The sequence below is a fragment of the Streptomyces sp. NBC_01013 genome (genome assembly GCF_045162765.1).
In the GTDB taxonomy this organism is placed as follows: domain Bacteria; phylum Actinomycetota; class Actinomycetes; order Streptomycetales; family Streptomycetaceae; genus Streptomyces.
On record NZ_CP108687.1, the window covers coordinates 2,117,501 to 2,175,171 of the forward strand.

General features: G+C 71.4%; 48 protein-coding genes (2 of these 48 running past the window's edge). 16 read left to right on the forward strand and 32 right to left on the reverse strand.

What is annotated here, in order from left to right; translation table 11 throughout:
* The 3 genes from OG538_RS08995 to thyX form a co-directional block, all read right to left on the reverse strand.
* Positions 1–324, reverse strand: the start of a protein-coding gene (locus OG538_RS08995; RefSeq protein WP_406091875.1) for a ribonuclease J. It extends 1,365 nt beyond the left edge of the window; only the first 324 of its 1,689 coding nucleotides appear in the window; the start codon lies at positions 322–324; its stop codon lies beyond the left edge, outside the window.
* Positions 325–454: 130 nt separating this feature from the next.
* Positions 455–1,354, reverse strand: coding sequence for a 4-hydroxy-tetrahydrodipicolinate synthase (gene dapA, locus OG538_RS09000; RefSeq protein WP_406091877.1), 900 nt, complete (start codon positions 1,352–1,354; stop codon positions 455–457).
* A gap of 152 nt (positions 1,355–1,506) precedes the next feature.
* A complete protein-coding gene (gene thyX, locus OG538_RS09005; protein ID WP_406091879.1) occupies positions 1,507–2,244 on the reverse strand; it encodes an FAD-dependent thymidylate synthase in 738 nt (245 codons plus the stop codon).
* Positions 2,245–2,430: 186 nt separating this feature from the next.
* Here thyX and OG538_RS09010 point away from each other — a divergent pair, with 186 nt between their 5' ends.
* Positions 2,431–2,670, forward strand: coding sequence for a hypothetical protein (locus OG538_RS09010; protein ID WP_406091881.1), 240 nt, complete (start codon positions 2,431–2,433; stop codon positions 2,668–2,670).
* A 94-nt stretch (positions 2,671–2,764) separates the two neighbouring features.
* Complete coding sequence (locus OG538_RS09015) at positions 2,765–3,316, forward strand: hypothetical protein (RefSeq protein ID WP_406091883.1); 552 nt, start codon at positions 2,765–2,767, stop codon at positions 3,314–3,316.
* Between the two features lie 84 nt (positions 3,317–3,400).
* Here the strand turns inward: OG538_RS09015 and OG538_RS09020 are convergent, their stop codons facing one another.
* The 6 genes from OG538_RS09020 to eccD form a co-directional block, all read right to left on the reverse strand.
* Positions 3,401–3,862 (reverse strand): hypothetical protein, encoded by a 462-nt coding sequence (locus OG538_RS09020; RefSeq protein ID WP_406091885.1) that lies wholly within the window; start codon positions 3,860–3,862, stop codon positions 3,401–3,403.
* 14 nt (positions 3,863–3,876) lie between these two features.
* Positions 3,877–4,629: a 4-hydroxy-tetrahydrodipicolinate reductase gene (gene dapB, locus OG538_RS09025; RefSeq protein WP_406091887.1), complete on the reverse strand. Its 753-nt coding sequence runs from the start codon at positions 4,627–4,629 to the stop codon at positions 3,877–3,879.
* Between the two features lie 24 nt (positions 4,630–4,653).
* Positions 4,654–6,033 carry a M16 family metallopeptidase gene (locus OG538_RS09030; RefSeq protein ID WP_406091889.1) on the reverse strand — a complete coding sequence of 460 codons (1,380 nt, stop codon included), beginning with the start codon at positions 6,031–6,033 and terminating at the stop codon, positions 4,654–4,656.
* On the reverse strand, positions 6,030–8,243 hold the full coding sequence (locus tag OG538_RS09035) for a polyribonucleotide nucleotidyltransferase (RefSeq protein ID WP_406100033.1): 2,214 nt from the start codon (positions 8,241–8,243) through the stop codon (positions 6,030–6,032). Before OG538_RS09035 ends, OG538_RS09030 begins: the two co-directional genes overlap by 4 nt.
* 270 nt (positions 8,244–8,513) lie before the next feature.
* A complete protein-coding gene (gene rpsO / locus OG538_RS09040) occupies positions 8,514–8,804 on the reverse strand; it encodes a 30S ribosomal protein S15 (protein WP_018551846.1) in 291 nt (96 codons plus the stop codon).
* A gap of 176 nt (positions 8,805–8,980) precedes the next feature.
* Positions 8,981–10,456 (reverse strand): type VII secretion integral membrane protein EccD, encoded by a 1,476-nt coding sequence (gene eccD, locus OG538_RS09045; RefSeq protein ID WP_406091891.1) that lies wholly within the window; start codon positions 10,454–10,456, stop codon positions 8,981–8,983.
* Between the two features lie 203 nt (positions 10,457–10,659).
* On the opposite strand from eccD, the gene eccCa reads away from it, so the two are divergent.
* Positions 10,660–14,619 carry a type VII secretion protein EccCa gene (gene eccCa, locus OG538_RS09050; RefSeq protein ID WP_406091893.1) on the forward strand — a complete coding sequence of 1,320 codons (3,960 nt, stop codon included), beginning with the start codon at positions 10,660–10,662 and terminating at the stop codon, positions 14,617–14,619.
* A gap of 138 nt (positions 14,620–14,757) precedes the next feature.
* A complete protein-coding gene (locus OG538_RS09055; RefSeq protein WP_148021251.1) occupies positions 14,758–14,991 on the forward strand; it encodes a DUF397 domain-containing protein in 234 nt (77 codons plus the stop codon).
* A gap of 159 nt (positions 14,992–15,150) precedes the next feature.
* Here OG538_RS09055 and OG538_RS09060 read toward each other — a convergent pair whose 3' ends face one another.
* The 4 genes from OG538_RS09060 to eccB form a co-directional block, all read right to left on the reverse strand.
* Positions 15,151–15,456 (reverse strand): WXG100 family type VII secretion target, encoded by a 306-nt coding sequence (locus OG538_RS09060; RefSeq protein ID WP_406091895.1) that lies wholly within the window; start codon positions 15,454–15,456, stop codon positions 15,151–15,153.
* A 45-nt stretch (positions 15,457–15,501) separates the two neighbouring features.
* Entirely contained in the window at positions 15,502–15,852 is a 351-nt protein-coding gene (locus OG538_RS09065) for a hypothetical protein (protein WP_406091897.1), read from the reverse strand.
* A 175-nt stretch (positions 15,853–16,027) separates the two neighbouring features.
* Positions 16,028–17,242, reverse strand: coding sequence for a type VII secretion-associated serine protease mycosin (mycP, locus tag OG538_RS09070; RefSeq protein WP_406091899.1), 1,215 nt, complete (start codon positions 17,240–17,242; stop codon positions 16,028–16,030).
* A gap of 54 nt (positions 17,243–17,296) precedes the next feature.
* Complete coding sequence (gene eccB, locus OG538_RS09075; protein WP_406091901.1) at positions 17,297–18,847, reverse strand: type VII secretion protein EccB; 1,551 nt, start codon at positions 18,845–18,847, stop codon at positions 17,297–17,299.
* 219 nt (positions 18,848–19,066) lie between these two features.
* Here eccB and eccE point away from each other — a divergent pair, with 219 nt between their 5' ends.
* The 8 genes from eccE (at position 19,067) to OG538_RS09115 (ending at position 30,893) form a co-directional block, all read left to right on the forward strand.
* The gene (gene eccE / locus OG538_RS09080; protein ID WP_406091903.1) at positions 19,067–20,383 is read left to right on the forward strand and encodes a type VII secretion protein EccE; all 1,317 of its coding nucleotides are present in this window, start codon (positions 19,067–19,069) and stop codon (positions 20,381–20,383) included.
* Positions 20,383–21,105: a hypothetical protein gene (locus tag OG538_RS09085; RefSeq protein WP_406091905.1), complete on the forward strand. Its 723-nt coding sequence runs from the start codon at positions 20,383–20,385 to the stop codon at positions 21,103–21,105. The genes eccE and OG538_RS09085 overlap by 1 nt, the downstream gene beginning before the upstream one ends.
* Positions 21,106–21,588: 483 nt before the next feature.
* Positions 21,589–24,642 carry an SCO5717 family growth-regulating ATPase gene (locus tag OG538_RS09090; RefSeq protein WP_406091907.1) on the forward strand — a complete coding sequence of 1,018 codons (3,054 nt, stop codon included), beginning with the start codon at positions 21,589–21,591 and terminating at the stop codon, positions 24,640–24,642.
* 197 nt (positions 24,643–24,839) lie between these two features.
* Positions 24,840–26,711 carry an ABC transporter substrate-binding protein gene (locus tag OG538_RS09095; RefSeq protein WP_406091908.1) on the forward strand — a complete coding sequence of 624 codons (1,872 nt, stop codon included), beginning with the start codon at positions 24,840–24,842 and terminating at the stop codon, positions 26,709–26,711.
* Positions 26,712–26,828: 117 nt separating this feature from the next.
* The gene (locus tag OG538_RS09100; protein ID WP_406091910.1) at positions 26,829–27,911 is read left to right on the forward strand and encodes an ABC transporter permease; all 1,083 of its coding nucleotides are present in this window, start codon (positions 26,829–26,831) and stop codon (positions 27,909–27,911) included.
* Positions 27,908–28,876 carry an ABC transporter permease gene (locus tag OG538_RS09105; protein ID WP_406091912.1) on the forward strand — a complete coding sequence of 323 codons (969 nt, stop codon included), beginning with the start codon at positions 27,908–27,910 and terminating at the stop codon, positions 28,874–28,876. Before OG538_RS09100 ends, OG538_RS09105 begins: the two co-directional genes overlap by 4 nt.
* A complete protein-coding gene (locus OG538_RS09110; protein WP_406091914.1) occupies positions 28,873–29,895 on the forward strand; it encodes an ABC transporter ATP-binding protein in 1,023 nt (340 codons plus the stop codon). The genes OG538_RS09105 and OG538_RS09110 overlap by 4 nt, the downstream gene beginning before the upstream one ends.
* Positions 29,892–30,893 carry an oligopeptide/dipeptide ABC transporter ATP-binding protein gene (locus OG538_RS09115; protein WP_406091916.1) on the forward strand — a complete coding sequence of 334 codons (1,002 nt, stop codon included), beginning with the start codon at positions 29,892–29,894 and terminating at the stop codon, positions 30,891–30,893. Before OG538_RS09110 ends, OG538_RS09115 begins: the two co-directional genes overlap by 4 nt.
* A 46-nt stretch (positions 30,894–30,939) precedes the next feature.
* Here the strand turns inward: OG538_RS09115 and OG538_RS09120 are convergent, their stop codons facing one another.
* Positions 30,940–32,049: an XdhC family protein gene (locus tag OG538_RS09120; protein ID WP_406091918.1), complete on the reverse strand. Its 1,110-nt coding sequence runs from the start codon at positions 32,047–32,049 to the stop codon at positions 30,940–30,942.
* A gap of 78 nt (positions 32,050–32,127) precedes the next feature.
* Positions 32,128–32,706 carry a MarR family winged helix-turn-helix transcriptional regulator gene (locus tag OG538_RS09125; protein WP_406091920.1) on the reverse strand — a complete coding sequence of 193 codons (579 nt, stop codon included), beginning with the start codon at positions 32,704–32,706 and terminating at the stop codon, positions 32,128–32,130.
* A 211-nt stretch (positions 32,707–32,917) separates the two neighbouring features.
* Between OG538_RS09125 and OG538_RS09130 the strand changes: the two genes are divergently transcribed.
* Positions 32,918–34,282: an MFS transporter gene (locus OG538_RS09130; protein WP_406091921.1), complete on the forward strand. Its 1,365-nt coding sequence runs from the start codon at positions 32,918–32,920 to the stop codon at positions 34,280–34,282.
* Between the two features lie 90 nt (positions 34,283–34,372).
* Here the strand turns inward: OG538_RS09130 and OG538_RS09135 are convergent, their stop codons facing one another.
* The 9 genes from OG538_RS09135 to rimP form a co-directional block, all read right to left on the reverse strand.
* Positions 34,373–35,326, reverse strand: coding sequence for a bifunctional riboflavin kinase/FAD synthetase (locus OG538_RS09135; protein ID WP_406091923.1), 954 nt, complete (start codon positions 35,324–35,326; stop codon positions 34,373–34,375).
* Positions 35,327–35,369: 43 nt separating this feature from the next.
* Positions 35,370–39,035 carry a trypsin-like peptidase domain-containing protein gene (locus OG538_RS09140; protein ID WP_406091925.1) on the reverse strand — a complete coding sequence of 1,222 codons (3,666 nt, stop codon included), beginning with the start codon at positions 39,033–39,035 and terminating at the stop codon, positions 35,370–35,372.
* Between the two features lie 251 nt (positions 39,036–39,286).
* Complete coding sequence (truB, locus tag OG538_RS09145) at positions 39,287–40,240, reverse strand: tRNA pseudouridine(55) synthase TruB (protein WP_406091927.1); 954 nt, start codon at positions 40,238–40,240, stop codon at positions 39,287–39,289.
* Entirely contained in the window at positions 40,237–40,692 is a 456-nt protein-coding gene (gene rbfA / locus OG538_RS09150; RefSeq protein WP_406091929.1) for a 30S ribosome-binding factor RbfA, read from the reverse strand. The genes truB and rbfA overlap by 4 nt, the downstream gene beginning before the upstream one ends.
* Positions 40,693–40,872: 180 nt before the next feature.
* Positions 40,873–41,172, reverse strand: a complete 300-nt coding sequence (locus OG538_RS09155) for a DUF503 domain-containing protein (protein WP_406091931.1) — start codon at positions 41,170–41,172, stop codon at positions 40,873–40,875.
* Between the two features lie 137 nt (positions 41,173–41,309).
* Positions 41,310–44,435: a translation initiation factor IF-2 gene (infB, locus tag OG538_RS09160; RefSeq protein ID WP_406091933.1), complete on the reverse strand. Its 3,126-nt coding sequence runs from the start codon at positions 44,433–44,435 to the stop codon at positions 41,310–41,312.
* A gap of 148 nt (positions 44,436–44,583) precedes the next feature.
* Positions 44,584–44,862, reverse strand: coding sequence for a YlxR family protein (locus OG538_RS09165; protein ID WP_359542541.1), 279 nt, complete (start codon positions 44,860–44,862; stop codon positions 44,584–44,586).
* Positions 44,863–45,021: 159 nt separating this feature from the next.
* Positions 45,022–46,062 carry a transcription termination factor NusA gene (nusA, locus tag OG538_RS09170; protein ID WP_362556424.1) on the reverse strand — a complete coding sequence of 347 codons (1,041 nt, stop codon included), beginning with the start codon at positions 46,060–46,062 and terminating at the stop codon, positions 45,022–45,024.
* 2 nt (positions 46,063–46,064) lie between these two features.
* Positions 46,065–46,562 carry a ribosome maturation factor RimP gene (gene rimP / locus OG538_RS09175; protein WP_406091936.1) on the reverse strand — a complete coding sequence of 166 codons (498 nt, stop codon included), beginning with the start codon at positions 46,560–46,562 and terminating at the stop codon, positions 46,065–46,067.
* Between the two features lie 177 nt (positions 46,563–46,739).
* Between rimP and OG538_RS09180 the strand changes: the two genes are divergently transcribed.
* From OG538_RS09180 to OG538_RS09190, 3 genes are read left to right on the forward strand one after another with little or no spacing between them, the layout of a single operon-like run.
* Positions 46,740–47,267: a hypothetical protein gene (locus OG538_RS09180; protein WP_406091938.1), complete on the forward strand. Its 528-nt coding sequence runs from the start codon at positions 46,740–46,742 to the stop codon at positions 47,265–47,267.
* Positions 47,264–47,797, forward strand: coding sequence for a ferritin-like domain-containing protein (locus OG538_RS09185; RefSeq protein WP_406091940.1), 534 nt, complete (start codon positions 47,264–47,266; stop codon positions 47,795–47,797). Before OG538_RS09180 ends, OG538_RS09185 begins: the two co-directional genes overlap by 4 nt.
* Before the next feature lie 29 nt (positions 47,798–47,826).
* Positions 47,827–48,759 carry an aminoglycoside phosphotransferase family protein gene (locus OG538_RS09190; RefSeq protein ID WP_406091942.1) on the forward strand — a complete coding sequence of 311 codons (933 nt, stop codon included), beginning with the start codon at positions 47,827–47,829 and terminating at the stop codon, positions 48,757–48,759.
* Positions 48,760–48,837: 78 nt separating this feature from the next.
* Here OG538_RS09190 and OG538_RS09195 read toward each other — a convergent pair whose 3' ends face one another.
* The 8 genes from OG538_RS09195 to aroA form a co-directional block, all read right to left on the reverse strand.
* Positions 48,838–50,538 (reverse strand): proline--tRNA ligase, encoded by a 1,701-nt coding sequence (locus OG538_RS09195; protein WP_406091944.1) that lies wholly within the window; start codon positions 50,536–50,538, stop codon positions 48,838–48,840.
* Positions 50,539–50,611: 73 nt separating this feature from the next.
* The gene (locus OG538_RS09200; protein WP_406091946.1) at positions 50,612–51,187 is read right to left on the reverse strand and encodes a GNAT family N-acetyltransferase; all 576 of its coding nucleotides are present in this window, start codon (positions 51,185–51,187) and stop codon (positions 50,612–50,614) included.
* 62 nt (positions 51,188–51,249) lie between these two features.
* A complete protein-coding gene (locus OG538_RS09205; protein ID WP_406091948.1) occupies positions 51,250–52,095 on the reverse strand; it encodes a GNAT family N-acetyltransferase in 846 nt (281 codons plus the stop codon).
* 187 nt (positions 52,096–52,282) lie between these two features.
* Positions 52,283–53,437, reverse strand: coding sequence for a flavodoxin-dependent (E)-4-hydroxy-3-methylbut-2-enyl-diphosphate synthase (gene ispG, locus OG538_RS09210; protein ID WP_406091950.1), 1,155 nt, complete (start codon positions 53,435–53,437; stop codon positions 52,283–52,285).
* 183 nt (positions 53,438–53,620) lie between these two features.
* A complete protein-coding gene (locus OG538_RS09215) occupies positions 53,621–54,931 on the reverse strand; it encodes a M50 family metallopeptidase (RefSeq protein ID WP_406091952.1) in 1,311 nt (436 codons plus the stop codon).
* Positions 54,928–56,190: a 1-deoxy-D-xylulose-5-phosphate reductoisomerase gene (gene dxr / locus OG538_RS09220; RefSeq protein ID WP_406091954.1), complete on the reverse strand. Its 1,263-nt coding sequence runs from the start codon at positions 56,188–56,190 to the stop codon at positions 54,928–54,930. Before dxr ends, OG538_RS09215 begins: the two co-directional genes overlap by 4 nt.
* Before the next feature lie 73 nt (positions 56,191–56,263).
* Entirely contained in the window at positions 56,264–57,031 is a 768-nt protein-coding gene (locus OG538_RS09225) for a hypothetical protein (RefSeq protein ID WP_406091956.1), read from the reverse strand.
* Between the two features lie 39 nt (positions 57,032–57,070).
* Positions 57,071–57,671: the 3' portion of a 3-phosphoshikimate 1-carboxyvinyltransferase gene (gene aroA, locus OG538_RS09230; protein WP_406091958.1), read on the reverse strand. It continues 671 nt past the right edge of the window; the window shows 601 of its 1,272 coding nt (coding positions 672–1,272); its start codon lies beyond the right edge, outside the window; it ends in the stop codon at positions 57,071–57,073.

Genomic DNA, 57,671 nt, shown 5'->3' on the forward strand with positions numbered 1-57,671 from the left:
GGAGCCGATGAGCGGGATGTCCGGCTTCAGGCGCAGCAGATACGGGACACCACCGATGTGGTCCTCGTGTCCGTGCGTGAGGACGATGCCCTCGACGTCGTCGAGGCGGTCCCGGATGGTTGTGAAGTCCGGAAGGATCAGGTCGATGCCCGGCTGTTCCTCTTCGGGGAAGAGGACACCGCAGTCGACGATGAGCAGGCGACCGCCGTACTCGAACACCGTCATGTTGCGGCCGATTTCGCCGAGGCCGCCCAGGGGGGTGACCCGCAGGCCGCCCTTCGGGAGCTTCGGCGGGGTGCCGAGTTCAGGATGCGGATGACTCAAAAGACTCTCCTTACCACGCGCGCCACGTACCGCTTGGGCACGTGGCGCGCATGTCATTCGTGCACTTGCTGTTGTCTTTGGTGTTGCTGGGTTGCGAACGTTCTCGCGTATTCAGTTGTGAAGTCTGTGGTTACAGCTGTACCCCACCGGCGGCGAGATCGATCTTGAGCTGTGCCGTTTCCTGTGCGCTGAGTTCCACCATGGGGAGGCGCAGCGGGCCCGCCGGGAGGCCCTGGAGGGTCAGTGCGGCCTTGGTGGTGATCACACCCTGCGTACGGAACATCCCTGTGAAGACCGGCAGCAGCTTCTGGTGGATCTCCGTGGCCTTCTGCACGTCTCCGCCGAGGTGGGCCTCGATGAGGGCCCGCAGGTCCGGGGTGACGACATGGCCGACGACCGAGACGAAGCCGACCGCACCGACCGAAAGGAGCGGCAGATTCAGCATGTCGTCGCCGGAGTACCAGGCCAGACCGGACTGCGCGATGGCCCAGCTGGCCCTGCCGAGGTCACCCTTGGCGTCCTTGTTGGCCACGATGCGCGGGTGCTCGGACAGCCGGACCAGGGTCTCTGTGTCGATCGGCACACCGCTGCGGCCGGGAATGTCGTAGAGCATCACCGGCAGACCGGTGGAGTCCGCGATCGCCGTGAAGTGACGCAGGAGGCCTTCCTGCGGCGGCTTGTTGTAGTACGGGGTGACCGCGAGGAGGCCGTGGGCGCCGGTGCGCTCGGCCGTACGGGCAAGCTCGACGCTGTGGCGGGTGTCATTGGTGCCGATGCCGGCGACGACGTGCGCCCGGTCGCCGACCGCCTCCAGGACAGCCCTTACGAGCTGGTCTTTCTCCGCGTCGCTGGTGGTCGGGGACTCGCCGGTGGTGCCGTTGATGATCAGGCCGTCATTGCCTGCGTCCACCAGGTGGGTGGCGAGCCGCTGGGCGCCGTCGAGGTCGAGTGCACCGTCCGCCGTGAAGGGCGTGACCATAGCGGTGAGGACCCGCCCGAAGGGGGTCTGCGGAGTGGAGATCGGAGCCATGGGTACCACGCTACTCGTTGCTCGGCGCCCGGTGTCCCCTCGGGGGGACAAGCAAGAGGAGCCCGGCACTGCCTGCTCGGGGGTTCAAGCAGTGCCGGGTCCGTTTGATCAGCCTAGATGAACTTCACGAAACGCCGCAATACGGACACCGCTTACGGGGCAACGCGTCCATTCTTGTTGAAGGCTGCATGGGTGAGCGGCATGAGCCGCGCCCAGTGGGCCTCCATCTGCTCGCCGACCATCTCGATCTCCCGCTGCGGGAACGACGGAACCTTCGCGAGCTCGTGCTGGGTGCGCAGTCCCAGGAAGTGCATCAGCGAGCGGGCGTTGCACGTGGCGTACATCGAGGAGAACAGGCCGACCGGGAGGACGGCGCGGGCGACCTCGCGGGCCACGCCGGCCGCCAGCATCTCCTGGTAGGCGTCGTATGCCCGGCGGTAGGAGTCCTCCATGGCACGGCCGGTGAGCTCCGCCTGCGCCTCCGTGCCCTCGACGAACTCGTACTTGCCGGGCCGGCCCTGCTGGACGAGCTTGCGGGTCTCACCGGGGACGTAGAAGACCGGCTCCAGCTCCCGGTAGCGGCCCGATTCCTCGTTGTACGACCAACCGACGCGGTGCCGCATGAACTCGCGGAACACGAAGATCGGGGCGCTGATGAAGAAGGTCATCGAGTTGTGCTCGAACGGGCTTCCGTGCCGGTCACGCATCAGATAATTGATGAGCCCCTTGGAGCGCTCAGGATCCTTGGTGACCTCTTCGAGGGACTGTTCACCGACCGTCGATACACGGGCGGCGAACAGCACGTCGGAGTCGCCGGCGGCATGTTTCACCAGGTCAACGGTGACATCGCTGCGGAAGCTGGGCTTTGCGGGCTCGGGGGTCTCGGTCACCGGCGGGGTCCTTCCAATGGCGTCGCTCGGGCGGCGCCCACTCTACGGGCCGCCACTGACAGAGCGGCCCGCACCGCCCTTCCGGGGATTTCTTCGACTGATCCGGCGATTCGGGGCACCGATCGGGCCCGCCGTGCGTCTGACTCATTAGCACCACCCGAAACAGAGTTCAAGGAGAGTTACCTCATGTTCCGCCGGCGTGAATCCGTCCCGTTCTCGTTCGTAGCCGAGGCCGACCGGTTCCGCAGTAATGTCACGCCGCCCCCGCGGGAGCGCGCTTCCCTCTCCGAGAAGGCGGGCCGCGCCCTGACCGGCATGGCCGTGGTCGCCGGACTGGCCGGATCGCTGCTGCTCGGCCTGCCCGCCCTGGGGCCCGAGCAGTCACCGCTGCACGACCAGCAGACCGAGGCCGCACAGGCTCGGTGACCCGACCGGACCCCCTGGGGTGGCCCGGCCGGTAGCCTCCTCGGTAGCCTCACCGGGCACAGCAATCGAGCGTGCTTGTGAGTGAGGATCAGTCGTGCCCCTGCCCTTTCTGACGGCCGACCGCGCATTTGACGCGAGCGCTGAGGACGTCGCGCTGCCGTTCGACGACCACGACAGCTGGCGGCGTCCCTACCGCCCCGGGCCCTGGCGTGTCGCGGCCGCGGCCGGTTTGCTGCTGCTTGCCTCGTTCATCTTGTTCGCCGGGATGATCACGGCGTTCGCCGGAGCGATCCCCGGGGCCGGGGCATGTCTGGCCCTTGCCCTCGCGGTGATCATCTGCGCCCTGCGGATGCTGCGGATCGGAGCCTGGGTGAGCCGGCACGGTGTGCGTCGGGTGGGCTTCTTCCGTACGACGACTGTGCCGTGGAACCGCGCCGCCGCGGTGCGTACGGTGCAGCAGCCGGTGAAGTGGCTCGGCTTCCCGCGCACGGTACAGGGCCAGGCCCTGATCGTGGTGCGCAAAGGCGGGGACGCGGTGCCGCCACTGCTCACGGACTCCAACGCTGACTTCCTGGCGCGCGGTGAGGCGTTCGACAGGGCCGCCGACACGATCGAGGCGTGGGGGGACGAGTACCGGCAGCCCTGAGGTCGCATCCGCCCCTGCATCAGCACGACAGGACCGTCCGGCACTCGGGAGAGTGCCGGACGGTCCTGTCGTGCTGGAGGGCCCTCAGCTGCCGGACGGGGCCGGTGTGCGGCTGTGGTGGAGGGCGATGGCGCGCTGCATGGCCTTACGGGCCCGGGGTGTGTCCCGGGCGTCCTGGTAGGCGACGGCGAGGCGGAACCAGCAGCGCCAGTCGTCCGGCGTGTCCTCCGTCTCCTCCCGGCGGCGGGCGAACACCGCGTCGGCGGAGTCCCGGTCGATGCGCCCACTCGGGGTACGGACCAGTTCGTCGACGGGCAGGCCGCCCTCGGCGTCGAGTTCGGCGGCCAGGGCGTTGGCCCTGCGGACGAACTGGGTGTTCTTCCAGAGGAACCAGATGCCGATCGCAGGAAGGATCAGCACGGCGACGCCGAAGGTCACCGTGAGCAGCGTGCCGTGCTTGATGAGCAGGACACCTCGGCTGCCGACCAGGACGAAGTAGAAGACCAGGACGGCAGCGGTGACGACGTAAGTGATCTTTGCGCGCATGGCGGTGGGCTCAGTCAGTTCAGGTCGAGGAAGTTTTCCAGGCCGAACGTGAGGCCGGGAGTGGTCACCACGCGGCGGGCGCCGAGCAGGATGCCCGGCATGAAGCTGCTGTGGTGCAGGGAATCGTGCCGGATGGTGAGGGTCTCGCCCTCTCCCCCGAGCAGCACCTCCTGGTGGGCCAGGAGGCCGCGGAGCCGGACCGAGTGGACGGGGATGCCGTCCACATCGGCCCCGCGCGCGCCGTCCAGTGCCGTCGCGGTCGCATCGGGCTGGGGCGCGCAGCCCGCCTCGCGGCGGGCCTCGGCGATCAGCTGAGCGGTGCGGGCGGCGGTGCCGGAGGGGGCATCGGCCTTGTTGGGGTGGTGGAGCTCGATGACCTCGACCGACTCGAAGTACCGTGCGGCCTGCTGCGCGAACTTCATGGTGAGGACCGCACCGATGGAGAAGTTCGGCGCGATGAGCACACCGGTCCCCTGCGAGCCGGCGAGCCAGGTGTTGAGCTGCGCGAGCCGTTCGTCGGTCCAGCCGGTGGTACCGACCACGGCGTGGATGCCGTGCCGGACGCAGAAGTCGAGGTTGTCCATCACCGACGTGGGAGTGGTGAGCTCGACGGCGACCTGGGCCCCGGAGTCCGTGAGGGTCTCCAGCTTGTCGCCCCGGCCGAGCGCGGCCACCAGCTCCATGTCGTCGGCGGCCTCGACCGCTCGTACCGCCTCGGAGCCGATACGGCCCCCGGCGCCGAGAACGGCTACGCGCAGCTTGCTCATTGCTCTGCTTCCTTACACGAGGATTTAGGAGACCGCTTCGTCGAGGCGGTCGGCCTGCTTGTCCTTGAGCGGGCCGATGACGGAGAGCGAGGGGCGATGTCCGAGGACCTCTCCCGCCACCGCCCGGACATCGTCCGGCGTCACCTGCGCGATGCGGGACAGCATGTCGTCGACCGACATCTGCTCGCCCCAGCACAGTTCGCTCTTGCCGATCCGGTTCATCAGGGCGCCGGTGTCCTCAAGGCCGAGGACCGTGGAGCCGGAGAGCTGGCCGATCGCGCGGCTGATCTCCTCGTCGCCGAGTCCGTCCGACGCGACGCGGTCGAGCTCGTCGCGGCAGATCTTGAGGACGTCGTGGACCTGGCTGGGCCGGCAGCCCGCGTACACGCCGAAGAGCCCGCAGTCGGCGAAGCCCGAGGTGTACGAGTAGACGCTGTAGGCGAGGCCGCGCTTCTCCCGCACCTCCTGGAAGAGGCGGGAGCTCATGCCGCCGCCGAGGGCGGTGTTGAGTACGCCGAGCGCCCAGCGGCGCTCGTCGGTGCGGGCCAGTCCCGGCATGCCGAGGACCACGTGGGCCTGTTCGGTCTTGCGGTTCTGCAGCTCGACCCGGCCCGCGGTGCGCAGCGTCCGGGAACCCTCGCGCGGCGCCGTCGGAACGGCGTCGGTGCGCGAGAGTGCTCCGGCGCGCTCGAAGGCCTTGCGGACCTGGCGTACGACCGTGGCGTGGTCGACGTTGCCTGCTGCGGCGACGACCAGGTGCGTGGGGTCGTAGTGCTTCTTGTAGAAGCGGGCGATCTGGCCGCGGTTCAGGGCGTTGATCGTGTCGACCGTGCCGAGGACGGGGCGGCCCAGCGGGGTGTCGCCGAGCATGGTGTGCGCGAACAGGTCGTGCACGCAGTCGCCCGGGTCGTCCTCCGTCATCGCGATCTCTTCGAGGATGACGCCGCGTTCCGCGTCGACGTCCTCGGAGGCGATCAGGGAGCCGGTCAGCATGTCGCAGACGATGTCGATGGCCAGCGGCAGGTCCGTGTCGAGGACCCGCGCGTAGTAGCAGGTGTACTCCTTCGCCGTGAAGGCGTTCATCTCGCCGCCGACCGCGTCGATCGCGGACGAGATGTCGAGGGCGCTGCGCTTGGCGGTGCCCTTGAAGAGGAGGTGTTCGAGGTAGTGGGTCGCGCCGTTCAGTGTCGGGGTCTCGTCGCGGGATCCGACGTTGGCCCAGATGCCGAAGGTGGCGGAGCGTACGGAGGGCAGCGTCTCGGTGACGACGCGCAGGCCGCCGGGGAGGACGGTGCGGCGGACCGTGCCGATGCCGTTGGTGCCCTTGAGAAGCGTTTGGGTACGGGCGACGGCCCGCCCCTCCGAGGAGGGGCGGGCCGTCGTCGCGGAACTACGGGACGTCACTTGTCGGTGTCGTCCTTCTTCTCGTCCTCTTCACCCTCGACAACGGGGATGAGGGAGAGCTTGCCGCGGGAGTCGATCTCCGCGATCTCGACCTGGACCTTGGCGCCGACGCCGAGCACGTCCTCGACGTTCTCCACGCGCTTGCCACCGGCGAGCTTGCGGATCTGCGAGATGTGCAGCAGGCCGTCCTTGCCGGGCATCAGGGAGACGAAGGCACCGAAGGTGGTGGTCTTGACGACCGTACCCAGGTAGCGCTCGCCGACCTCCGGCATGGTCGGGTTGGCGATCGCGTTGATCGTGGCGCGCGCGGCCTCGGCCTGCGAGCCCTGCTGGGCACCGATGTAGATGGTGCCGTCGTCCTCGATCGTGATGTCGGCGCCGGTGTCCTCCTGGATCTGGTTGATCATCTTGCCCTTGGGGCCGATGACCTCACCGATCTTGTCCACCGGGATCTTGACGGTGATGATCCGCGGGGCGTTCGGGGACATCTCGTCCGGGACGTCGATGGCCTCGTTCATCACGTCGAGGATGTGGAGGCGCGCGTCGCGGGCCTGCTTCAGCGCGGCGGCCAGGACCGAGGCGGGGATGCCGTCGAGCTTGGTGTCGAGCTGGAGCGCGGTGACGAACTGCTTCGTACCGGCGACCTTGAAGTCCATGTCACCGAACGCGTCCTCGGCACCGAGGATGTCGGTGAGGGCGACGTAGTGCGTCTTGCCGTCGATCTCCTGCGAGATCAGGCCCATGGCGATGCCGGCGACGGCGGCCTTGAGGGGCACACCGGCGTTCAGCAGGGACATGGTGGAGGCGCAGACCGAGCCCATGGACGTCGAGCCGTTGGAGCCCAGCGCCTCGGAGACCTGGCGGATCGCGTAGGGGAACTCCTCGCGCGACGGCAGCACCGGCACGATGGCGCGCTCGGCGAGCGCACCGTGGCCGATCTCACGGCGCTTGGGCGAGCCCACGCGGCCGGTCTCACCGACGGAGTACGGCGGGAAGTTGTAGTTGTGCATGTAGCGCTTGCGGGTCACCGGGGAAAGGGTGTCCAGCTGCTGCTCCATCCGGAGCATGTTGAGGGTGGTGACGCCCAGGATCTGGGTCTCGCCACGCTCGAACAGCGCCGAGCCGTGCACGCGCGGGATGGCCTCGACCTCGGCGGCGAGCGTACGGATGTCCGTGACGCCGCGGCCGTCGATGCGGACCTTGTCCTTGATGACGCGCTCGCGGACCAGCTTCTTGGTCAGCGCGCGGTAGGCACCGGAGATCTCCTTCTCGCGGCCCTCGAAGGCCGGGAGGAGCTTCTCGCCCGCGATTTCCTTGATGCGGTCGAGCTCCGCCTCGCGCTCCTGCTTGCCGGCGATGGTCAGCGCCTTGGAGAGCTCGGTGCTGACGGCCTTGGTGAGCGCCTCCAGGACGTCGTCCTGGTAGTCGAGGAAGACCGGGAACTCACCGGTGGGCTTGGCGGCCTTGGCGGCGAGGTCGGACTGGGCCTTGCAGAGCGCCTTGATGAAGGGCTTCGCGGCTTCCAGACCGGCGGCGACGACCTCTTCGGTCGGGGCTTCGGCGCCGTCCTTGACGAGCTGGATGGTCTTCTCGGTGGCCTCGGCCTCGACCATCATGATCGCGACGTCGCCGTCCTCGAGGACGCGACCGGCGACGACCATGTCGAAGACGGCGTCCTCGAGCTCGGTGTGCGTCGGGAAGGCGACCCACTGGCCCTTGATCAGGGCGACGCGGGTGGCGCCGATCGGGCCGGAGAAGGGCAGGCCCGCCAGGATCGTGGACGCGGAGGCGGCGTTGATCGCGACCACGTCGTACAGGTGGTCGGGGTTGAGCGCCATGATCGTCTCGACGATCTGGATCTCGTTGCGCAGGCCCTTCTTGAAGGAGGGGCGCAGCGGGCGGTCGATCAGGCGGCAGGTGAGGATCGCGTCCTCGGAGGGGCGGCCCTCCCGGCGGAAGAAGGAGCCGGGGATCTTGCCTGCGGCGTACTGCCGCTCCTCGACGTCCACCGTGAGGGGGAAGAAGTCGAGCTGGTCCTTGGGCCGCTTGGAAGCGGTGGTGGCCGACAGCACCATGGTGTCGTCGTCCAGGTACGCGACGGCGGAGCCGGCGGCCTGCTTGGCCAGGCGGCCCGTCTCGAAGCGGATGGTGCGGGTGCCGAAGGTTCCGTTGTCGATAACGGCCTCGGCGTAGTGGGTCTCGTTCTCCACTAGTGATTTCTCCATACTCGTCGTCTTTCGTCCTGGCGCCCGTGTGGCGCAGGACGGTACGGAGAGGCGCACCGTGTGTGCGGGGCCGGTCTTCGATCGAAGCTCCCGGGCGTTGTCCCGGGGGCCACTACCGAGGACCGGCGGCGGCCGTGGCGCGCCTCTCCTCGTCTGTTGTTGTACGTCCAGGTTACTGAGGTTGCCCCCGGTACCGCACGTACGGCAAAGGGAGCGGCCCCCTAGAAGTGGGAACCGCTCCCTCTCACAGCGTCCTTACTTGGCGCCGCCGGCCGCGCCACGGCGGATGCCGAGGCGGTCGACGAGCGCACGGAAGCGCTGGATGTCCTTCTTGGCCAGGTACTGCAGGAGGCGGCGACGCTGGCCGACCAGGATCAGCAGACCACGACGGGAGTGGTGGTCGTGCTTGTGCGTCTTGAGGTGCTCCGTCAGGTCCGAGATGCGGCGCGAAAGCATGGCGACCTGAACCTCGGGGGAACCGGTGTCGCCCTCCTTCTGCGCGAACTCGGTCATGATCTGCTTCTTCGTAGCGGCGTCGAGCGGCACGCGGTACTCCTCTTGGTGTTCGATGCGCCCACGAGTGCCCCTGGTCTTGATCTCAGGGGAGCTTGAGTGACTCGGGAGCGAAGGTCCGATGAGCGCAGCTCCCAGAATCAACCGGGAACGCGTACACAAACGGCCACAGCCAGACTACCAGCCGTCCGGAGCGGCCCCGACGGGCCTCAGCCGGTGAGGGCCCTGGCGCGCGCGAAGACGTCGAGGACCGCCAGGCAGAGCGGGACCAGGGAGAGCAGGAGCAGTCCCTCCGCCAGGTCCAGGATCCGGCCCCAGAGGGGGGCGAGCCCCTTGCCGGGAACGGTGAGTCCGGCCGCGGCCAGGAGGGAGGCACCGGCGGCGACGGCCGCGGAGAGCCAGACCGTACGGACGTCGGTGGAGCCGCGGTCTCCGTCCCCCGCGAGCACCGCCACCACGTCGGCGGGCGGGTTCAGGGCGAGTCCGAGGATCAGCAGGGCGAGGGCGCCGAGGCCCGCCACGAGCACGCAGACGACCTGAGAGGTGTAGCGGAAGAGGCGGGCGCGCAGCAGCATGGCCAGTCCGGCGGTCAGGGCGAGGAGCTGTCCCCAGGCGTCGCCCGAGAAGCCGAGCACCGCGGCGGACGCGACGACGAGGGCCGCGCATCCGCCGACGAGGCCGAGCAGGAGTTCGTGGCCGCGCCGCGCGCGGTCCGCGGCGTGCCGGGCGTCGATGGGGGCGTCCCGGCGGCCGGCGTCCGGTTCGGCGAAGGGGTCGTCGTAGCCCGTGGGTGCGGGGTCCTGGGGGGTGTGTCCGATGGGGAGGCGGGCGAAGCGGGCCGAGAGACCGGGCAGGAAGGCGACGAGCCCGATGGCGGCCGGGGCGCAGACGGCGGCTGCCTCGGCGGCCGAGGACTCGGTGAGGACTGCGGCGAAGGCCGCCAGGGTGCCCGCCGCGGCGAGGAGGGCCGATGCGACGAAGGGGGCGTCGCCGCTCGGGGCGGCCGCGACCAGGACGACCGAGGCGGCCAGCAGGGCGACACAGCCGAGCAGGAGCTGGAGCGGGCCGGGTCCCTGGCCGGCGTCCGGGCCGAGGATGCCGGTGCCCGCGATGAGGACGAGGGGCAGGGCGCCGAGGCCGAGCGCGACGGCCGGGCCCCGGTCCCCGTAGACCCGGGCGCGCACCCCGGCGAACGCGATGAGCAGCACTGCGGCGGCGCCCGCGATGACACCGGGCGGGCCGTGCATGTCGTGGCGGAGCGGGTCGGCGAACCAGAGGACGCAGCCCATCAGGGTGTACAGCAGTGCCGCCCCAGCCGGACCGGCGCCGCGCAGCAGGTCGTCGCTCCACAGGTGGCGGTCGCGGCTGACGGCCGAGGCGACGGCGTCCGAGACGTCGTCGAACACGGCGGGTGGCAGTGATTCGGCGAAGGGGCGCAGGCTGAGGATCTCGCCGTCGAGCACCTGCTGGGCGGCGAGGGTGCGGTCGACGTCGAGGACGGTGCCGTCGCCTCGTACGAGGTGGTGTCCGGTAGGAGTGGCGACGGCCTGGGTCCGGCCGGTGAGGCGGAGGATCTGCGGGCAGACGTCGGCGACGGCGAGATCCGCGGGCAGCGCGACATCGATCCGGCTGTCCGGCGCCACGACAGTGACGCGGCAGAAACCGGTCGCGGCGGTGGTACTCACGTGTCTGGTCCCCCTGTTCCGCAATTGCGCATGATGAGCGCGCAACCCTACCGGAACGGATGAATCCCGGAATCTACCCAAGAGTCCGGCACATAGGATCGCGGTCGCGCGGAGGTCCAGTCCGTGGGCGGAGGCGGCCACGGGGGCGCCGGTGCGGCACCGCCCGGCCTCCGGTCCGTCCGTTCCGAGGGATTGATGCACCGGTGAGCCAGATCGTCGTGAAGCGACCGCCGCGGGCCCTGCCGCCTGAACTCCCCACGGTCCCGCTGGCGTTGAAGGCACCGCCTCCACTGCCACGCGGGCGGCGCGAGGGTGTGCTGATGCAGGTCCTGCCGATGCTCGGCATGGGTTCGTCGGTGGTCTTCTTCTTCTCGCCACAGGCACCGCCGTTCATGCGGATCATGGGTGTGCTGATGCTGGTGTCGACGCTCGCGATGGCGGTCGCCCAGCTGGTCCGTCACCGGCGCGGTGCGCAGGGGCAGTTGGCGGACACCCGGCGCGACTACCTCGCGTACCTGGCGCATACCCGGCGTGCGGTGCGCCGGACGGCGCGCGCCCAGCGTGATGCGCAGTGGTATCTGCACCCCGGCCCCGATCAGCTGTGGTCGGTGGTGGCCGAGGGTGTCCGGGTCTGGGAACGGCGGTCGGGCGACCAGGACTTCGGGCAGGTACGGATCGGACTCGGGGCTCAGGCACTGTCGACGCCCCTGTCGGCGCCGGAGACCGATCCGGCGGAGGAGACGGAGCCGGTGTGCGCGGCGGCGCTGCGGCGGTTCCTGGCCGCACACGGCGCGTTGCAAGGACTGCCGGTGACGTTCCCGGTGCGCGCGTTCCCCCGGGTGACGGTGTGCGGTCTGCCGGAGACGGCGCAGGCGGTGGCGCGGGCGATGGTGGCCCAGTTGGTGACGCTGCACTCGCCCGATGACCTGGTGGTCGCCGTCGTGGCGGGTCCGGATGCGGTGGCCCGCTGGGACTGGACGAAGTGGCTGCCGCACACGCAGGTACCGGGCCAGGAGGACGGGGCCGGTTCCAGGCGGTTGTTCGCGGTGGACCAGGCGGACCTGGAGCCCTTACTGGCCGGCCTGCTGGAGGGGCGGCCGCGGTTCGGCCGGGAGAGCGGGCCGCTGCTGGACCAGCCGCACATCGTGGTGGTGCTCGACGGCGGACGGGCGGCACCCGACGCGCTGTTGGCGACGCCCGAGGGACTGCAGGGCGTGACCGTCGTCGAGGTGGTGCGGGGTGAGCCCGCCACCCCCCGCGGCGGCCTCACCGTGATGGTGCGGCCGGGACTGCTGCGGATGGAGTCGGGTGCGGACACGGCGTACGAGGGCGTGCCGGACGGCATCTCGACGGCCGCGGCCGAGGCGTTGGCCCGGCAGCTGGCGCCGCTGCGGACGGGCGGCGGCAAGGACGGCGAACCGCTGCTGTCCGATCTGGACTTCACCGAACTGCTGAACCTCGGCGACGCGGACGCCGTCGATGTGGCGCGCACCTGGCGGCCGCGGCCGGTCTCCGAACGGCTGCGGGTGCCGATCGGGGTCGGCGATGACGGGCTGCCGGTGATGCTGGACCTCAAGGAGGCGGCGCAGGACGGCATGGGGCCGCACGGGCTGTGCATCGGCGCGACGGGGTCCGGCAAGTCGGAGCTGCTGCGGACGCTGGTGCTGGGGCTCGCGGTCACCCACCCTTCCGAGACCCTGAACTTCGTGCTCGCGGACTTCAAGGGCGGGGCGACGTTCAGCGGTATGTCGCAGCTGCCGCACGTGGCCGCGGTCATCACCAACCTGGCCGACGACCTGGCCCTCGTCGACCGGATGGGCGACGCGGTCCGCGGGGAGCTCCAGCGCCGGCAGGAGCTGCTGCGTTCGGCGGGCACCTATGCGAACGTCCACGACTACGAGAGGGCCCGGGCGGCCGGTGCGGCGTTGGAGCCGCTGGCCTCGCTGGTGCTGGTGATCGACGAGTTCTCCGAACTGCTCACCGCCAAGCCGGACTTCATCGACATGTTCATCCAGATCGGTCGCATCGGCCGGTCCCTGGGCGTGCACCTGCTGCTGGCCTCGCAGCGGCTGGAGGAGGGCCGCCTGCGCGGTCTGGACACGTACCTCTCGTACCGGATCGGGCTGCGGACCTTCTCGGCCGCCGAATCGCGGACGGCGCTGGGGGTACCGGACGCCTACCACCTGCCGGCGGTGCCGGGCTCGGGCTACCTCAGGGCCGGGACGGAGGAGATGACGCGGTTCAAGGCCGCCTATGTCTCGGGGGCGTACCGCACGGCCGCACCCGCCCCCGAGGCGGGGCAGGTGCCGGTCGCGCGGCGGGCCGCCCTGTTCCGTGCGATGCCGGTGCCGGTGCCTTCGGCGGAGTCGGAGGACGCCGCTAGGGTCCCGTCGGCCGGGCCGGTGCGGGAGGACGCGCTCGCGGACAGCGTGCTCGACGTGGTCGTGCGGCGGCTGGAGGGTCAGGGGGTTCCGGCCCACCAGGTGTGGCTGCCGCCGCTGGACCGGGCTCCGGCCCTGGACCAGCTGCTGCCGGGGCTCGCGGCGGCCGAGGGACGTGGGTTCACCGCCACGGAGTACACCCGGCCCGGCGGACTGACGGTCCCCCTCGGCCTGGTCGACAAGCCGTTCGAGCAGCGGCGCGAGGTGCTGTACCGCGACTTCTCCGGGGCGGCGGGGCATCTGATGGTGGTCGGCGGGCCGCAGTCGGGCAAATCGACGCTGCTGCGGACGTTGATCGCGTCGTTCGCGCTCACGCACACTCCGCAGGAGGCGCAGTTCTACGGACTCGACTTCGGCGGTGGCGGGCTCGCCCCGCTGGCGGAGCTGCCGCATGTGGGGCAGATCGCCTCACGGCTGGATCCGGAGCGGGTGCGGCGCACGGTCGCGGAGGTGGCGGGGGTACTGGCCCGGCGTGAGGAGTTCTTCCGCGCCGGGGGCATCGACTCCGTCGCCACCTACCGGCGGATGCGGGCTCTCGGTGAACTGCCCGGCGAGGCGTGGGGGGACGTGTTCCTGGTCATCGACGGCTGGGGCGGGTTCCGGACCGAGTACGAGTCGCTGGAGCCGGTCGTCACGGACCTCGCCGCGCGCGGCCTCGGCTACGGGGTCCACGTGGTGCTCTCGGCGGCGCGGTACATGGAGGTGCGAGCCGCGCTCAAGGACCAGATCCTCGGGCGGCTCGAACTGCGGCTCGGTGACGTCATGGACTCCGAGTTCGACCGGAAGGTCGCCGCCCGGGTGCCTCCCGGAGTGCCCGGCCGCGGCCAGGTGGCGGAGAGGCTGCACTTCATGGCCGCGCTGCCGCGCATCGACTCGGTCACCGAGGCGACGGACCTGGCGGACGCGACCGCCGCGCTCGTCGGCACGGTGCGGGCGAACTGGGCGGGCGCGCCGGCACCCCGCGTACGGCTGCTGCCGCTCAGGCTGCCCGCGGAGCGGTTGCCGAAGGGGTCCGAGTTCCCTGACCGCGGCATCGCGATCGGGATCGCGGAGAGGGACCTGGAGCCGGTGTTCGTCGACTTCGACGCCGATCCGTTCTTCCTGGTCTTCGGCGAGAGCGAGTCGGGCAAGAGCAGTCTGCTGCGCCTGATCGCGAAGCGGATCGCGGAGCGGTACACCCCCGACGAAGCGAAACTCGTCGTCGGGGACTACCGGCGCGGGCTGCTGGGTGCGCTGCCGGAAAGTCATCTGCTGGAGTACGCGCCGACAGCGGATGCGCTGGGGACACACATGGAGGCGCTGGCCGGTGTGTTCGCCCGGCGCCGCCCCCCGGCGGACGTCACCCCGCGGCAACTGCGGGACCGCAGCTGGTGGACCGGACCGCAGATCTTCATCGTCGTCGATGACTACGACCTGGTGGCGACGGGCGCCGGGGGTCCGCTGGCCCCGCTGGCGGAGCATCTGCCGTTCGCCCGGGACACGGGGGTGCGCTTCGTCATCGCGCGCGGTTCGGCGGGCGCCTCGCGTGCGATGTACGAGACGTTCATGCAGCGGATCAAGGAGCTGGGGGCCCAGGGGGTGGTGCTGTCCGGCGATCCGGTCGAGGGCGACCTCATCGGGGCGGTGCGCGGGCACCCGATGCCGCCGGGGCGCGGGTACTTCGCCACCCGGCGACGAGGCAACCCGCTGGTGCAGACCGGATGGCTGGCGGAGCGGCCCTGAGGCGGGCAGCGGGGTGCGGGCCGGCGTCATGGAGCACAGATGGGCGCCGTTCGCCGGGGAACCGCGGACACGGCCTGAGGCCGCGGCGCTGCCTGTACGGTGCCGTGCAGAGCCACGTACGGAGAGGAGCCCTGGACCATGGGCACGCAGGCGGAGAAGGACGAGCTGTACGCACTCGACATCTCGGGGGTGGAATGGCTGAGCGCGCCCGGGACCGAGGAAGCGGAGGAGCGCGTCGAGATCGCGCATCTGCCCGGCGGTGCCGTGGCGATGAGGTCCTCACTCGATCCGGACACGGTGCTGCGGTACACGGAGGCCGAATGGCGTGCGTTCGTACTGGGTGCCCGGGACGGGGAGTTCGACCTGACGTAGGGACGGGGCGCCACGCGGGTGGGGCACGTTCACCGGAACGTGCCCCACCCGTTTTTCGGGCACGCACGATCAGGTGAACGTGCCCCGCCCGCCGCCCGGGCACGCACCATCCGGTGAACGTGCCCCCTCCCCGCCGGGCGCGGCTCCTGCCGCGCGTGTTCAGTACGCCTCGGTGAACAGGCGTGAGGACTTGAGGTCGGTGGCGCGGTAGTTGTCCTTGCCGGACTCGATGATCCTCGCGACGTGCTCCAGGCGGCCCTTCATGTCGTCGGCCTTGCCGCGGTACTTGTTCTGGAGCATCACGTACGCGGTGTGGGCCTCGCCGTCCCAGGTGTCGGTGACCACCTTGAGCGCGCCGTCCATCTCCTCCAGGTCGCGGCAGATGTTCTGCGACACCACGCGGATGCGGTTCGCCATCTCCTGGACGCTTTCGTACCTGACCTTGGTGTGCGGGTCGTGCCCCATCCGGTTTCTCCTCTGGCTCGGCTGCGGGGGAAGGCGAAGGGCGGTTCAGAGGCCGTTGAGCCCCGAGGCGCTGCCCGCCGAGGCAGGTGTCCGGACCGCGTTGAAGGCCGCGCGGACCTCCTCGTCGTTGGCGTTGCTGAGGTTTCGTGTGCTGCCCACCGCGTGGAGCAGCACGTTGAGCAGCCGGCGGATCACGTCGTGGTCCTCGTTGATCACGAGCTGTGCGGACGTGAACCCCGAGGCACCGACGCCGGTCCACCCCGCCCCGGCCGTCGCGAGGATGTCGGCGAGCTCCCTGGACTGCGCCGAGACCGCCTCGGCGGTTTTGACGATCTTGTTCCTGGCCTGGATGACCGGCTCGTCGGCAAGTCCGAAACCGCCCGCGGGGTTGGTCATGCGGAGGTCCTCTCTCCGTTCGCTTGGGGATGGGGGGCCAGGGGTAGTCGCATCAGCTCCGGCGCACCCTTCTGCCGGTTCCTGATCCCCGTCACCTCTGAAGTCCGCTTTCACCCTAGCCACTTCGCCCCCTCGTCCCGAGACGCCCCGACGGCGGGAGCGGCTTCGGTACGGGTCACCCGCGGCGCGGGGAGCGGCGCCTGCGGACGTCGCGCGCCACGGTCGCGACGCCGGCCACCGCGGCGACCAGAACGGCCGCCGCGGCCAGTGCGTAGGCCGCGTACCGCTTGCTGCGCTGCTTCGCGGTCTCCGACATCGCCAGGGGCGCGGGCTCGGGGGCCTGCACCCCGGCATGCGGCGCGTCCGGGTGGGGGGCGTCCTGCGGAGCATCGTCGCCGGACAGCGCGCGGACCGGGTCGACTACACCCCATCCGATGAAGTCGTCACGGCCGTTGACGGAGCGTTCCGCCGTCTGTTCGATACGGGCGATGATCTGCTCGCCCGTCCAGTGCGGGTACTTGGCCCGCATGAGCGCGACGACCCCGGTGACGTACGGCGCGGCGAAACTGGTGCCGCTGTCGGTGCACTGGCCGTTGCCCGGGACGGTGGAGACGATGTCGACCCCGGGTGCGGCGACCCCCACGAACTCCCCCGCCTGCGAGAAGGGTGCGCGTTCGTTGTTGCGGTCGGACGCGGCGACGGCGAGTACGCCGTCGAAGGCGGCGGGGTAGGTGCTTCTGCGTCTGCCGTCCATGCCGTCGTTGCCCGCGGCGGCGACCACCACGACGTCCTCGGCGATCGCCCGCGCCACCGCACGGCCCAGCAACGAGTCCTCGGTCAGCGGCCTCGTGGTGTCCTGGGAGATGTTGATGACGCGGGCGCCCTCGGCGATCGCGTGGTCGATCCCGGCGGCCATCGTGCTGTCCGAGCCGTTGTGCCGCCCGTCGTTCTGGCGGATCGGGATGACGGTGGCCTCGGGGGCCAGGCCGACGAAACCGGTGCCGGTGCGGGGCCGGGCGGCGATGATGCCGGCGACCTTGGTGCCGTGACCGGCTTCGTCCACGGTCCCGTCGCTCCCCCCGCCCGTGTAGTCGATGCCCGTCAGGGCGTCCACGGCTCCCCCGAGCTGAGGATTGGTGACGTCCACCCCGGTGTCGATGACGGCGACGCGGACCCCCTTGCCCCGTGTGTCCTGCCACAGTTCGTCGAGAAGCACGCGCTGAAGCGGCCACGGACGCCCCTCGAACTGCTTCGCCATCGGGAAGTCGCACTCGCCGCCGCCGTCCGCGTGCCAACCGCCCAGGTCCGGGACGGTGTACGCGGCCTGCGGTCCCGCGAGGGCGCCCAGCGCGACGGCGGCCGCCAGCAAGGCCCTTTTCCGGTACGGCATCGCGCTCTCTCCCCCACTGGTGTCCACTGGTGCTCCGCCGCCCTGCCCGGGCCCTCAGGAACCTTGCGGCCGGCGGGCGCTGTTGGTGTCGAGCCGGGGGCCCTTGGCGAGGAACTCCGACCAGGCGATCGGGACGAGGGCGGGCGTCACCTTCTCGTATCCGAGCCTGATCTGTGCCCTGCTGGGCTCGGGCCGCCCGTCGGGACCGTCCTCCGCACCGCCGGTGCCGATGTCGGACCGTTCGGCGTCGCTGTCGCCGTTCGCCTGAACCGCGTACCTCAGTCCGGTGTCGGTCACCAGGAAGAGTGAACCGTCCGGGCTGGTCTGCCCCTCCCGGACCTGGGTGTAGAGCAGCCCGCTGCCCGGGGTGACGTAGGTACTCGTGCCATCGGCACCGACGGAGGCGGGGTACGCGGCGCCGGCCCACGTGCTCAGCGTCGTACGACCCGTCCCGTCAGTGCGGCGCAGCACGTTGCAGACGGTGTCGCGACCGGCGGCGCCCGCCTCGGGGGCGTTGACACGGACGGCTCGGTGCGCGGGCCAGTGGGCCCCCTGGCCCGCGAACGGCTCGGATCCGGGGACGAAGTCCTGCAGGCCGGCCGGGCGCGCCTCGCCGGCCAGGTCGAGGGGCGCGGTCTGCGGGGAGTTGATCAGCAGCCAGGCGGTGAACTCGGAGACCGGCCTGACCTCGCCGTCGAGCACCACGTAATAGGCGATGCCCTCCCCGTTCCTGGTGCGCAGCACCGTGCCCACGCGGTTCTCCCGCGCGGACAGGTGGCCCTCGATGTGAGCCGGGGCGCCCACCTCGCCGGGGATCCGCGGGAAGGCGATCGGTCTGCCGTCGTGCAGCGTGGCCAGCCAGTCGTCGGTGACGGGCTGCGGCTGCGCGCTGCCGACCAGGGCGCCGGTGAGATGGCCGAGATCGGCCGCGGTCTCGTCGATGCGGTACTTGGTGCCGCGGGCGTCGACGAGGTAGCGGCTGCGGTCCTGCCCCCTGACGTAGAGGACCTGCCCACCGACGAGCCTGCCGGCGCCCTCGGTCAGCGCGTGGTCGCGCTCGGCGAGGACGAAGGCGGCCTTCTGCACGGTGTTGCCCCTGCCGCCCGGCTGCACACAGAGGGCCCATCGCTTGGCGGTGCCCGCGTCCTTCGCCTCGGGCAGCCGGTCGGGGGCGTACGGGATGCCGAGGACGGGTCCGCGCGGGGGCTTGCCCGCGTCGAGGATGCCGTCCGCGACCTGGACGACTCGGTAGTTCTGCGGGGTCAGCAGCAGCCGGGCCGAGGCGAGGTTCAGCACGGGGTGCAGCAGTGTCCTGCTGTGCGCGCCCTTGCCGGTGGTGAGCACCACGTAGCGGGTGGTCGACGTCTTGCCGACGATCACCCTGGTGCCGGGGGTGTCCCAGTCCTTGGGGGCGGCCGGCCTGAACATGCCGTAGGCGCCGAACCCCGCGAGGATCAGGGCGCCTGCGACAAGGCCCGGCAGGACGGCGCGCAGGGGACGCGGGGCGCCCTCGTCGGAACCGGTGGGCGAGGGCTGGAGGAACGCCGCCACCATGCGCCGCTTCTCGAAGGTGTACGCGTTGAGGTCGTCGCGCCGCGATGCCATGAGTCCGTCTCCCGTGTCCGACCGCGCGGCATCAGGAGCGACCGCGGCCGGTGTCCCGTACCGGACCCCCGATGCCGGACCGACTCCCCACTATGCCTGTCGATTCAGGGGTGTTGTGGGCCGGGTAGGGTGATTTACCCCGTCGGAGACCTCGACGGGGCAGGCCTGGCACGGGTCGGGCCGAGGGGCGCCGGGCCGGATGAACGGGAGGGTGCCGCGATGACGGCTTCCGCGACGCGGACGGTTCCGGCCCCGGACACCCGGCCTCCCCGATCCCCCCGCGCCGGAGCGCCCGAGGGCTCGTTACGCGGCGGCGGGGCAGGCATCGTGTGGGGCGGGCGAACCGGTGCGTTCGGGCCGTTGCGGCTGCACCAGCTCGTCCTGTTCGAGATCGCGGGGGCGCTGCTGCTGTGCGCCTGGGTCGTGGATCCGCTGCTGCCGGCCGTGGCGTCCGTGCCGGCCGCGCTGCTGGTGGCGTTCGCCGTCGTGCGCCGGCGGCGCCGCTCCCTCCCGGCGCTGTTGCACGCGGTACTCGCGCTGCGCGCTCGTCACCGCCGGGCCGCGTCGGCGGGACCGGTTACGGGAGCCGAACCGGGCCTCGCACCCGTGGTCGAGTGCGAACCGGCCCTGCGTACGTACTCGTTCGGGGGCCGCGACCGGCGTCCGGTGGGCATGATCGGCGACGGCACGTATCTCACGGCCGTCCTCCGGATCGACGCGGCCGGCACGGCGCTGCGGCCGGAGCGGTCCGCGCGTCCGCTCCCCCTGGCGCTCGTACGGGACGCCCTCGACGTCGACGGCATCCGGCTGGAGTCGGCTCAGATCGTGCAGCACACCCAGCCCGCGCCCGCACCGCATCTCCCGGTGGATTCGCTCCCGGCCCGCAACTACGCGCCCCTGCAGGGCCGGACGGGTTCCCCGGCGGTGCGGATCACCTGGGTCGCGCTGAGACTGGCCCCGGAACTCTGCCAGGAGGCCGTACGGGCGCGGGGCGGCGGCCTCACCGGTACGCAGAAGTGCCTGGTGCGCGCGGCCGACCAGCTGGCCGGCAGGCTTGCCGGTGCGGGGCTGTCCGCGACGGTGCTCACGGAGCAGGAACTCACCGCGGCGATCGCCACGTCCGCCTGTGCGAACCCGTCGGTCCCGGCCCGGGCGGGCCAGGACGGTGCGCCTGTACGCCGCACCCGGGAGACCTCGCGCACCTGGCAGTGCGACGACCGGATGCACACCACGTACTGGGTGCGCCGTTGGCCGGACCTGGGCGGGGGTGGCGCCGCGATGCCGCAGCTCGTCGCACTGCTCACCTCGGTACCGGCGCTGGCCACGACGTTCAGTCTGACGCTGGGGCGCGGTGACCGGCAGGAGACCACTCTCACCGGCCATGTCCGCGTCACCGGCCGCAACGATCAGGAACTCCGTTCCGCCCGGCACGAGTTGGAGCGCACGGCCGGTGGTGTGAAGACCTCGCTGGTGCGGCTCGACCGCGAACAGCTGCCCGGCGTGCTGGCCACCCTGCCCCTCGGAGGTACCCGCTGATGTCCGCACCCGTACGGGGCCGTGGGCGGCTCGGGTTCGGAGTGACCGGCCCGCGCCGCCCCCGGCACACGGTCCGGCCCGGTCAGTTGGAGTCGCTGGCCCTGCCGGTCGGCGACGACGGCGTGGTGATGGGCGTGGACGCCGAGGGGGCCCCGGCCGTGCTCGGCATCAACCGGCCCACTCCCTACGACGTCACCCTGATCGGGGGGCTGTGGACGGCGCAGGTGCTCGCTCTGCGGGCAGCGGCGACCGGCGCCCGGATCGTGGTCGAGACAGGGCGGCCCACGGTGTGGGCAGGGCTGGTGAGGGCCGCGGGCGGGGAGGGCTGCGGGATCGCGCTGCACGAGGTGGGGCGGGTGCCTCCGCAGGGCCCGTCGGCCGGATCGCCGGTCGTGGTGGTGCGGGACTGCGGCATGAGGCCACCGCGCGGGCGGGTCGCCTCCGGCCCGTGGCAGTCGGTGGTGACGCTCCTGCCGTATCTGAGTCCCGTCGCGTCGGGGCTGATGGAGAAGTCGTCCCTGGTCGGCATTCAACGGGTATCTCCCGACGAAGCAGAACAGGTCGGGCATCTCATGCGCCTGGGGCCCGGGGAGACGCGGTCCCTGACCACCCTGACGGACGGAGTCACCCTCTGGTGCACCCGCCGGGACCGCCGGTTCGTGATGATCCATCCGACCGATGCGGAATCGGGACTACTGGGCAGCGCCCGCCGAGTGGACTGAGGGCCCGCCCCGACGTGTGCGAATTGTTCAGATTCCCCTATGCAGATGTGCGTATTTGACCGCTTTACGCCCCACTCTCTGCCTTACTCAGTCCACTTGGGGGCAGTACATGACGTACGGGACGGCGGTCGCGGTGCCGTACGGCCTGCCGTGGCGAGCCCGATGGCGATTAGGGTGGGTCCGGGCGCGGCAGAAGAACCTGCGGGCAGGCAATGCGCGTCCCGGGGGGAGAGCCGGGCGGTTCGCACCAGGTCCTGTCCGGAGTTCCCCGTCGTCCGCGCGAAGCGCGGGCGCAGCGGCGGTCGGTGCGTGCGATCGGCGTGCGGTGCCGGACAGGTGGCTGAGCCGCCTTCCCGGGACACCGTGCGGCAGGCACGCGTACCGGTCGTCGGGGCGCGGACGGGGAGCTCCGGACAGGGCCTGGGGGAACGGTCGCCCCCACCCACCACGGCACAAGGGTGCTCGACCACACCAGGAGGCAAAGTGAACGGCGATCGGGACGAGATGCGCGGGGGCTGGAACACGCCCGTCGACGAGTCGTCCGACGCGGAGCCCGCCGAGATGACGGGTGAGTTCACCATCGACTACACCCCGCCCGCCTGGTACACGCAGAACGCGCCGGGCGACTCGTCGGGCGGGGCCGGAACACACCTGGCACCACCCCCGCCGCCCACCGGCGCCCCGGTGTCCGTGCCCGGGCTGCCCGCGGGGAGCGGTTTCGACCCCGACTGGACTCCTGCACCACCGGCACCGGCCCACGGCGCCGCCGGCCAACCTGCGCAGGGCGCGGCCGCTGCGAGCGATGCGCCCGACCCCTTCGGGGGCGGCGACGTGGAGAGCGGCGCGACCATGCGCTTCTCGTCCGCCGCGCTGAAGCGGGAGATCGCCGAACGCGAGGCCGCCGCGGGGACCGCCGCCGAGACGGGGGCCAACGGCCCCGCGACCGGTGCCGGGCCCGCCGGTGCCGACCCGACGGCCGGAGAAGCGGCGACGGATGCCCGCGCCGATGCCGGCTCCGGCCCGGACTCCGGGCGGGACCGCGCCACGCAGGACGGGGGGACCGGCGAAGATCCGGACGCCTCCCCGTCCGCTTCCCCGTCCTCCGCACTCCTCGCGTCGTCCGCGACCTCGTCCTCCGCATCGCTCCCCGCGCCCTCCGGCACCGCACCGGCCGACGCGCCTGCGGCTCCCGCCGGCACCGCACCGTCCGGCGGGTCGCTGTCCGACGGGCTGTCGTCGCCCGCCGCGGAGGAGGGGTCCCACGAGGCCGACAGCGACGAGCCTTCCGCCGTTCCGCCGGTGGACGGCGCCTCGGCCGACGCCACGAGTCCGGCCGACGCCACGAGTGATGACGACTCCGGCCACGCCCTCCGCTCCGACGAGCCCGCCGACGCCGCCGCCGCGAGCGCCGCGCCTTCGGACACCGCCCCCGCGGCGGCCCTCCCCCAGGCGCCCGACGTCGACGTGCCGTCCGGCAGCGTCCCTCAGGACGCGGCACCCGCCCCGTGGACCCCGGCGCCGCCAACGAACGGGCTGCCGCCCCTGCCGCCCTCCTTCCAGCCCGCGGCCCCCCAGCCGGCCGCACCTCAGCCGGCGTCTCACTGGCCCCCGCAGGCCCCGGCCGACGCGGGCCCGGGCGGCTACGGGTTCCCGCAGGCTCCGGCGGCCCAGGCCCCGCAGAACCCGCAGGCTCCCGCGTTCCCCCAGCAGGCCCACCCGGCCGCCCCGGCACCGCAGGGAGGGTACGGCTTCCCGCAGCAGCCGCACGCCCAGCAGGCCCTGCCAGAGGCGGCACTTCCGGCCCAGCTCCCGCCGCCGCCCGCACCTCAGGCACCTCAGTCACCTCAGGCGCACCAGTGGCCCGGTCAGCAGCAGGGTGCGGCACTGCCTCCGCTTGCGCCTCAGGCACCTCAGCTGCCTCAGGCTCCGCAGCAGCCGCAACCGCAGCCCCTGCCACAGCAGGGCGGATACGGATTCCCCCAGGGGGCCCAGCCGCCCGCCCAGGCCACCCCTCATCTGCCCGCGCAGGTCTCGCCGCAGCAGCCCCAGCCGTACGCGCAACAGCCGTATCCCCAGCAACTCCCGCAGCAGGGGCCCCCGCAGGGGCCGCCCGCCGACCCCAGGGCCGGGAGTGCCTGGCCCACTCCGGTCACCCATGACCAGCGCGAGCGTTCCGTGCCGGGCGCACCGCTCGGCTACACGGCCGCCGTGGAGCTCTCCTCCGACCGGCTCGTCCGGGGCAAGCAGAAGGCGAAGAGCAGCCGCACCCCGTCCGGCGCGTCCCGCTTCAAGCTGGGCGGCAAGAAGGAGGAGATCGAGCGGCAGCGCAAGCTGGACCTGATCCGCACCCCGGTGCTCTCCTGCTACCGCATCGCGGTGATCAGCCTCAAGGGCGGCGTGGGCAAGACCACGACCACCACCGCCCTCGGCGCGACCCTGGCCACCGAGCGGCAGGACAAGATCCTCGCCATCGACGCCAACCCCGACGCCGGCACGCTGGGCCGCCGGGTCCGCCGCGAGACCGGGGCGACCATCCGCGACCTGGTCCACGCGATCCCGCACCTCAACTCGTACATGGACATCCGCCGGTTCACCTCACAGGCGCCCTCCGGCCTGGAGATCATCGCCAACGACGTCGACCCGGCGGTCTCGACCACGTTCAACGACGAGGACTACCGGCGTGCGATCGAGGTGCTGGGGAAGCAGTACCCGATCATCCTCACGGACTCGGGCACCGGGCTGCTCTACAGCGCGATGCGCGGTGTACTGGACCTCGCCGACCAGCTGATCATCATCTCGACGCCCTCGGTCGACGGCGCGTCAAGCGCCTCCACCACGCTGGACTGGCTTTCGGCACACGGGTACGCGGAGCTGGTCCAGCGGTCCCTCACCGTCATCTCCGGAGTCCGCGAGACCGGAAAGATGATCAAGGTCGACGACATCGTCCAGCACTTCGAGACGCGCTGCCGCGGGGTGGTCGTCGTACCGTTCGACGAACACCTGTCGGCCGGCGCCGAGGTGGACCTCGACATGATGCGCCCGAAGACCCGGGAGGCGTACTTCCACCTCTCCGCCCTCGTCGCCGAGGACTTCGCGCGCGCCCAGCAGCAGCAGGGGCTGTGGACGTCGAGCGGCACCAACCCGCCGCCGCAGTACGCCCCTCCGATGCCGGGACAGCAGATGCAGGGCCAGCCGGTCCCCGGCCAGCAGCCCTACCCGCCGCAACAGCCCGGGCAGCCCTACCCGCCACAACAGCCCGGGCAGCCGTACCCGCCGCAGCAGCCCTACGGCGGGCAGCCGCAACAACACCAGCCCTACCCCCCGCAGCCGGCACCCGGAGCCGGACAGAACTGGCAGCAGTCACCGCCCCCGCAGGCGCAGTCGGCGGACGGCCGGACCGGCCCTCCGCAGCCCCAGCCACACGGCGGACAGCCAGGTCATCCTGGGCAGCCCGCCCACCCCGAACTCCAGGGCCCCGTCCCGCCCGCAGGGTGGCAGCAGCAGCCCCCGCAGCCGCCGCCAGCGCCTCAGCAGTAAGGCGTCAGAGGTCTGAACCAATGAGGGTCCGCATCGCTCCCGCGATGCGGACCCTCATTGCATTCCCGCAGACCACACGCCGTTTCGATGACCGTTGACGCGGCTCGACCACCGCTGATAAACCTTCGCTTCACCAGCTGGCGAACCACAGATCAACCCGCCTTCTCCGTGCGAGTCATGACGCGAGGTCCCTGACCATGGTCGAAAGAGTTCCACCGCCCGCAGCCGAGCCGCGCTCACGCCTGCGCATCCTCCTGGCCTCCGGCGCCGCCGCCCTTGCTCTCGCAGCCGGGTCCGTCGTGCCGGGCATGCCCTTCGGGGCCGGGCCCCAGCAGGCGCAGGCCGCCGACAGCGGCAACAAGACGCTGACCGTCGCGGTCGCGCAGAGCGTCGACTCCCTGAGCCCGTTCCTCGCCCAGAAGTTGCTGAGCACCAGCGTCTCCCGGCTGATGTACGACTTCCTGACGAACTACGACCCGAAGGACAATCACGCCGTCCCGGGACTCGCCACCAAGTGGGAGCCGTCGGCCGACAAGCTGACGTGGACGTACACCATTCGGTCCAATTCCAAGTGGTCTGACGGTCAGCAGGCCACCGCCGAGGACGCGGCCTGGACGTTCAACAAGATCATGACCGACGAGGGCGCCGCCCAGGCGAACGGAAGCTTCGTCACCAACTTCAAGAAGGTGACTGCTCCCAGCCCGACGAAGTTGGTCATCGAGCTCAAGGAACCGCAGGCCACGATGGCCGCGCTCGATGTCCCGATCGTCCCCAAGCACGTCTGGGAGAAGGTCCAGGACTTCTCGAAGTTCAACAACGACACGGACTTCCCCGTAGTGGGCAACGGGCCCTTCGTCCTGAGCGACTACAAGGTCGACCAGTACGTGAAGCTCAAGGCCAACAAGGACTTCTGGCGCGGCAAGCCCAAGTTCGACGAGCTGGTCTTCAAGACGTACAAGGACCAGGACGCCGCGGTCGCCGCGCTCCGCAAGGGCGAGGTCTCCTTCGTCGCCGGCTCGCCCGCGCTGACGCCCGCCCAGGCCGCGTCACTCAAGGGTGACGAGAACATCAAGGTCAACGAGGGTCCGGGCCGCCGCTTCTTCGCACTGGCCACCAACCCCGGTGCGCAGACCAAGGACGGCAAGAAGTTCGGCAACGGCAACAAGGCGCTGCTCGACCAGAAGGTCCGTCAGGCGCTCTTCCTGTCGATCGACCGCAAGACGATCATCGACAAGGTCTTCCAGGGCCACGCCGTCGAGGGCCAGGGGTACATCCCGCCGCGCTTCTCGGAGTACAGCTGGCAGCCGTCGGCGAGCCAGAGCCTCGCCTACGACCCCGCCAAGGCGGGACAGCTCCTGGACCAGGCGGGCTACGAGCTCAAGGGCGGCAAGCGCGTCGGCAAGGACGGCAAGGCGCTCGACCTGCGCATCCTGTGTCACGCCACGGACCCGAACGACAAGGCGATCGGCAAGTACCTCAAGGAGTGGTGGGGCAAGCTCGGCGTCGGTCTCAAGGTCGACTGCCTCGACGACGTCTCCGTGCCCTGGTACGCCGGTGAGTACGACCTCGCCTTCGACGGCTGGTCCGTCAACCCGGACCCGGACTTCGTCCTCGGCATCCACACCTGCGCGGCCCTGCCGACCAAGGCCAAGGCGAGTGCCGCCACGGACAACTTCATCTGCGACAAGACGTACGACGGGCTGTACAAGAAGCAGCTCGCCGAATACGACCCCGCCAAGCGGGCTGACCTCGTCGGGCAGATGCAGTCGTGGCTGTACGACTCCGGATACATGAGCGTCATCGCCTACCCGAACGCTGTCGAGGCCTACCGCACCGACCAGATCAAGTCGATCACGACCATGCCCGAGGCGGCCGGCAACATCTACGGCCAGGACGGGTACTGGAGCTGGTGGTCGGCCGTTCCGGCCGGCGGCGGTGACAGTGACAGCGACTCCGGTTCCAGTTCCACGGGCATCGTCATCGGCATCGTCGTGGCCGTGGTGGTCCTCGCCGGTGGCGGGTTCCTCCTCTCCCGGCGCCGCCGTACCAGCGCGGACGAGCGCGAGTAGTCCCGCGGACCGCGGGTAGTTCCCGCGGACGGGATGAGAGCGAACGGCGACGGGGTCCGGGCAGCCGGACCCCGTCGGCCGATCCCTCTAAGTGCAGCACGAGTAACGAGAGTTCCCATGACAGCTGACAGCACTCCGGCGCTCGTGAAGCAGGCGGACGCGGACACGGACGGTCCGGCTCCCGCCGCACCTCCGGCCGCCCGCGGCCCACGGGCGCGCAACACCCAGGCCTATCTGAAGTACGTGGCCGCGAAGATCGTCGGCGCGGCCGTCTCGCTGTTCGCCGTACTGGTCACGAGCTTCTTCCTCTTCCGGCTCATCCCCAGCGACCCGGTGAAGCAGATGACCGGCGGGCGACGCGTGTCGGCCGAGCAGCTCGACTCGCTGCGTCACCAGTTCGGCCTCGACCAGCCGATGTGGCAGCAGTTCACCAGCTACGTGGGTGACGCGCTCACCGGCGACTTCGGCACCTCCTTCCAGTACCACGCCCCGGTCATGGACAAGATCACCGAGGCGCTCCCGGCGACGCTGCTGCTCACCGGCACGGCGTACGTCCTCTACAGCGCGCTGGGCATCTGGCTCGGCACCCGTACCGCATGGCGCAACGGGTCGAAGAGCGACCGGTTCAACACCGCGCTCGCGCTCACGCTCTACTCCGTGCCCTCGTTCTGGCTCGGCCTGCTCCTGATCATCGTCTTCTCGGTGGGCGTCGGACCGATCCCGGGCATGTTCCCCACCGGCGGCCTGGAGTCGGGCAACGAGTCGGGCTTCGCCTACGTGCTCGATGTCGCGCACCACATGGTGCTCCCCGTGATCACCCTGGTCGCGGTCGGCTACGCACAGACGCTCCTCGTGATGCGCTCCTCGCTCCTGGACGAGATGGGCAGCGACTACCTGACGACGGCACGCGCGAAGGGGCTGCGCGACGACACGGTCCGCCGCCGGCACGCCGTCCCCAACGCGATGCTCCCGACCTTCACGCTGATGTTCGTCAACCTGGGCCATGTGGTCGCAGGACAGATCCTGGTGGAGACCGTGTTCTCCTGGCCGGGTCTCGGCGGGCTCTTCTACCAAGGGCTGAGCGTCCCCGACCTTCCGCTCGTCCAGGGGCTGTTCTTCGTCTTCGCCACCGCGGTGATCCTGGCGAACACCCTGGCCGATCTGCTGTATCCGCTGCTCGATCCCCGGGTGGGCCGATGACGACCGAATCCATGCCCGCCTCCACGCCGGGAGCCGAAGCCCCCGCACCCGAGGAGTCCGGGCCCGAGGCGGCCAAGAGCCCGGGCGCGCTGGCCCGGGCCCGCAAGCGGCGTTCCCTGGCCCGGTTCTGGCGGGAGTACCGCAGCCACCGGGGTGGCCTGTGGGGGCTCGGCGGGCTCGTGCTGATCGCGCTGATCGCGGTGTGCGCGCCCGTACTGACCGGCTCGGACGCACAGAGCGTCACCGAGGCTCCGGGTGGCGCACTGGAGTCGCCGAGCGCCGAGTTCCCGCTCGGCACCGACCAGTTCGGCCGCAGCGTCCTCGCCCTGCTGATCTGGGGGGCGCGCGTCTCGCTGACCGTGGGGCTGCTCGCGGCCTTCCTCTGCGTGGCCATCGGTACGGTGGTCGGGATCGTGGCGGGGCACTTCCGCGGCTGGTACTCGACGGTTCTGATGCGGGTCACCGACTGGTTCCTGGTGATGCCGACCCTGGTCCTGGCGATCGCGCTCGCCACCGTGATGGACCGCTCCCTGTGGACGGTCATCATCGCGATCGGCGTCACGACCTGGCCGACGACGGCGCGGCTGGTGCGGGCGCAGACCCTGGCCGTGGAGTCCCGCCCGTACATCGAGCGCGCCCGCGCGCTGGGCGGCGGGCACGGACACATCATGGTCCGGCACGTCCTGCCGAACGTGATGCCGCTGGTCCTCGCCCAGACCACGCTGGTGATCTCCAGCGCGATCCTCACGGAGGCCACCCTGGCCTTCCTCGGTCTCGGTGACCCGACCATCACCTCCTGGGGCGGCATGCTCCAGGACGCACGCGAAGCCGGCGCGGTGAGCGCGGGCGACTGGTGGTACCTGGCTCCGCCCGGCATCGCCATCGCGCTGGTGGCCCTGGCGTTCACGCTGTGCGGCCGCGCCATCGAGACCGTCCTCAATCCCAAGCTGGGGGTGGCCCGTTGAGCACGACGAGCATCCGCAAGACGCCTCTTCTCGAGGTACGCGATCTGACGGTGACGTACGCCGGAGGGGTCCAGGCGGTCCGCGGGGTGAACCTGGAGGTCGACGCGGGCAGGAAGCTCGGCATCGCCGGGGAGTCGGGGTGCGGGAAGTCGACGCTGGCGCTCGCGCTGCTGCGGCTGCTGCCTGCGGGCACGAAGGTCACCGGCGAGATCCTGCTGAACGGCGAGGACGTTCTCGCCATGAAGTGGGGTCAGGTCAGGGCCGTGCGCTGGGCGGGCGCCTCGATCGTCTTCCAGGGTGCGATGCACTCGCTGAACGCGGTGCACCGCATCGGCGACCAGATCGCCGAGCCGATCGTGCTGCACAAGAAGACGACGCAGGCCGCAGCCCGTAAGCGGGCGGGTGAACTGCTGGAGCAGGTGGGTCTGCCCGCCGCCCGGGGGGACGCCTATCCGCACGAGCTCTCGGGCGGACAACGGCAGCGCGTGATGATCGCGATGGCGCTCGCCTGCGACCCGGGTCTGATCATCGCCGACGAGCCGACAACAGCCCTCGACGTGATGATCCAGGCCCAGATCCTGCGGTTGATCGAACAGCTGGTCTCCGAGCAGGACCTCGGACTGATCATGATCAGCCATGACCTGGCGGTGCTCTCGGACACCTGCGACCGGCTCGCGGTGATGTACGCGGGACGGGTCGTGGAGCAGGGTCCGGCGTCGGAGGTCTACGAGCGGGCGCACCACCCGTACAGCAAGGCCCTGTCGGGCGCCTTCCCGCGGATCGGGGACCCGGCGTCCCGGTTCGCGCCCCGGGGGCTGCCGGGCGACCCGCCCGACCCGTCGGCGCTGCCGGCCGGCTGCACGTTCCATCCGCGCTGCGCGGTGGCCCTGGACTCCTGCACCACGCAGGACCCGGCGCTGCGGGCGGCGGGGCCGGGACGGGAGGCCGCCTGCGTGCTGGTGGGGCCGGAGGGGGCCCCGGCACAGCAGGGCGCCGAGGAAGCAAGGAGCACATCATGACCACCACCACGGACCTGCTCAGTGCGCGGGATCTCCGCATCTCGTTCCCCGGCAGGCACGGCGCCGAGCCGGCCCGTGCCGTGGACGGGGTCGACCTGGACATCAGGCCGGGCGAGATCGTCGCACTGGTCGGCGAGTCGGGGTGCGGCAAGACGACCCTGGCCCGTTCCCTGCTGGGCCTGATCACTCCGACGGGCGGGCAGGTCACCTTCGGCGGGAAGCCGCTCGACTACGGGAGCCGTGCGCTGAAGGCGTACCGCAAGCGGGTCCAGCTGGTGCTCCAGGACCCCAGCGGTTCGCTGAACCCGCGGCACACGGTGTACGACGCGGTGGCCGAGGGTCTGCGGATCCACCGGTACCCGGGCGACGAGCGCAAGGCCGTGGCCGATGCGCTGTCGCGGGCGGGGCTGCGGCCTCCGGAGCGGTTCTTCCTCCGCTACCCGCACGAGTTGTCGGGCGGTCAGCGGCAGCGGGTCGTGATCGCGGGCGCTCTGGTCCTGGAGCCGGAACTCATCGTCGCCGACGAGCCGGTGGCCTCCCTGGACGCCTCGGTGCGCGGTGAGATCCTGGCGCTGCTGCTGCGGCTCCGGGACGAACTGGGCCTGTCCGCACTGGTGGTCACGCACGACCTCGGCCTCGCGTGGAACATCGCGGACCGGGTGGCGGTGATGTATCTCGGCCGGATCGTGGAGACGGGGGACGTGGAGCAGATCCTCACGGCTCCGCAGCATCCGTATACCCAGGCACTGCTGTCGGTGCTGCCGGAGGCCGAGGGCGAACCGGTGGTGCTGACCGGTGAGCCGCCGGACCCGTCCAAGGTCCCGTCCGGCTGTCGCTTCCATCTGCGCTGCCAGGTCCTGGCCTCGGGTGAGGCGGAGCGGGCCGGTGTCGCCGATGCCTGCCGCACGAAGGACCTGCCGGTTCTCGCGGGTGGCGGGGAGACCCAGGTGGCGTGCCACTGGGCGGCCGCGACCGCAGCGGCGGTGGCGCCCGCGTAGGGGGTGCCGCGGTGGCGGCGGGCCCCTGGTTCCGGGGGCCTGTCCGTCACCGCTGTCCGTGGTGATGGATCGCGCCGGACAGTTCACCGAGCGGCTGTCCCGTGCCGCCCCAGCGCTGCTGGATGATCTCCGCGGCGATCGAGACGGCCGTCTCCTCCGGTGTCCGGGCACCGAGGTCGAGCCCGACCGGTGAGGAGAGCCGCGCCAGGTCGGCCTCGCTCACGCCCTCGTCCCGCAGCCGGGCCAGCCGGTCGTGGTGGGTGCGGCGGCTGCCCATCACCCCGATGTAGGCCGCCGGGGTACGCAGTGCGGCGACCAGCAGGGGCACATCGAACTTGGGGTCGTGCGTGAGTACGCACAGGACGGTGCGCGCGTCGACGTCCGTCTCCGACAGATAGGTGTGCGGCCAGGCGCGGACGACCTCGTCGGCGGTGGGGAAGCGCTCGCGGGTCGCGAAGGCCGGGCGGGCGTCGCACACGGTGACCCGGTAGCCGAGGAAGGACCCGATGCGGGCGGTCGCCGCCGCGTGGTCGATGGCGCCGAAGACGATCATGCGGGGCGGTGGCGCGTACGTCTGGATGAAGACGGAGACGTCCTGCATCCGGCGCTCGCCACGGATTCCGTACCACTGCCGGCCCGTCGCGCCCTGGGCGAGCAAGCCCCGGGCGTCGTCGGTGACAGCCGCGTCGAGCCCTTCGTTGCCCAGCGATCCCTCCGCGCCGTCCACCCGAACCACTCGTCGCGCGCCCGCGCGGGCGGCGTCGGGGAGGACAGTGGCCACCGCGACGGGTTCACCGCGTGCGACGGTTTCGCCCACGTCCCTGAGCCAGGTTCTGTCGGCCGCCGCGGCGAAGGGGGCGACGAGGACGTCGATGGTGCCGCCGCAGGTCAGGCCCACGCCGAAGGCCTCGTCGTCGCTGATCCCGTACGACCGCAGCTGTGGGGCGCCGGTGGCGAGCACCTCGCCGGCCACTTCGTACACCGCGCCCTCGACGCAGCCCCCGGAGACGCTGCCCGCCACCGTGCCGTCGGCGGTCACGGCCATCATGGCCCCGGGCGCCCGGGGAGCGCTGCCGCGCACGGAGACGACGGTCGCCAGCGCGAAGGGTGTCCCCGCCTCGTGCCAGGCGCGGAGCTCCGACAGCAGTTCACGCACGGTACGAACCTCCTCCGGGCCGGTACACCGGCCCCGACGCACCCCCGGGGTGAAGTCTGAGCACTCAGATAGCGAGTGCTACGAATTATGCACCTGATCCTGTCGTGTGGACGCCGTCAGGGCGGCACGGTCCGGCGGAGTCTGTTCCGCCGTCTCCAGTGAGCGTTCGAGCTTGCCGAGCAGCTGGCTCAGCCGGCGCCGTTCGGCGTCGGAGAGTTCGGCGAGCATCCGTTCCTCGTTGGCGAAGTGCGCGACGGCGACGACGTCGGCGACCTCGACTCCCCGCTCGGTCAGGCACGCGTACACGACCCTGCGGTCCTTCGCATCACGCTCCCGGGTCACCAGACCGGCCTTCTCCAGGCGGTCAAGCCGCAGCGTGATGCCGCCCGTGGTGACCAGCGCGATGTCCGCCAGCTGACCGGCCGTCTGTCGATACGGGGGCCCTGACCTGCGCAGAGCTGCCAACACATCGAATGAGGCCATGTTCAGGTCGAAGCATTCGAAGAGTTCGGACAGCAGCCCCTGGTACCGCAGGAAGCTGCGGTGGAGCCGGCCGAGCACCTCCATCGGCGAGGCGTCCAGGGTGGGGAGTTCGCGCTTCCACTGTTCCAGGACGAGGTCGACCGCGTCGGGGCGGCCGGATGCTCTACGAGTCATGTGCGATGGGAGGACGGTGCGTGCCGCGCCCCCCGTGCCTCCTTCCGGGCCCACCGCGCACGGTGCGGCGGTGAAGTCTTCACGATACAACCGGCGTCCGCCTCCGGATCCTCGCCGGGAACAATCCACGTAACATTTAAGTGCTTAGTCATTGACCGCTAAGGCACTTCTTCCTAGGGTCACCGCAACTCCTGTTCGCGGAAGGATCCACATGTCAATCGTGGCCAACGGCCCCGCCGTGAGCTCCGTCTCGGCCAGACTCGAACGCCTGCCGAGCTCTCGCTGGCACATCAAGGTCCGCACACTGATCGGTACCGTCACGTTCTTCGAGGCGTTCGACCAGTTGCTGACCGCCTCCGCGCTGCCCGTCCTGACCGAGCAGTGGAAGCTGAGCACCGGCCAGGGCACGATGATCGTCACCAGCGGCTCCGTCGGCATGCTGCTCGGCGCACTCGTCGCCGGCTGGCTCGGCGACCGGATCGGCCGGGTGAACACCGTCGCCCTGGGTGTCGCCGTGACCGCGCTGGCGAGCCTCGCCGTCGCGTTCTCCCCCGGCTTCACTCTGTTCACCCTGTTCCGGTTCGTCCAGGGCCTCGGCATCGGCGGTGTCGTGCCGGTCGCCGCCACGTACATCAACGAGATCGCCCGGGCCGAGCACCGCGGCCGGTTCGTACTGCTCTACGAACTCATCTTCCCGGCCGGCCTCGCGACGGCCACACTCGTCGCGAGCTGGGTGGTGCCGAGCTTCGGCTGGCGGGTGATGTTCGTGATCGGCGCCCTGCCCGTCCTCCTCGTCGTCGTCCTGCGACGCCAGGTGCCCGAGTCACCCCGCTGGCTGCTCTCCCGGGGCCGGGTCACCGAGGCCGAACAGGTCATCGCCCGGATCGAGAAGGACGTGGCGAAGTCGACCGGCGCCCCGCTCCCCGAACCCGGCCCGGCGACGGCCGTCGAGACCTCCCGGGGCGGGCTGCGGGACCTCTTCACGGGCCGCTACCTGCGGCGCACGGTCGTGGTGTCGGCGCTGTGGTTCGTGGCGTACTACGTCAACCACGGCATCGCGACCTGGCTGCCGTCGCTCTACACCAAGGAGTTCGGCCTCGATCTGCGTACCGCGCTCAACTACGCACTGCTGAGCAATGTGACCGGTCTGATCGGGTGTCTGCTGGTCGCGCTCGTCATCGACAAGGTGGGACGGCGGGTGTCCCTGACCGTCGGTCTCGGCGGGGCGGCCGTCGCCCTGCTCTCGCTGGCCGTCTCCGGTGCCACGTCCGGTGGCCAGGTCGCGGCGTGGGCCTCGGTCTCCACGCTCTTCGTCTTCGCCACCAACGTGAGCCTCTACCTCTACACACCTGAGCTCTACCCGACCCGGAGCCGGGCGCGCGGGGCGGCGTTCGGCGGCGTGTGGAACCGGCTCGGGGTCATCCTCGGACCGATCGTGGTCGGCGCGATCATCAGCTCGGGCGCCGGACTGACCATGGTCTTCACCCAGCTGGGCTGCGTCGCGGTGGTGGGCGCGGTGATCGCACTGTTCGCCGTGGAGACCAAGGGGAAGACCCTGGAGGAACTCAACAGCTGAGCAGCACCCGCACTCCAACGGCTCCGGCCGGGACCGCGTGACCGCGGGTCCCGGCCGGAGCCGTTGGGGCGAGGTGAGGTGCGCGAGCCGTCAGACCCGGTCGTACGCGGAGATCAGCTCGCTGCACCGCTTCACATCCGCGGCCATCGCCACGAGCAGATCGTCGATGGAGTCGAACTTCAGCATGCCGCGCACGTACGCGAGGAAATCCACGGCGACGTGCAGGCCGTACAGGTCGAGGCCGACGCGGTCGATCGCATACGCCTCCACCGTCCGCTCCGTGCCGTCGAACTGCGGGTTGGTGCCGACCGAGATCGCGGCAGGCATCGCCTCGCCGTTCACGTGCAGCCAGCCCGCGTACACGCCGTCGGCGGGGATCGCGGTGTGCGGCAGGGTCTCCACGTTCGCGGTGGGGAAGCCGAGTTCGCGGCCGCGCTGCGCGCCGCGGACGACGATGCCCTCGACGCGGTGCGGACGGCCGAGGATCTCCGCGGCACCGGCCACGTCCCCCTCGCCGACCAGGCGCCGGGTGAGGGTCGAGGAGAACGGCTCGCCACCGCCCGCCTCACCGCGCACCCGGAGATCGATGACCTCGACGCGGTAGTCGTAGGTGTCGCCGAGCTCGGTGAGCAACTGCACGTTTCCGGCGGCCTTGTGACCGAACCGGAAGTTGGGGCCCTCGATGACGAGCTGTGCGTGCAGCTTGTCGACGAGCACCTTCACGATGAAGTCGGCCGGAGCGAGCCTCGAGAACTCGGTGGTGAACGGCAGGATCAGCACCGCGTCCACGCCGAGTTCGGCCATGAGCTCGGCACGACGGTGGTGCGGGGCGAGCAGCGGTGGATGGCTGCCGGGCCGGACGACCTCGCTGGGGTGCGGGTCGAACGTCACGACGACCGACGGCACCCCCAGCTCGCGCGCCCGCTCGACGGCCCTGCCGATGATCAGCTGGTGTCCGCGGTGCACCCCGTCATAGGAGCCGATGGTGACGACGCTGCGTCCCCAGTCCTGGGGGATGTCCTCCAAGCCACGCCAGCGCTGCACTCTGACCGCTCCTCGCCCGAACCTGTGTACGTGGGTCTGTCTCTTACGCAGGTCTAAGACTGCCATGCTCACGCCCTGCGGCCTGCATCGGCATGGTCATCGGGGCTCCGAGCGCCTCCACGGTCCGCCGCGCGCTGGGGCCGATGACCGCCGCCCACTCCTGCGGGGCCTCGGCCAGCCACCCGATGACCAGGGCGCCGAACCCGGGCACCTCACGGGCCTGTGCGACCAGCCGGCGATCGAACAGAGCGGCCCCTTCGGGGGTACGGACCAGCAGCATCCCGATGCGGTGCACCAGGGCCCGGGTGCGGGCCGGCGACCGTCCCGCACAGCCGGTCGCGGCGGCCCGCAGCAGTGCTTCCAGCACGACGGGGTCCCGGTGGCCGCCGCCCTGCTCGAAGTCCAGCAGCACCTCCAGCAGGGTGTCCCGCAGTTGCTGGGACGCGGGGCTGCCGGGCGAGGCCAGTACCCCGGCGAGCGCCCCCCGCACCGGTGCGGGCGCCGGGCGGTCCCGCAGCAGTCCGGTCAGCAGCGGCAGCAGCAGGGCCCGGGCGGCGGGCCCGTGCTCCAGCCTGCGGTCGAAGTACGCGGCGGCGTGCGAGGTGTCACCGGGGTGACTGTCGACATAGGCGCGTACGAGGCCGGCGGTGTGCAGGGCCAGCGCGGGAGCATCGATTCCGGCGAGCGCGCGAAGCACCTCACCCGCGTCGTCGCCGGGCCGCCCGAGCCGCTCGCGGTACGCGGCCAGCACCGGCTCCGGATGGGTGGGCAGCGCGACGGCGAGGGCGGCGGCGGACACCTTCGGCCCGGTGGCGTTCGCGGTGAAGGCTCGGAGGGCCTGCGGCAGACAGCGGTCCCGGGTCTGCGGATCGGCCACGAGCAGGGCGAGCACGGTCCCGTGCAGATCGGCGTCGGCGGGGCGGGCCAGCAGGGCGAGGGCGGCACGGCGCAGCAGAACACGGTCCGCTTCGCGGGTCAGCTGTGGGGCGACGAGCGCTCCGTACGAGGCCGCCGCGATCCGGCGGGCCCGGCGGTCGTCGTCGCGTGACCACCGCTCGACGGCCCGGCAGAGCGCCGCCGGTTCGTCCTCGGCCAGCGCGGCGAGCAACTCGTCGGCGCGCGGGTGGCCGCACGAGACGAGCGCATCGGTCAGATCGTCCACGGCGAGGTCGCGGCGGGCGTGGAGGAGGGCCTGCGCGGCCGCCGCGACGGTGGGCCGCGGGACGACACCCTCCTCGGCCGCGAGCGGGCGCTCGTCGGTGAACCAGGCGCACAGGAGCGGCTGGAGCGCCCGTGGATGGGCGGCGAGGCGGCGGGCCACGGCGTCCAGGAACCGCCCACCACCCTCGTTCTCGCCGCGGGGTGGCCCGTCGGCGGGGACGAGCCGCCGGAACAGATCCATCCGGTCCGACTCGGGCAGCCGCAGCCGCCGCCAGAACCACGGCCCGAACTCGGCGTACGCGCCCCGCGCCCCGGTACCGCCGGCATCGGCCGAGCTGCGGACGATGCGTCCGGCGAGCAGCCGGAGCACTCCGAGGTGCGGCCGGGCGTCGGGGACCTTCAGCAGCGTCTCGGACAGCAGATGAACGCTCCACCAGCGCGCGTCGGGGAACGCCGCGCCGCTGCCGCCCTCGCCTCCCCGGGCGCCCCCGGAGGCGTGAGCAACGTCCCCCGCCGACAGCCGGTCCAGCGCCTCGATCAGGTCGGCCAGCCGGTGGGCCAGCGCGGCCGGGCCCTGGCGGCGGCCCAGGAGGAGGAGTGCCTGGATCACCGGGCCGATCCGGTGGCGCGGCACGGGAAGGCTGTGCGGCTGCTGCCGCGCGGGCGCCTCCGAAGCCGCCGGCCCGCCCGCTCGGCGGGGATGTGGCACCCGGGCCCGGCCGTCCGCCGCCGAACCGGCCGCGGCGTCCGCGTGCCACCGGTGCACCAGCGCCCGCAGTGCCGCGTCCAGGTCGAGATGGGCCCCCTGGATCCAGTCCCCCAGCTCCTCGTGCGCGAACCGGTACCCGGCTCCCGCCGGGACCAGCAGGCCCTCGGTCAGTACCGCCGACGCCCAGCCGGTGCGCCACGGGAAGACCTCCTCGAACGCGGCCCGGTCCAGCTCGCCCTGCCCGGGTCCCAGGCAGCGCCGGGCCGCCTCGTGGACCTGGCCCGCCACCCGGGCCGCCAGCCGCCGCACCGCCGTGCCGTGCGGCGCGGGCCGCCACTGGGCGGCGATCCGGACCGCGATGCGCAGGCACATGAGGTCCAGGTGGGCGCCGAAGACCTCTTCGGTGTCGGGTCGGCCCTCCGTGCCCGTGGGCAGGGCCTCGCGTACTTCCGCGAGCAGCCGCAGCGTGAGCGGGTGCCGATCGTGGCCGACGGCGAGCGCGTCGGGCGGGAGGGAGTACCGCTCGCGGGCCCGTTCGGCCTGGCTCACGGTCAGGTCGCCGATGCGGAGGGCTGACGGGAGCCGCCTGGCGGGGCGGGCCGGTCGGTGCAGCGTGCCGGGCGGGCAGAGGGCGCCGGCGGTCTCCCAGTGCTCGGGCCGGCAGGCGACGACCAGTCGGGCATCGTGCTCCCGCAGCCAGTTGACCGTCGCCGCGGTCCACCCGGCCGGCCGGTGCGCCAGGACGGGCGGCATCTCCTCGGGGCCGTCCAGCAGGACGAGCAGCGGGCTGCCGGCGTCCGCGGCCAGCTGGGCGACCCGCTCCGGGGTGGCGGACGCCATGTCCCCCACGGCTCCGGCGGCCGTGACGATGCGCCCGGCCTGCCGGAGCGTGCGGGCGATCGCGTCGGCGATGGAGGTGTCGTCGGCCAGCAGATCGGCGCCGCGCAGCCACAGGGTGAGCGCGGGCACCGGACCGCGGGCCCGCCGGGCGGCGAGCGCGGCCAGCTCGGTGGTGCGTCCGGTGCCCGGCGCTCCGACCAGGCCCAGGACCACCGCAGGTGCTCTTTCGCCCTGGTCGCCGCCGGCCGCCGCGAAGGCGTGGAACTCCGCGAGGGCGTCGGGCCGTTCCACCGGGTCGGGCCAGGCGCTCGGGCCGCCCGCCGATCCGACCGACATGGCGGTGAGCTGGAGCGCCCCCGCCGCGTTCAGGTCGACTCCGAATCCGGGGACCCCGGTCGCGTTGCGCCGCAGGAGCTCGCCCAGCCGGCCGTCCCGGCCCGGGCCCGTCAGGGGCACCGCGCATCCGGCGGCGGCGTGCCCGGTGCGCAGGGCGGTGCCCAGGACGGCGAGGACGGCCCCGGTCTCCGGGTCCAGGACGGGCCCGCCCACGGCCGCGCCGCCGAGCCGGATCGCGTCGCTGCCATCCGTACCGAGGGCCAGTTCCAGCGCACCGATCGTGTGGGTGCGGCCGCCGGCGGTGTACGCCACCGAGGTTGCGCCGAGGACGCGCGCCTCGCGCCAGCCGTGCGCGGCGATCGTCACATACGTACCGGCGTCGATCCGCTCCCGCGGGGCGATCGGAAGGGGCGGCACACCGAGCGTGTCCGGCCCGCCGGTGGGCAGGAGCGCGAGGTCCAGTTCCGGCAGGGCGGTGATGTCAGGGGCCTCGACGCGGCAGCTTCGGCCGTCCGAACCGTGCAACAGGAGGTACGAGAGGCCGTCGACCGCTTCGTGACTGGTCACGACCGTGCCCCGGTCGTCCGCGACGAAGCCCGTCCCCCGCGGCCGGCCCGCCGGATCGCACAGTCGTACCAGCCTCGCCCGGTCCCCGCATCCCATGATCCGACGTTAGGACGGCGGTGATCGGCGCGCGTAGCGATCGGGGTAAAAGCGCCCTGTTTGCACCCCCGATTCACTCCGAGCGCCTGCCCGTTGGGGTGAATCGGTGGCGTTCGCCGGACAGACTCCAGTGGGGGGTCGTGGAGCGGGCAGCGGGGGTGGTTTGCCGATCAGGGCCGGTACGGCCGTTCGGCGAACCACCCCCGGGGCCCTGCCCGCTCCACGACGAGGGCCTGGACGGGCCCCGGGTGTCAGGCGAAGACGGCGAGGCTCCTGGCCTTGCCCTTCTGCTCCTCGACGAGAACCAGGAACTGCCCGTCGGGCCCGAAGACCGCGACCGGACCCGGCGGGTACGCGGGCATGTCGAGCCGCACGCCGTTGAGCAGCAGCTTGGCCCGCTTCTCGTCGACGTCCCAGCGGGGGAACGCCGAGTCGGCGGCCTCGGCCACCGGCATCACGACGAGCTCTTCCTGGTGCTGGTCGAGGGTCCGTGCCCCGTCGAGACCGTACGGACCGACGCGGGTGCGGCGCAGGGCGGTCAGATGCCCGCCCACTCCGAGCCCGGCGCCGAGGTCGCGGGCGATGGCCCGGATGTACGTACCCGAGGAGCAGACCACCGAGACGACGAGGTCGACCACCGGGGTGCCGTCCTCCGCGACGGCCTCGCGGACGTCGTAGACGTTGAAGGACGAGATGGTCACCGGACGGGCCGGGATCTCGAACTCCTCGCCACCGCGCACCCGCGCGTAGGACCGCTTGCCGTCGATCTTGATGGCGCTGACCTTGGACGGCACCTGCATGATCGCGCCGGTCAGAGCGGCGACCCCCGCGTCGATGCCCGCGCGTGACACGCCGGAGGCGTCCGTGGACGAGGTGATCTCGCCCTCCGCGTCGTCCGTGACGGTGTCCTGGCCGAGCCGGATCGTACCGAGGTACTCCTTCTCGGTCAGCGCGAGGTGGCCGAGGAGCTTGGTGGCCTTCTCGACGCCGAGTACGAGCACGCCGGTCGCCATCGGGTCCAGCGTGCCGGCGTGGCCCACGCGACGGGTCCGGGCGATACCGCGCATCTTGGCGACGACGTCGTGCGAAGTGAAGCCGGACGGCTTGTCGACGATGACAAGGCCGCTCTCCCGTCGCCCGCCGCCACCCTTGCCCGAGGTCGCTGCGCTCCCGCTCCCTTCCTGGGGCGTTTTGTTCTGCGTCATGCGGAAGGTGAGTCCTCGTCCTCGTCCTCGTCCTCCGGCTTGCGGTACGGGTCCGCGTCGCCCGCGTACGTGGCGCCCGAGGACGCCTCGCGCACCTTGGCGTCCGAGGCCCGTGCCCGGTCGAGGAGGTCCTCGATCGCCTTGGCGTTCTCGGGCAGCGCGTCCGCCACGAACGAGAGGGTGGGGGTGAACTTCGTCCCCGCCGCGGAGCCGACCGCGGAGCGCAGGATGCCCTTGGCGCTCTCCAGGCCCGCCGCCGCGCTCGCCCGCTCCTCGTCGTCGCCGTAGACCGTGTAGAAGACCGTGGCCTCCCGCAGGTCGCCGGTGACGCGGGTGTCCGTGATGGTCACGTGCGTACCCAGGCGCGGGTCCTTGATCCCACGCTGCAGTTTCTCGGCGACCACCTCCTGGATGAGGTCCGCCAGCTTCTTAGCCCGCGCGTTGTCGGCCACTGGTCCGTCTCCTTCTCGCTTTGCACCGACCGGGAATCGGGGGCGGCGTCGCGGGGGCGGGTGCGTGCGGCTGCGGCGTTGTCGTCAATCCCCATGGCTCCGCCATGGCTCAATCCTCCGCCTCGCAGCCGCACGCACCCGGCGCCGCTCCTTCACCCACCCCCCGATTCCCGGTCGGTCCTATTCATCGTCTTCGTCGCTGTGCAGCCGCCGCCGTACGGACAGCAGCTCCACTTCCGGCCGGCCTGCGACCAATCGCTCGCACCGGTCGAGTACGTCTGTGAGGTGTCCGGTGTCCCCGGAGACCACGGCGAGGCCGATCTCGGCCCTGCGATGGAGGTCCTGACCGCCCGTCTCCGCCACGCTCACCGCGTACTTGCGCTGGAGCTCGGCAACGATCGGACGGACTATGGAGCGCTTCTCCTTCAGCGACCGTACGTCGCCGAGAAGCAGATCGAAGGACAGTGTCCCCACATACATGTATGTCCGGATGTCCCGCCGGTTCGGGTTCGCGCCCCGCCGGTGATTGGCAGGGACACAAGAACCGTACACGGAACGGCCGGGGCCGATCGACGGAAATACGTCCCGTCGACCGGCCCCGACTGTTGAGGTACGGGTCAGCCTCGCGGCTTCTCGCGCATCTCGTACGTCGCGATGACGTCGTCGATCTTGATGTCGTTGAAGTTTCCGAGGTTGATACCGCCCTCGAAGCCTTCGCGGATCTCGGTGACGTCGTCCTTGAAGCGGCGCAGACCGGAGATGTTGAGGTTCTCCGCGATGACCTTGCCATCGCGCAGCAGGCGCGCCTTGGTGTTGCGCTTGACCTCGCCGGACCGGACCAGCACACCGGCGATGTTGCCCAGCTTGGACGAGCGGAAGATCTCGCGGATCTCCGCCGTACCGAGCTCGACCTCTTCGTACTCCGGCTTGAGCATGCCCTTGAGGGCCGCTTCGATCTCTTCGATCGCCTGGTAGATGACCGAGTAGTACCGGACGTCCACACCTTCGCGGTCGGCCATCTGCGCGGCACGCCCTGCGGCGCGCACGTTGAAGCCGATCACGATGGCGTCGGAGCCGGTCGCCAGGTCGATGTCCGACTCGGTGACCGCACCCACACCGCGGTGCAGGACCCGGATGTCGACCTCTTCACCGACGTCGAGCTGGAGCAGCGAGGACTCGAGAGCCTCCACCGAACCGGACGCGTCGCCCTTGATGATGAGGTTGAGCTCCTGGACCAGACCGGCCTTGAGCGCCTCGTCCAGGTTCTCCAGGGAGAACCGGACACCCTTGCGGGCGAAGTTGGCGTTGCGCTCACGCGCAGCACGCTTCTCGGCGATCTGACGGGCCGTACGGTCCTCGTCGACGACCAGGAAGTTGTCGCCGGCACCCGGGACGTTGGTGAGACCCAGCACGAGGACGGGGGTCGAGGGACCCGCTTCCTCGACGTTCTCGCCCTTGTCGTCGAGCATCGCGCGGACTCGGCCGTACGCGTCGCCGACCACCATGGTGTCGCCGACCCGCAGCGTGCCTCGCTGGACCAGGACGGTCGCAACGGCACCGCGGCCGCGGTCGAGGTGGGACTCGATCGCAATACCCTGCGCGTCCTGCTCCGGGTTGGCCCGCAGGTCGAGCGACGCATCGGCGGTGAGGACGACGGCCTCCAGAAGAGCCTCGATGTTGAGGCCCTGCTTGGCGGAGATGTCGACGAACATCGTGTCGCCGCCGTACTCCTCGGCCACCAGACCGAACTCGGTGAGCTGACCGCGCACCTTGGTCGGGTCCGCACCCTCGACGTCGATCTTGTTGACCGCGACCACGATCGGCACGTCGGCCGCCTTGGCGTGGTTCAGCGCCTCGATCGTCTGGGGCATCACACCGTCGTTCGCCGCCACCACGAGGATCGCGATGTCGGTGGACTTCGCACCACGTGCACGCATGGCGGTGAACGCCTCGTGACCCGGGGTGTCGATGAAGGTGATCCTGCGGTCCTCGCCGTTGACCTCGGCGCCGACCTGGTACGCACCGATGTGCTGCGTGATGCCGCCGGCCTCGCCCGCGATGACGTTCGTCTTGCGGATCGCGTCCAGCAGTCGGGTCTTACCGTGGTCGACGTGACCCATGACGGTCACGACCGGCGGACGGGAGACCAGGGCCTCTTCGCCGCCCTCGTCCTCGCCGAACTCGATGTCGAAGGACTCGAGCAGCTCGCGGTCCTCCTCCTCCGGGCTGACGATCTCCAGGACGAAGTTCATCTCGTCCGCGAGGAGCTTCAGCGTCTCGTCGGAGACGGACTGCGTGGCAGTGACCATCTCGCCGAGGTTCATCATCACGCCGACGAGCGACGCCGGGTTGGCGTTGATCTTCTCGGCGAAATCGGTGAGGGAGGCACCGCGCGACAGCCGGACAGCCTGTCCGTTGCCGCGAGGCAGCATGACGCCGCCCACCGACGGGGCCTGCATGGCCTCGTACTCCTGGCGCCTCTGCCGCTTCGACTTGCGACCACGACGCGCGGGACCACCGGGGCGGCCGAAGGCGCCCTGTGTGCCACCACGGCCACCGGGACCGCCGGGACGGCCACCGAATCCGGGACGACCGCCGAAGCCGCCGCCACCACCGGGACGGCCTGCGCCGCCACCGCCACCGCCGCCACCGGGACGACCGGCGAAACCGCCGCCGCCGCCACCGGGACCGGCCGGACGGCCTGCGAAGCCACCGCCCGCGGGACGGCCTGCGCCGCCACCGCCGCCGGGACGACCGCCGCCACCGGGACCACGGCCACCGCCGGGGCCACCACCGGGACGCGGGCCGGCAGCGGGACGCTGCGGCATCATGCCCGGGTTCGGACGGTTACCGCCGGCGCCGGGGGCGCCGCCGGGACGAGGGGACTGCGGGCGCGGCATGCCGCCCGGAGACGGACGTGCACCGCCCTGACCCTGCGGGCGCGGGGCGCCGCCGGGGCCGCCCTGCGGACGCGGGGCGCCGGGGCGCTCCTGACCGCCACCGGGACGCGGGGCGCCACCGGGACGGGGCGACTGCGGACGGGCCATGCCCGTCGAGCCACCGGAGGTGAAGGGGTTGTTGCCCGGACGGGGACCGGCCGGACGGGCGCCGCCGGGGCGCGGGGCGCCCTGGCCCGCGGGGCGTGCGGGGCGCTCGGCGCCACGCTCTCCACCACGGCCGCCGTCACGCTGACCACCGTCGCGGCCGCCGTCGCGCTGACCGCCGGCCGGAGCCGGACGGGCGGGGCGGGGACCCGGGGTGGCACCCGCGGGACGCGGGGCCTGCTGCTGCTGCGGCGCTGCCGGCTGGGCCGGAGCCGGAGCCGAGAACTCGGCTGCGGGCACCGGGGTGACCGGGGCGGCCTTCGGCGCGGGCTTGGGGCCCGGACGCGGACCCGCGGACGGCGCGGAAGGTGCAGCGGGGGCGCTGCTCGGGGCCTCGGCGGCGGCCGGCTTGGGGGCCGGGGCGCCGGGCTTCGGAGCAGCGGGACGTGCCGCAGCGGCCGGGGAGGGCGCTGCGGGCTTCACGGGGGCGGCCTTACGGGGCGCGCCAGGCTTTGCAGCGGACTTGCCGGCGTTGCCGCCGGGCCCCTGCAGTGCGTCAGTCAACTTGCGTACAACCGGCGCCTCGATCGTCGAGGACGCCGAACGTACGAACTCACCGAGTTCCTGGAGCTTGGCCATGACGACCTTGCTCTCAACTCCGAACTCCTTGGCGAGTTCGTATACCCGGACCTTAGCCACTTCGCTCCTTTTAGGTCCGGGTTACCGCCGGACCGTCGCTACTTCATGGGCGTACTCATCGCGTACTCATCGAGTGCTCATCGCAATCTCGACCTACTTCCAACTCGCGAGGTACCTGACCGCACGGGGACCCGTGCCGTTCAATTTCTTACGGTGTCACCCGCTCGACGAACCGCTGCACCGCAGCGGGGTCGAACGGCCCCTTGGCCTTGAAGGCCCGGGGAAAGGCCCGGCGGCGAACCGCCAGGTCCAGACAGACGGAGGCGGGGTGTACATACGCACCCCGGCCGGGCAGCGTACCGCGAGGATCAGGGACGCATGCGTCCCCGTCCACCACGATGCGCAGCAGCTCGCTCTTGGCCGCTCGCTCCCGGCATCCCACACAGGTTCGCTCGGGGCAAGCGCGGGCGTGCGTCCGGCCAGACACGTTTAAGTCTACCTCCCCGTACCGACCTCACCCCTTTGGGGCAAAAATCGAACGGATGTTGTCGTGATCTCAGCGGCGTGCCGACGAGATCTATTCCATGTCACCCCGGCGGCCCCGACCCGGACCGGAGTCCGTGGGGGCCTTCGGGACCGTCGTCGGTCAGCGCCGCTCGGAGCGCTCCCGGGCCCGCTCGGCCCGCTCACGGTCCGCGACGTCGCGCTCGGCGTCGGTCTCGGTGTCCGGGCGGATGTCGATGCGCCAGCCCGTCAGGCGGGCGGCGAGACGGGCGTTCTGCCCCTCCTTGCCGATCGCCAGCGACAGCTGGTAGTCCGGCACGGTGACCCGGGCGGAGCGCGCACCGAGGTCAACGACCTCGACCTCGCTCACCCTTGCGGGCGACAGCGCGTTGGCGACCATCTCGGCCGGGTCGTCCGACCAGTCCACGATGTCGATCTTCTCGCCGTGGAGCTCCGCCATGACATTGCGCACACGACCGCCCATCGGGCCGATGCAGGCGCCCTTGGCGTTGAGGCCCGAGCGGGTGGAGCGCACGGCGATCTTGGAGCGGTGTCCGGCCTCGCGGGCGATAGCGCAGATCTCGACGGAACCGTCCGCGATCTCCGGGACCTCCAGCGCGAAGAGCTTCTTCACGAGGTTGGGGTGGGTCCGCGACAGCGTCACGGACGGGCCGCGGACACCCTTGGCGACGCGCACGACGTAGGTGCGCAGCCGCAGGCCGTGGGTGTACTCCTCGCCCGGCACCTGCTCCTGCACCGGCAGGATGGCTTCCAGCTTGCCGATGTCGACGAGGACGTTCTTCGGGTCCTTGCCCTGCTGGACGACGCCGGTCACGACATCGCCCTCGTGGCCCGCGTACTCGCCGAACGTCCGGTCGTCCTCCGCGTCGCGCAGACGCTGCAGGATGACCTGCTTGGCGGTGGTCGCGGCGATCCGGCCGAAGCCCGACGGGGTGTCGTCGAACTCCTTGGGCTCCTGCCCCTCTTCGAGGTCGGCCGGGTCCTCCTTGGCCCACACGGTCACGTGGCCGCGCTCGTCCAGCTCCACGCGCGCCTTGCGGTGGCTGCCGTCCGTACGGTGGTACGCGATGAGGAGGGCCGACTCGATCGCCTCGACGAGCACGTCGAACGGGATCTCCTTGTCCTGCGCCAAGCCCTTCAGCAGCTTCACATCGATGTCCACGGCTACGCCTCCTCTTCCTTCGTGTCCTTGCGGTTGAATTCCAGCTCCACGCGCGCCTTCGCGATCTCGTCGAAGGCGATCCGGCGGGACGTGGGCTTGCGGCCCTTGACGCCCGGCACCTCGAGATCGAGGCCCTCTTCGTCGACCGCGAGGATGCGGGCCACCAGCTCGCCGCCCTCGTTGAGCGTCAGCCGGGCCAGGCGGCCCGCGGCACGTACGTAGTGGCGGTGCTCCGTCAGCGGGCGGTCGGCGCCGGGAGAGCTGACCTCCAGGACGTACTCGTCCTCGCCCATGGCGTCGGTCTCGTCGAGCTTGGCGGAGATCGCGCGGCTCAGATCCGCACAGGCGTCGAGCTCCACGCCCTCCTCGGAGTCCACGACGATCCGCAGCACCCGGCGGCGGCCGGCCCGGGACACTTCGATCTCTTCCAGATCCAGCTGCTCGGCGCTGACGAGCGGTTCGACCAGCCCGCGCAGCCTATCGCTCTGGGTGGTGCTCATCCGGGTGACTCCTCGGCCGCGTGTGCTGTTGTGGGGATCGTCGCGTGTCTGGTCAAAGGGTATCCGGTCCGAGGGGGTGTTGCTGTCCGTCGCCCCCCGGGGCGCGGGTACGCTCGCCAACGGTGATCACTTCCGGACAGATCCAGTCAAGACAGGTCCAGGCCCGAAGGAGAGCAAGTGCGGCGCACGGGGACGACGCGCAGGGGCGCGCTGACCGCTACGGGAGCGATCGCCATGGGGGCGGTGCTGGCCGGCTGCGGCAGCGACAGCGATGAGGGGAGCACCGGCCGCCAGGGCTCCGCACGGGCCGCGGCCGGCCGTTCGTCGACCGGGCGGGCGGAGGCGTCGCTCCGGGCGCAGGCCCGCAGCGTGAGCAGCTCGCTGTTCGCCCAGTACGAGACCGTGGTCCGCGCCCATCCGGCGACCGCGGCCGGGCTCACCCCGCTGCGGGACGCCGTCCGCGCCCACATCGCGGCCCTGGGCCCCGGCGACGCGCTCGGCCTCGTGCGGACGCGGCCGGGTACCGGTGACGCCAGGGCGGCGGTCAGGGAACTGGCCGCCGCGGAACGCCGCGCCGCGGTCTCGCACACCCAGGCGCTGATGAAGGCTCCGCCGGAGCTCGCCCGACTGCTCGCCTCGGTCGCGGCGGCTGCCTCGGCCCACGCCTATCTGCTGACCGAGCTGGCCAAGGAGACGAAGGCATGAGTGACGACGGGACGCTGACGGCCGCCCAGGCGGCCCTGGCCGCCGAACACGCCACCGTGTACGGGTACGGGGTGGCGGGCGCCCGGGTCGCCGCGGACCGTCGTGCCGAGGCCACCGCCGCGCATCACGCCCACCGGGCCCGGCGCGACGCACTGGTGCGGACGGTGCGCGACCTCGGCGGCGACCCGGTGGTGGCGGGCGCCGCGTACGCTCTGCCGTTCGCGGTGCCGGACGCGGCCTCGGCCGTACGGCTCGCCGCGGTGCTGGAGGACCGCGTCGCGGATGTCTACTCCGACCTCGTGAGGGCCTCCGAGGGCCCGTTGCGGCGGTCGGCGGCGGACGCCCTGCGCGAGGCAGCGGTGCGCGCGGTCCGCTGGCGCGGCAGCGGCGTACCCTTTCCCGGGCTCGCCGAGCGGGCCGCGGACGGGTCCCGGACGGACGGGACCGGTGCGGGCGAGAAGGCGACGGAGACCGGCGCGCAAGCGGGGTCCGACGGCCGGCCGCAGAGCCGGGCCGGCACGGCGCACTGAGGCATGCTCTGAAAGGGAACACGGCACGTATGGGTTTTGAACCGCCGCAGCGTCTGGTGCGAGCGCTCGGCGAGTCGTACGGGGATACGGCCGCCGGGGACTGGCTCGCGCGGCTTCCGGGACTGACCGAGCAGGCACTGGCAGCGACCGGGCCGGGGACGACCGTGGAACGGGTCGCCGCCCCGGGCGGGCGCAGCAGCCTGGTCCTGCTGGTACGGGATGCCGAGGGCGCCCCGGCCGCGCTGAAGCTCGCGCCCGCCGGGGCGGAGCCGGAGCTCGAAAGGGCTGCGCTCGCACACTGGAACGGCTGGGGCGCCGTGAAACTGATCCCGTCCCCCGACGAGGCCGTGGCCGCGGATGCCGCGGGCGGCGTCCTGCTGCTGGAGCGGTTGCACCCCGAGGTCTCGCTGCGTTCGCTCCCGGAGGCGAAGGCGCTGCTGGAGGCGGCCGGGACGGTCCGGCGGCTCTGGGTCGACCCGCCCACGGGGCACGCCTTCGAGACGGTCGCCGAGCGGACCGGGCTTCGCACCGATGCGATGCTGGCCTCCGCCGCGTCCGATCCCGCCCTGGAGCCCTTGGTCTCGGCGGCCCTGGCGGCGCGCGCGGAACTGGTCGCCCACTCCCCCGAGGTCCTGCTGCTGCACGGCAACTTCCGTCAGAGCAAGGTGCTTTCGGGCGAGCGCGCGCCCTGGCTGACGGTCGGTCCCGAGCCGGTGGTCGGTGAGCGGGCCTACGATCTGGCGCGGCTGGTGCGGGACCGGGTCGAGGACCTGATCGCCTCGCCCGGCGGCGCGACGACCGCCCGGCGCAGAGTCAAGAAGCTCGCGGAGGCGCTGGATGTGGACCGTGACCGGCTGCACGGCTGGACACTGTTCCGTGCGGTGGAGTCGGGTACCCGGGCGCTGGCGGCCGGGCGCCGCCAGGAAGGCGAAGTGACGCTGGAGTTCGCGGGCTGGCTGTAGGGCCTGTTCCCACGGACCCGCATGCCGAAGGGCCCCGCACGGACGTCGTGCGGGGCCCTTCGGCATGCGGGTCGGGTGTCAGCCCTGTTCGGTGAGACGGGCAATGGCCTCGTCGACCGTGAGCTCCTCGCGCTCGCCCGTGCGGCGGTCCTTCAGCTCCAGGACGCCCTCGGCCGAGCGGCGGCCCGCGACCAGGATCTTCGGGACACCGATGAGCTCGGAGTCGGTGAACTTGACGCCGGGCGAGATGCCCGGGCGGTCGTCGACCAGGACGCGCAGGCCGGCCGCGTTCAGCTTCTCGGAGACGTCGAGGGCGAGCTCCGTCTGGAGCGCCTTGCCCGCGGCGACGACGTGCACATCGGCCGGGGCGATCTCGCGGGGCCAGCACAGGCCCTTGTCGTCGGCGGTCTGCTCGGCGAGGGCGGCCACCGCGCGGGAGACGCCGATGCCGTACGAGCCCATCGTGACGCGGACGGGCTTGCCCTGCTGGCCGAGCACGTCGAGGGAGAAGATGTCGGCGTACTTGCGGCCGAGCTGGAAGATGTGGCCGATCTCGATGGCACGGTCGACCTGGAGCCCGGCGCCACAGTTGGGGCAGGGGTCGCCCGCCTCGACGACGACCACGTCGAGGTAGTCGTCGACCTCGAAGTCACGGCCCGCGACGACGTTCTTCGCGTGCTTGCCCTCGGCGTTGGCACCCGTGATCCAGGCGGTCCCGGCGGCGACGCGCGGGTCGGCGATGTAGCGGACCTTCTCCAGTCCCTGGGGACCGACGTAGCCGCGCACCAGATCGGGGCGGCCCACGAAGTCCTCGGCGGTGACGAGCTCGACGACGGCGGGGGCGAGGTGTTCGCCGAGCTTGCCGAGGTCGACCTCACGGTCGCCGGGCACCCCCACGGCCACGATCTCGCCGTCGACCTTGACCAGGAGGTTCTTCAGGGTGGCGGAGGCCGGGACGCCGAGGTGGGCGGCGAGGGTCTCGATGGTCGGGGTGTCGGGGGTGTCCAGCTCCTCGACCGCGCCGGTCGCCGAGCCGTCGACCGGGGTGGCCTTGTAGGTCACGGCCTCGGTGTTGGCGGCGTAGTCGCAGTTGGGGCAGTCGACGAAGGTGTCCTCACCGGCCGGGGCGGGCGCGAGGAACTCCTCGGACGCCGAGCCACCCATGGCACCGGAGACAGCCGACACGATGCGGTGATCGAGGCCGAGCCGCTCGAAGATCCGGATGTAGGCGGCGCGGTGCAGCTGGTACGCCTCGGCGAGACCCTCGTCGGTGGTGTCGAAGGAGTACGAGTCCTTCATCTGGAACTCGCGGCCGCGCAGCACGCCGGCGCGGGGGCGGGCCTCGTCGCGGTACTTGGTCTGGATCTGGTAGAGGATCACGGGCAGGTCCTTGTAGGACGAGCACATGTCCTTGACGACCTGGGTGAAGATCTCCTCGTGGGTGGGGCCGAGGAGGTAGTCGGCGCCCTTGCGGTCCTTGAGCCGGAACAGCAGGTCGCCGTACTCGTCGTACCGGCCGCTCGCCTCGTACGCCTCCTTGGGGAGCAGCGCGGGGAGCAGCACCTCCTGGCCGCCGATGGCGTCCATCTCCTCGCGGACGACGCGGGTGATGTTCTCCAGGACCTTCTTGCCGAGCGGCAGCCAGGACCAGATGCCGGCCGCGGTGCGGCGTACGTAACCGGCGCGGACGAGGAGCTTGTGGTTGAGCGTCTCCGCGTCCGCCGGGTCGTCGCGCAGTGTCTTGATCATCAATCGGGACATGCGCTGGACCTGGGCCATGATGAACTCCTGCTCGCAAGGGTGATGTGCAGGAGGTTAGCCGGGCGGCACGGGCGGGCGGAAATCGATTGGCTCAGGGGTGGCTGCGGCGGAGCAGCGGAAGCGGCGCTCCCATGACCGCGTACGGCATGGGAGCGCTGGAGAAATGCACCTGCCGGGCCAGGTCCCGATAGCCGAGTGAGCGGTACAGACCGCGCGCCGGGCTCTCCGTGTCGATGGCGGAGAGGATGGAGCGGGGCTGGTCGACGGCGTCCGTGACGGTGGTGATGAGGGTGCGGCCGACACCGCGGTTCTGGAACTCCGGGTGGACGTGGAGCTCGGTGATCACGAAGGAGTCGTCGAGCCAGCCGGCCGAGCCGGTCGCCCGCAGGTAGGGCTCGACGACGGTGGACCACCAGTGGCCGCGTTCGTTGGGCATGCCGTAGACGAAGCCGACGAGGGCGCCGTCCGGGGTCATGGCGCCGAGCGCGCGGGCGCAGGGGTGATCGAGATGTCTGAGGACGATGTGGCGGCGCACTTCGATCTCTTCGGGGCCGAGTCCGAAGGCGACGGCCTGCACGGCGAGCGCCTCGTCCACGCGCGCGGCAAGATCGATCGGTCCGATCCGGACGCTGGGAGTGTGGGGGCCGCCCCCGGAAGCTGCTGCCATGAACCGACCCTACTGTCCGAGGCGAGGTGCCGGGTACAGACCGGTGCGGACCGGCAACGGGATCAGAACAGGACGCTCATGAACGCGCCGGTCTCCCGGAAGCCGATGCGGCGGTACGCCTTGCGCGCGGGGGTGTTGTAGTCGTTCACGTACAGGCTGACGATCGGTGCGACGTCGGCCAGCGCGAATCGGAGCACGGCTGCCATGCCGGTCTCGGAGTGGCCGCGGCCACGGTGCTCGGGGGCGACCCAGACTCCCTGGATCTGGCAGGCCTGCGCGGTGGTGGCGCCGATCTCCGCCTTGAAGACGACCTTGCCGTCCTCGATCCGGGCGAAGGAGCGGCCGGCGCCGACGAGCTCGGCGACCCGGGCCTGGTAGAGGAGTCCGCCGTCTCCCGCGAGCGGGGAGATGCCCACCTCTTCGGTGAACATGGCGACGCAGGCCGGCATGAGCACCTCCATCTCGTCCTTGCGGACGCGGCGGACCAGCGGGTCGGGGGCCACGTCGGCGGACGGGCTCTCGGTGACCATCAGCGGCTGGTTGGCGCGCACCTCGCGGGCGGGTCCCCAGCCCGGTTCGAGGAGCCGCCACAGCTGCGCGGTGGGCCCGGCGGGTCCCACGATCGACGAGCAGCGGCGGCCGGCCCTGCGGGCGCGGTCGGCGAAGGCACGCACGGCCTCGGGGGTGGCGCAGATGGGGACGAGGTTGGCCCCGGAGTAGCAGAGCGAGCGCAGGTGGCCGTCGGCGTACCAGCCCCACATCTCGCCGCCGAGGCGCCAGGGGTCGAGGCCTGCGATGCGGACCCGGGAGGTCACGAAGGCATTGGCGACGGGTTCGCTCTCCAGCACCGCGAGGGCGGCGCCGAGGTCGCTGGGTTCGAGGACCCGGGTGGTGGTCTGCGTCAACACGAGGGGGCCTCACCATACGGTCTGCTGATTTCCGCACTGTACCCAAAGAGGCTGGGGCACGCCGCCCGTGGCCGGGAACCGTCTCTGCGCAAGGCGGTGGACTCGCTCACGCGCAGCGCCCCGCGCAGAGAGTCTCTGCGGCGGGGCGCTGTCGTGGATGGCATGGGTCAGCCAGGGGATGTCGTGGTCAGCTGATGGAGACCTCGGGCTCGCCGGAGGCGATGCCGTCCTTCTCCATCTGCTCGGCGATCTTGAGGGCTTCCTCGATGAGGGTCTCGACGATCTTCGACTCGGGCACCGTCTTGATGATCTCGCCCTTGACGAAGATCTGGCCCTTGCCATTGCCCGAGGCCACGCCCAGGTCCGCCTCGCGCGCCTCGCCGGGACCGTTGACGACACAGCCCATCACGGCGACGCGCAGCGGCACCTCCATGCCTTCGAGGCCCGCGCTCACCTGGTCGGCCAGCTTGTACACGTCCACCTGCGCACGGCCGCACGAGGGGCAGGACACGATCTCCAGCCGCCGCTGCTTGAGGTTCAGCGACTCCAGGATCTGGAGCCCGACCTTGACCTCCTCGGCGGGCGGCGCCGACAGCGAGACGCGGATCGTGTCACCGATGCCCTCGCTCAGCAGGGCGCCGAAGGCGACGGCCGACTTGATCGTGCCCTGGAACGCCGGTCCGGCCTCGGTCACGCCGAGGTGCAGCGGGTAGTCGCACTGAGCGGCGAGCTGCCGGTAGGCGTTGACCATCACGACCGGGTCGTTGTGCTTGACCGAGATCTTGATGTCCCGGAAGCCGTGCTCCTCGAAGAGGGACGCCTCCCAGAGCGCCGACTCCACGAGTGCCTCGGGCGTCGCCTTGCCGTACTTCTTCAGCAGTCGCGCGTCCAGCGAGCCCGCGTTCACGCCGATCCGGATCGGCGTGCCGGCGTCGTTCGCCGCGCGCGCGATCTCCTTGACCTTGTCGTCGAACTGCTTGATGTTCCCGGGGTTCACCCGCACCGCCGCGCAGCCCGCTTCGATCGCGGCGAACACGTACTTCGGCTGGAAGTGGATGTCAGCGATCACCGGGATCTGCGACTTGGAGGCGATCGTCGCGAGCGCGTCCGCGTCGTCCTGGGTCGGGCACGCCACGCGCACGATCTGACAGCCGGAGGCCGTCAGTTCCGCGATCTGCTGCAGCGTCGCACCGATGTCCGACGTACGTGTCGTCGTCATCGACTGCACCGAAACCGGCGCGTCCCCACCGACCGCCACCGACCCGACCTGGATCTGGCGGCTGATCCTCCGGTCGGCGAGCTTGGTCGGAACGGCGGGCATTCCGAGAGAAATCGCAGTCATGCGCTGAGCATCCCCAAGGTGTGGATCGAGGTCCCGAAGTCGGCGGGCTCCGGCCTTCGAGGTTACGGCACCGAGCACGGCGTGCAGCACACCGCGTCCGGGAGCCCCGGCAAAACATGGGCCCCCGGACGCACCGTGCGTATCTGCCGTCACTCGCGGTACATGCGCCCGTGGGGCGCCCGGTCAGGAGATCTTGACGGGGTTGACGACGTCGGCGACCAGGACGAGCAGGGTGAAGCAGATGAACACGCCGGCCACCACGTAGGCGAGCGGCATCAGCTTGGCGACGTCGAACGGGCCGGGGTCGGGGCGCTTGAAGATCCGCGCCGCGTTCCGGCGCAGCGCCTCCCAGAGCGCCCCCGCGATGTGGCCGCCGTCGAGCGGCAGCAGCGGCAGCATGTTGAAGAGGAACAGCGAGAGGTTGAAGCCGGCCAGCAGGAACAGCATCATCGCGACCTGGTTCTGCGCCGGCACGTCCAGCGTCATCACCTCGCCGCCGATCCTGGCCGCGCCGACGACCCCCACCGGGGAGTCCGCCGCGCGCTCGCCGTCCCCGAAGGCCGCGTCCCACAGGGCCGGGATCTTGGACGGCAGAGCGATGATCGAATCGACACCGTTCTCGATCATGTCGCCCATGCGGACGACGGAGTCACCGAAGGAGAGCGGGATGATCTCGGTCTGCGCCGCGAAGCCGAGGTAGCCGGCGGAGACGAACTCCCCCGGAATCACCTCGCCGTCGGAGTCCTTCTTCGCCACGGCGTTCGGCTTGAGCACGGCGTGGAGGGTCTTCTCCTGTCCGTCGCGCTGGACCGTGATGGTCGCGGGGCCGATCGTGTCGCGGATCTTGTCGGAGAGTACGGACCACTCGTCGACCTTCTGGCCGTTGAAGGCGACGATCTTGTCGCCGACCTTCAGTCCCGCTGCCCGGGCGGGCGAGACCGGGTCGGACTTCTTGCAGGACTCCCGCTTCTCGCTCTGGGAGATCACGCACTTCTGGACGCCGGCGACGTCGGTCGTCTGCGTCTGGAATCCGAAGGTCATGGCGACGCCCAGGAAGATGGCCACGGCCAGGACGAGGTTCATGAAGGGGCCGGCGAACATGACGATGACGCGCTTCCACGGCTTGCGCGTGTAGAAGAGGCGCTTCTCGTCGCCCGGTTCGAGGTCCTCGAAGGCGGCGGATCTGGCGTCCTCGATCATGCCGCGCCACGGCGACGTGGAGCGGGCCTCCAGCCGCCCGTCCGGTCCGGGCGGGAACATGCCGATCATGCGGATGTAGCCACCGGCCGGAATGGCCTTGATCCCGTACTCCGTGTCGCCCTTCTTCCGCGACCAGATGGTCGGGCCGAAGCCGACCATGTACTGCGGGACGCGGATACCGAAGAGCTTCGCGGTCGACAGGTGGCCCAGCTCGTGCCAGGCGATGGAGAACAGCAGACCGAAGGCGAAGACCGCGATGCCGAGAATCGTCAGCAGGATCGTCGTCATGCTCATGCGCGTGCCTCCGCGGTGGCCTTGGCCGAGAGTTCCCGGGCCCGGGTCCGTGCCCAGGCCTCCGCTTCAAGGACGTCCGCGACCGTCAGCGAAGTTCCCGCCGACGGCGTTCCGTGTTCGGAAACCACCGCGGTGACGGTGTCCATGATGCCGTTGAAAGCCAGGCGTCCCGCCAGGAACGCGTCCACGCACTCCTCGTTCGCCGCGTTGAACACGGCCGGCGCGGTGCCGCCCAGCGTGCCCACGTGCCTCGCGAGTCCGACGGAAGGGAAGGCCTCGGTGTCGAGCGGGAAGAACTCCCAGGACGAGGCCTTCGTCCAGTCGAAGGCGGGGGCGGCGTCGGGTACGCGCTGCGGCCAGCCGAGGCCGATGGCGATCGGTCCGCGCATGTCGGGTGGAGTGGCCTGGGCGAGGGTGGAGCCGTCGGTGAACTCCACCATGGAGTGCACATAGGACTGGGGGTGGACGACGACCTCGATCCGGTCGAAGGGGATGTCGTAGAGGAGGTGCGCCTCGATGACCTCAAGACCCTTGTTGACCAGGGTGGCCGAATTGACCGTGATGACCGGTCCCATGGCCCAGGTCGGGTGGTTGAGGGCCTGCTCCCGTGTGACGTCCGCGAGCTCGCTCCTGGTACGTCCCCGGAACGGGCCGCCGGAGGCGGTGACGACGAGCCTGCGCACATCGGCGCGCTCGCCGGCCGCGAGCGCCTGAAAGAGCGCGGCGTGCTCGGAGTCGACCGGGATGATCTGGCCGGGGGCGGCGAGCGCCTTGACCAGAGGGCCTCCGACGATCAGCGACTCCTTGTTGGCGAGCGCCAGCGTACGGCCCGCCTTCAGGGCCGCCAGGGTGGGTGCGAGGCCGATCGAGCCGGTGATGCCGTTCAGCACGGTGTGGCAGTCGCTGCCGGCCAGCTGGGCGGCGGCATCGGGGCCGGCCAGGATCTCGGGGGGCTGCTCCCCCGGTCCGTACTCGTTGCGCAGCGCCTCGCGCAGGGCCGGCACCGCCTCGGGAGACGCGACGGCGACCGTGCGCACCCTCAGTTGGCGCGCCTGCTCGGCCAGGAGGGCGACCCGGCCGCCCGCCGCGGAGAGCGCGGTCACGCGGAAGCGGTCGGGGTTGCGCAGCACCAGGTCGATGGCCTGGGTGCCGATGGACCCGGTGGAGCCGAGGATGACGAGATCCCTGCGGCCTTCCACGGCGTCGAAGACGAGATGCGGGTCGGCGAGGGGGGCGGGGCTGTCGCTCATGGCCCCCATTGTGGCCGCATCGGCTGTGCGTGTGGACAGCGCGCCCCTCGCGCCACGTCGTGGCCGCTCGCTCATCGGGCGCTCAGCCCTTCGCCGCGCGGAACTTGGCCCACTGGGCGGCCATGATCTCGGCCGGCACCCCGCCGATGTCCTTGGTGGAGGTGATCTCCGCCCGGAAGGCGAGGGTCACGGTGCCGGAGCGGACGACGGTGAGGTATTCGTACAGCTTCTCCTGCCCCTTCACGTCGAGGATGGTGAAGCGGTACGCCTTCGCTCCGTCCGCCTCTGCCGCGAAGGCGGGGGCCTTGGCGGGCTCGACCTTCAGGTACTTCGCGGCGGCGACGGCCCGCTGCTCGGTGAAGCCGCCTGCGCAGTCCCGTCCCGCTTTGTCGAGGGTCTTCATGACGGTGGCCGCGCCGCCGTTCGCGTAGCTGCGCAGGGTGACGTCGACGGTGAGCCCGAGCAGTTCGTCCGGGATGTCGACCTTGCGCTGGGTCTGGGCGGCCGGGTCCGGGTCGCTGACTTCGCCGGCGAGGCTGACGAGCGGCTGACAGCCGGCCGGGGTGGCGGTGTACGCGTCACCGAGCGGGCCGTCGAGGACGTACGCGGACGCCGTGTACGTGCCGACCCTCTCGCCGTCGGTGAAGGACGCGGCCTTCAGCCGTGCTTCGTCGGGCGCCGCGGGTGCGGAGGGCTTGACGGAGGCCTTGCCGTCCTTGTTCGCACCGGCGGAGCCGGCCGCACCGTCCTCACCGCCGCCACAGGCGGACGTCCCCAGCGCCATCGCGGCCGCGATGGCGACAACCGCCGGGCGGCGCCTTCGGATCCGCTGCTTCCTCGCCCCGTACATGCCTGTCCCCACTCCCGATCCGCCGTCGTCCGGCGGAGCCTATCGCCCCGTGCCGGTCGGGACCTGCCGCTCCAGCAGCTCCGCGAACCCGGCGAAGGCCTCATGGAAGCGGGGGAAGGTCTTGCGTACGCAGCCGGGGTCGTCGTACGTGATGCCGGGCGTCCGCAGACCGGTGACGGCGAAGGACATGACGATGCGGTGGTCGCCATGGGTCGTGATCTCCGTGGGGCGCGGGGCTCCCGGCTGGATCTCGATCCAGTCCGGACCCGTCGCGACCGTGATGCCCATCTGCCGGAGGTTCTGGGCGCACGCCTCCAGCCGGTCGCACTCCTTGACCCGCGTGTTGCCGACGTCCTCGATGCGCACCGGCCCCGAGGCGAAGGGGGCGATCCCCGCGAGCGTCGGCATGGTGTCGGAGATGTCACGCATGTTGACGGTGACGCCGCGGAGCTCACCGGTGGAGCGGACCGTCGTGGCGTCTTCCGTCATGTGCACCTCCGCGCCCATGCGGCGCAGCACGTCGACGAACCCGAGATCCCCCTGGAGTGCGCCCTTTCCGAGGCCGGGGACGGTGACCTCGCGGCCGGTGAGGGCCGCTGCCGCGAAGAAGTAGCTCGCAGTGGAGGCGTCGGGCTCGATG

Coding starts and splice junctions, on each gene's coding strand:
- OG538_RS09140 (WP_406091925.1), bottom strand. CDS start 39,035: ATGGGATGCGGGGACCGGGCGAGGCTGGTACGACTGTGCGATCCGGCG.
- OG538_RS09225 (WP_406091956.1), bottom strand. CDS start 57,031: ATGTACGGGGCGAGGAAGCAGCGGATCCGAAGGCGCCGCCCGGCGGTT.
- OG538_RS09085 (WP_406091905.1), top strand. CDS start 20,383: ATGTCCGCACCCGTACGGGGCCGTGGGCGGCTCGGGTTCGGAGTGACC.
- ispG (WP_406091950.1), bottom strand. CDS start 53,437: ATGACTGCGATTTCTCTCGGAATGCCCGCCGTTCCGACCAAGCTCGCC.
- truB (WP_406091927.1), bottom strand. CDS start 40,240: ATGACGCAGAACAAAACGCCCCAGGAAGGGAGCGGGAGCGCAGCGACC.
- OG538_RS09095 (WP_406091908.1), top strand. CDS start 24,840: ATGGTCGAAAGAGTTCCACCGCCCGCAGCCGAGCCGCGCTCACGCCTG.
- OG538_RS09010 (WP_406091881.1), top strand. CDS start 2,431: ATGTTCCGCCGGCGTGAATCCGTCCCGTTCTCGTTCGTAGCCGAGGCC.
- eccB (WP_406091901.1), bottom strand. CDS start 18,847: ATGGCATCGCGGCGCGACGACCTCAACGCGTACACCTTCGAGAAGCGG.
- OG538_RS09105 (WP_406091912.1), top strand. CDS start 27,908: ATGACGACCGAATCCATGCCCGCCTCCACGCCGGGAGCCGAAGCCCCC.
- OG538_RS09125 (WP_406091920.1), bottom strand. CDS start 32,706: ATGACTCGTAGAGCATCCGGCCGCCCCGACGCGGTCGACCTCGTCCTG.
- OG538_RS09200 (WP_406091946.1), bottom strand. CDS start 51,187: ATGGCAGCAGCTTCCGGGGGCGGCCCCCACACTCCCAGCGTCCGGATC.
- OG538_RS09195 (WP_406091944.1), bottom strand. CDS start 50,538: ATGGCCCAGGTCCAGCGCATGTCCCGATTGATGATCAAGACACTGCGC.
- mycP (WP_406091899.1), bottom strand. CDS start 17,242: ATGCCGTACCGGAAAAGGGCCTTGCTGGCGGCCGCCGTCGCGCTGGGC.
- OG538_RS09185 (WP_406091940.1), top strand. CDS start 47,264: ATGAGTGACGACGGGACGCTGACGGCCGCCCAGGCGGCCCTGGCCGCC.
- OG538_RS09055 (WP_148021251.1), top strand. CDS start 14,758: ATGGGCACGCAGGCGGAGAAGGACGAGCTGTACGCACTCGACATCTCG.
- OG538_RS09060 (WP_406091895.1), bottom strand. CDS start 15,456: ATGGGGCACGACCCGCACACCAAGGTCAGGTACGAAAGCGTCCAGGAG.
- OG538_RS09020 (WP_406091885.1), bottom strand. CDS start 3,862: ATGCGCGCAAAGATCACTTACGTCGTCACCGCTGCCGTCCTGGTCTTC.
- dapB (WP_406091887.1), bottom strand. CDS start 4,629: ATGAGCAAGCTGCGCGTAGCCGTTCTCGGCGCCGGGGGCCGTATCGGC.
- OG538_RS09130 (WP_406091921.1), top strand. CDS start 32,918: ATGTCAATCGTGGCCAACGGCCCCGCCGTGAGCTCCGTCTCGGCCAGA.
- OG538_RS09215 (WP_406091952.1), bottom strand. CDS start 54,931: ATGAGCATGACGACGATCCTGCTGACGATTCTCGGCATCGCGGTCTTC.
- dxr (WP_406091954.1), bottom strand. CDS start 56,190: ATGGGGGCCATGAGCGACAGCCCCGCCCCCCTCGCCGACCCGCATCTC.
- rimP (WP_406091936.1), bottom strand. CDS start 46,562: ATGAGCACCACCCAGAGCGATAGGCTGCGCGGGCTGGTCGAACCGCTC.
- eccE (WP_406091903.1), top strand. CDS start 19,067: ATGACGGCTTCCGCGACGCGGACGGTTCCGGCCCCGGACACCCGGCCT.
- dapA (WP_406091877.1), bottom strand. CDS start 1,354: ATGGCTCCGATCTCCACTCCGCAGACCCCCTTCGGGCGGGTCCTCACC.
- OG538_RS09115 (WP_406091916.1), top strand. CDS start 29,892: ATGACCACCACCACGGACCTGCTCAGTGCGCGGGATCTCCGCATCTCG.
- OG538_RS09155 (WP_406091931.1), bottom strand. CDS start 41,172: ATGTATGTGGGGACACTGTCCTTCGATCTGCTTCTCGGCGACGTACGG.
- OG538_RS09190 (WP_406091942.1), top strand. CDS start 47,827: ATGGGTTTTGAACCGCCGCAGCGTCTGGTGCGAGCGCTCGGCGAGTCG.
- OG538_RS09100 (WP_406091910.1), top strand. CDS start 26,829: ATGACAGCTGACAGCACTCCGGCGCTCGTGAAGCAGGCGGACGCGGAC.
- OG538_RS09065 (WP_406091897.1), bottom strand. CDS start 15,852: ATGACCAACCCCGCGGGCGGTTTCGGACTTGCCGACGAGCCGGTCATC.